We start from the raw sequence: 47,627 nt of genomic DNA on the forward strand, positions 1-47,627 counted from the left end.
CACTTTTGGAAGAAATACCAGGCGATTAGAAATCGCGGCTATAAAAACCAAATCCACCTGAGTAGATTAGATTGAGCCTGCGGAGGCAGGCTTTGTTTGTTTAGCCGAGGCAGTGCGTTGGGCGGGTTTCCCGACTTGAAGCAACTGCCGTCCAGACTTCTAGTCTGAGGGGCTATTTGCCGAAAGTGGATGCACCCTGCTGATGGACTTCTGAGAGCGATCGCTGACAAATTACTCAATTTTTATAGCGAGGCGAAATAACCTCATCAAATTTTCAGTAATTAATTATTTGAAATGTCGAATTCAAGAACAACCTGTTAAAGACTAGTCATATTTTGTATTTCAAATTAGGGCAAATATTTATGAGCTTTGATTACGACCTTTTTATTATTGGTGCAGGTTCAGCAGGCCTTGCTGCTGCTAAAAGAGCTGCTTCCTATGATATCCATGTGGGAGTTGCAGAACAAGCAGACGTGGGTGGCGCTTGTATAAATTACGGTTGTATTCCAGAAAAGTTGATGGCTTATGCTGCTACTTTCCCCAGCCTTTTTTCTAATGCAATATCTTATGGATGGAGTGAATTTAATAGCAGCTTTGACTGGTCAAAATTTATGGCAGCTAAAGACAACAAAGTTGAACAACTCCATCAATTACATATTAAGTATCTTAGAGAATCAGGAGTAGATTTTATTAAGGGTTATGCTAGTTTCCAAGATGCACATACCTTGGATATTGATGGAAAGCACATAACAGCAGACAAAATTTTAATTGCGGTGGGTGCGAAACCTTTTCAGCCAAGTATACCAGGCATAGAATATACTATTACCCAAAAAGAATTATTTCAAATAAAAAAACTACCCAAACAAATTGCTATTATTGGAGGCGATTATACTGCTGTAAAAACTGCTAGTTGTTTGAATGAACTTGGTGTTAAGCCTACTATAATTACTGATTTACCTCAAATCTTGCCTGATTGCGACCAAGATATATCGCTCTACATTACAAATAGCATGAATCAGCAAGGTATTCAAATTTTCACTAACAGTAAAATATCCAAAATTAAAAAAATATCAGACCAAATAGATATATTTTTTTCAGATAATAATATTTTGACTGTTGATCGTGTTTTATGCTTGGTACTTTTTTCACCAAATTTAAATAATTTGAGTTTGGATAAAGCAGGTATTAAGGTGACTCAAAAAGGTGCAATTATGCTCAATGACTATAGCCGCACAACACAAGCTAATATTTTTGCTGTAGGCGATTGTATTGACAGACTACAACTAACACCTGTTGCCATTGCTGAAGCTCGTGCATTTGTTGATGCAGAATTTGGTAACAGTCCTCAACTTTTAAATTATGAATTAGTCCCGATTTGTGTTTCTTTCATACCTGAAGCTGCTACAGTTGGCTTGACAGAAGCTCAAGCCCGGGAAAAATTTGGTGAATCTGTACAGTGTTACTCTGAAAAATTTAAACCACTTTTTTATAGCCTGAATGGGCAAGATGAAAAAACATTTATTAAATTAGTAGTAGAAGAGAACTCAGAACGAATTTTAGGCGCTCATATGGTGGGTGAATCAGCATCAGAAATTATTCAAAGTATTGCTATCGCTATAAAATTAGGCGCTACCAAAAAAGACTTTAATAACAATATTGGTATTCATCCATCAAGTGCTGAAGAGATTTTTTCTTTATAAGTATTAATATTTGCCTATAGTATACCTGCGAATTAAACTTAAATTTTTAAATCATTATATAGTTAAATAGTAATATATTGCTGCTTCTGCTAATATTTCACAACTTAATAATCTGTTATAGATTGGAGAGGTACGCCGCTTTAAAAACTGACCAACAGATAGGATGGTCTTGATGAAGAGCAAAAATCCAGTCGTCTACGCTTTAGTTTTACAAAGCGTTATGATATTTTCGCCCTTGCTGCTGTCTAATGCTAAAGTCAGTGGGCAAACTACACCATCTGTATCTCCAGCCGTGACTGCTACTCCACTCATATCGAATCAGGAACGCGAAGAATTGGTAAGACTGCGAGCAGAAAAGCGGATTCGAGATGCAGCCCAATCTGATTTTGAGCGTAACTTTAGTCGTACAACCATGCTCTTCAATATCTGGTTAGTCTTATTAAGCTTATTTCCAGTTGCAGTAATTGCTTTATTTTGGCTGTTACGACGGGTAGCAATCCGAGAAATTGTTAATAAAGCAATGTCTCAGCTAGAAGGCGTGGAAAATTTACAAACTCAGCTAAGCATTGTTAAGCAAGAAGCTGAAAATGCCATTCAAGAAGTTAAACATATTACTGATACATTAGGCAAAGAAGCTGATAGCCTGCGGCAAAAAATTAACAGCGAGCAAGAAAATTTATCTCTAATTACATCTGATTTTTCAGCAACAAAAGAAAGTATTTTAAATCAATTAGAATCAGAAATTAAAATTGTTCAAAATAAATTAGAAAATTTAGAGACAGTATTTGCCTCTCAACTGTCGCAATTGCAATCAAACGTCCAGAATCAAAGTAATTTAACTCTAGAGCATTTAGGAAAAATAGAATCAGATTTAGTAAAGCAATTATCTGAACTGCTAGTAAGCGCTGAACAACAAAGAGATATAGTTATTGAACATTTAGATCAATCCAAATCTAAGTTTACGGCTCATCTATCAGTATTACAGTCTGACACTCAGAAAGAAAAGGATATAGTTGTTAACGACTTTGCAAATTTAAAAGCAGAAATTGTAACTCAAATTTCAGAATTACAAGTGGATGCTCAACAACGTAAAAATGTAACTCTGTCAAGTATTGAAGAGCTAGAAAATCTCTTTAAATCACAAATTTTAGAATTACAATCTGATACTCAACAGCAAAAAGATAAAATTATTGAAGAGTTAAGAAAATTACAGTCAGAATTTGCAAACCAACTAGCTGATTTACAGGCGGAGGCTGAAAACCAAAAAGCGCTAATTGTGGAGAATTTAGAAAAATCAGGCTTAGAATTTACATCTCAGTTCTCAGAATTACAGTTAAATGCTCAACAACAAAAAATTCTGATTCTAGAAAAACTAGAAAAGTTAGAAACAGAGTTTGTATCCCAACTTTCGGAGCTACAATTAGATGCTCAACAACGCAAGGATCTAATTCTGGAAGAACTGACGGAAATTAAACCGCCATCGATTCCAGAGGAGATAAAACCTGAAGTTGAAGAAAACATTCAGGAACCGCCACAATCAGAAGAAGTAGCGGCTGATGAATACATTGAACAGGGAAATGTACTGTTTAGTGAAAAGCGCTATGCAGATGCGATCGCAGTTTACAACCAAGCAGTCAAAATTCAGCCAGACAATGCCGTTGCTTGGTTTAAACAAGGTTTAACTCTAGCCAGGTTAAAACGCTATTCGGACGCGATCGCTTCCTATGATACAGCTTTAAAAATCAATCCTAATGATCATCAAGCTTGGTGCGATCGCGGTGTTGCTTTTGGTAATTTACGAAAACATCAACAAGCTTTTGTCTCGTTTAATCAAGCCACTAAAGTCAAGCCTGATGATGCCGTTGCTTGGATGAATCGCGGTTTAGCTTTGATAGAGTTGGAAGAATACGAAGAAGCGATTGCCTCTTTTGACAAAGCAATAAAAATTAAACCAGACTCCCCCAAAGTTTGGGATAAACGCGGCTATACTTTGGTGCGACTAGGACGAGATGACGAAGCGATCGCCTCTTTTGATCAAGCATTAGAAATTAAACCAGATTATGCCAGTGCTTATTACAATAAAGCAGCCTGTTATGCATTCCAAAGAAAATTAGGATTAGCCTTGGAAAATCTCCAACGGGCGATTGAATTGAACCCAAAATATCAGGAAGAGGCCGCAACAGACATTGATTTTGATGATATTGCTCAGGAGCAATCTTTTATCGAGTTAATTGGAAAGAAATTCGTTAATGAATAAGCCCATCTCCTAACCTTTGACAACTGTAAAGCGATCGCTGTTCGGATGCTACTTACTTTAGGTGATTTCTGATTAAAAAAATACCTATGTTGACGAGTTTCGACTTCGCTCAACTCTCGACCACTCAGTTGGTTGAGCGAAGTCGAAACCAACGGCTGCGGTAAATTTATAGCTAGAATTCACCTTAGGTTTCTGCCTTCTGGGAGTAATTGTGCCGCAGTAACGTGAATTCCAAACTCTTCTCCTAAATGTGCTCCCAGCGTTCCATGAACGAACAACAAGCCTAAGATTGCAATCCCTGCTAACAAATAACTCCACTGCACCTGTCTAGAGACATTTTTGCGCCAACGATAACGCTGTAAACCCCGCCACACAGTCATACCAACAATAATCGCTAATAAAAACAGACCACCCAAGCCATGTAAAAGCATTGTCCAACCAGCAGTTAATCCCCAATCACTCTTGTGATTAACTGCTGGGTTTGCTAGCAATAGCTCAAAAAATCCAGCAGCAACAGTGAAAAATGTAATCGTAGCTGCTGCTAGTAAGTTATACCAGCCAACATCAAATAAACCAGTGCGCAGAGTCGCCAGACCCAGAAATTTGAATATTTTTCGTTCTAGGGGAAAAAGTGCTCCGGCAATATCAAAAGCGATCGCAATGATGAATAAACCTAAGGTTAGATGTACCAACTGCGGATGTATGGGAATTTCGTAAGGTAATCCGTTACCATTTAGCTTCAATCCCAATTGCTCAAACAGTTGCCCGTTCATGGCGTGACTCCCTGTTTCATCGCTTCCACCACAGGCGCTACATGCAAACCGTATACCCAAAACAGCTTACTTCCCAGATATACCTGCAAGCTAACCAAGCAAATTAAAAACGTGGCTGCGCCCAGATAAGCCGGGGGAAGCTTCAGAGGATTGCGATTGCGAATCACAAATCGCCAAGCTGCGATCGCCACAACAATAGCCGCCAGCGACCAACCCACAACTGTATGAAAATTTAAAGTTGGTTGGACTGCTGCATAAGTATTCGCTAAACCTGCCTCAAACTGACCAAAAATTACCGCTAGAAAAATTGCGATCGCAGCAACAAACATATTCCAGAAACTTACTTCATACAAACGATGGTTGCGGGTGAAATAGCCTACTACATCACAGAAAAAAGAAAAAAACACCATCGCAATTACAAAGTGAACAATGATCGGGTGTAGCGGATCGGGGTAAGGAAGATTTTCACTATTAAGAGGCAGGGCAAGCATGAATTTATCCTGACGCTGATATTAGTATGCTAAATGAGTATCACTCACCCTGGCACTGAAGTCTCTACTGGCTCTTGGTCAAATTGCCGCATCAATTCTATTAAAGCTTCCTGGTCTGGTGCCTGCCCATCCTTGAGTAGTTTGGCTAAACCTTCAAAATACTTTTCACGTTCTCCGGCAGGACAAAACATAATTAATAACTTCGCAGGTTTTGTTGCCCGGTTAGCAAATGTATGGGGTGTACCACGCGGAACCAATACAAATGCTCCTGGTTGACCTTGTACTGTTTGATTCCCGACTTGAATTTCAACTTCTCCCTCTACGACATAGAACAGTTCTTCCATGTGGCGGTGAATATGCAGTATAGGCGCGGTTCCCCCTGGTGGGAGCACATTTTCAAACAATCCCAAGTGACCATGAGTATCAGCACCAACCGCCTTAAATATCACTTCGCTATTACCAATTGTCAGGTGAGTGCCTTCTCCTGGTGCTAATACAATTTCTTGAATGGGTAAACTCATCTGAACTCCTGAACCTCTAATTTAGATACCCAAACCTTTTTGTTAGCAAGCAGCTATAGATTCGCTGGCTTATTTAATCAACACAAGTTTGATTTTTAACATTCTCTGCAAGCTACTGGGAAGCATAACAAACTCCACAATTCTTTGAATCAATCGGTAGGAGGATGGAGCTAAAGCTGTAAATTTTTAACTTTAAGGCAAGAGAACTCTTTAGCAGAGAAAAATGCTGGCTGGACGAAACTTGCTCCAAATCAAGGATTTTTGCAGTATTGCGGGGGTTGAAATCAACTTTGCATTTTTTGCGTCCACCTAGAAGTTATAGAGGCGTTTCTTAAAACACAAATTGTTTATTAGGAGGTAAAAAAATGGCAGCTAGAAACGGGAAGCGCAAAATTCGTTACGCCGTTGTGGGATTAGGTTGGATTGCCCAGGAGACTGTACTGCCTGCTTTTGCCCAAACTGAAAATTCACAACTAGTTGCCTTGTTTTCCGAAGACCAACTCAAGCGAGAGGAACTGGGTAAGCAGTATGGAGTCAAGGCTTACTGTTACGAAGACTATGACGACTGCTTAAAAAGTGGCGAAATTGACGCAGTTTACATAGCGCTGCCCAACCATCTCCACTGCGATTATACTGTGTGGGCGGCAAACGCTAAAGTTCATGTGCTTTGCGAGAAGCCAATGGCTGTGACAGAGCAAGAGTGCGAACAGATGATTCGTGCTGCTAAAGATCACAACGTCAAGCTGATGATTGCTTATCGTCTGCATTTTGATCGAGCGAATATGCAAGCAGTAGAGATTGCTAATTCTGGGAAAATGGGCGACCCCCGTATTTTTAACTCAGTATTTTCGCAGCAGGTTGCGGAAGGCAACGTCCGCCTAGAGCCAATCTCTAATGGTGGTGGTACTGTTTACGACATGGGTGTGTATTGCATCAATGCTGCCCGCTATCTGTTTCGGGATGAACCAAATGAAGTCTTTGCTTTCAGTGTAAGCAAAAGCGACAAACGCTTTGATGAGGCTGACGAAATGACAAGTGCAATTTTGCGTTTTCCCGGACAGAGATTGGCAAACTTTACTTCTAGTTTTGGTGCTGGATCAGCTTCCAGCTTCCAGCTTCTTGGCACAAAAGGTAATTTACAGATGGATTCACCATATAACTATGTGGGAGAACTGAAGCATAAAATCACCATCAACAATGAGACACAAGAACAATCCTATGCTGCTGGCAATCAGTTTGCCGCAGAAATTACCTATTTCTCTGACTGCATACTGAATAATAAAGAACCAGAGCCATCAGGTGAAGAAGGGTTGGCAGATGTTCGGATTATTCGTGCTATTTACCAATCAGCACAAATCGGTCAACCCGTGCAACTAGGTGAGTTTAAACGCCAGCATAGACCATCAGCCAAGCAAATTATTCAGCGTCCTGAGGCTGAATCGCCAGACTTAATTCATGCAGCCGATCCTTCGGGTAAGTCATAGCGAGGAATTGGGGAATAAAGGTTAGGAAAAAATACATTTTCATTTCCTCGTTGTGTATAACTGCCAGTGAGTTTTTAACTGCTAGACATCATGAAATGTAAAATTTTAACCTTTAAAACCAATCTCTAAAATTCGGCAACAAATTCAAATTTAGTAATTTAGATTCTGTCCGATTTTCGTAATTATGAATTACGTATTGGTATGAAACTTGCTGAAGAATATTGTTTTCCTTCTGCCTTCTGCCTGATACTCACCTTGATTTGAAAATATGGAAATCAGAAGCTCAGCTTTTTTTATCGGCAATACTATCCCATTTAAATACACTTGCGATGGAGACGATATTTCTCCGCCAATCTATTGGCAAGACCCTCCACAAGGGACACAGAGTTTTGCCTTGATTTTAGATGACCCAGATGCACCCAAACAAACTTTTACCCATTGGGTTGTCTACAACATACCTGCTGATAACCGCGAACTACCAGAAGGCATTACTCAAGAGCCTAAACTCCCAAATGGTGGTGTACAAGGAAAAAATAGTTTTGGTAAGTTAGGTTTTGGGGGTCCCTGTCCACCTCCCAAACATGGCGCTCATCGTTACTTTTTCAAAATATTTGCTTTAGACCAATCACTTGATTTACCTCCAGGTGCAACTAAAGAAGAGTTATTGCAGGCGATGGAAGGTCATGTGTTAGATAAGGCTGAAGTTATGGGTCGTTATGCTAGGGAGACTGAGTAGCAAATAGAATAAAATTGGGGCATAGGGTATGGGACTCTTTCGATACCCCATGCCCTATGCCCCATGCTAGAGATGAGACGACAACTAGTTGAAGTGCAGTAAAGACAAGAATGAAATTCTAAATAGCTGTATCTTCTCTGCCTATCTGTTGCCGAATGGTATCAATAGCTGCATTAATACCAGCCAGCCTGGACTCTAAATCATCTCGCATCCAAGTTAGGAATTTTAGCTTATTCTCTAAACGAGATTTGCGCGAAATAGTTTCGCCACCATAACAGTAATTGCCCCAAAAAGGAAACATAGTTAGCCTCTCTATTTAGCCAAGTAACAGTGCAGGATTGTGCACCACCACATTACATTCTGGCTAATAAAAATTTAGACGGATGGTGTAACGACCGATCCATTTCTTACGTGTTTGGCGAACTCTAGCCTTTCTATGGATGTAATGACAAAACTAGTAAAAATAGCAATAGTTTCAAAAATTTGTAATTAACTGCCGATAAATGCCGATAAAGTTGATTTATGCAAAAGATCTAGTTAACAAAAATTAAGGTAGTATAGCTGCTCAAACAGTTGAAGTTCGCCACAGTGGAGATAGCAGTTTTTATCTCAGTTTTCCTGAAAACTTAAATGACTCAAATATTTGAAGCTCCAACCCATATAGACCAATATGTTCGTGTTGCTAAACTTGCAGATGTGCAAAAAGCAGGTAGCTTATTGGTTCGTAGCCAAAACCACACCATAGCGCTGTTTTATTCTGATAATCAAGTCTATGCCATTGATAACCGTTGCCCTCACATGGGCTTTCCTCTTCACGGTAGTACTTGCAAAGATGGCATTGTTACCTGTCCTTGGCACTATGCCCGCTTCGACCTTGCTAGCGGCGGAACGTTCGATTCTTGGGCTGATGATGTCCCCGCCTTTCCTGTAGAAATCCGCGGTGAAGAAGTTTGGGTAAATCTTGCCCCTTTAGCTAACCCCTATGCTCACCAACGCCAGCGTCTTCAAGATGGTTTGGAACAGAGTATTTCGTTAGTGATTGCTAAATCAACCGTCGCCTTACTAGACATGGGGACGGATGCTACTGAACCATTCCAGATGGGATTGGAATTTGGCGTTCGTTATAACAAGGCGGGATGGAGTACAGGCTTAACCATCCACACTTGCATGATGAATCTACTGCCTTATCTCGATCAAGAAGACAAACCCCGCGCTCTTTTTCAGGGACTTTCAGCGGTAGCTAATGACAGTGCGGGTGCGCCACCTCAGTTTGTGGTTCACCCACTGCCCAATTCCAATGTTGACTTAAGTATCCTGAAAAGCTGGTTTTGCCAGTTTATTGAAGTGCGGGATAGTGAAGCGGCGCAAAGGTGTTTGGTAACAGCAATACGCATGGAGGCTACTTCCGAGCAAATTGCAGATATGCTGTTCACGGCTGCTACAGACCACCGCTACATCGATATTGGTCATACAATCGACTTTATCAATAAGGCGCTGGAAGCTCTTGATGCTGTTGGCTGGCAAGGAGCAGAGTTAGTTTTAGCCAGTCTAGTTTCTGGTTTAGCAAATGCTTCTCGCATGGAAGAGTCAAATTCTTGGCGCTATCCTATAGATTTAGTAACTATTTTGGCATCTGCTTTTGAGCAGTTACCCACGGCTTTGACAACCGGACAACCGCGACGGGGAACTTGGTCTGGTCAAAATGAATTAGTACCAATTTTATTAGGTGAAGATCCACAAGCGATCGCCAACTCTCTTCTCAATGCCCTGCAATTGGGTTGTACTGAGTTACAATTAGCTAGTGTAGTCACTTATACTGCTGCTCTGCGCGTAGCTCGTTTCCACACGAATAATGACTTTAGCGACTGGAATTCCGCACATCATCCATTCACCTTTGCCAATGCAGTGCATCAAGGATTGCGACGAGTGCCTTCAGTGGAACTGCTGCGAGGTGTGTTTGATGCTGCTATGAGTGTCTATTTAAATCGGTTCTTGAATGTGCCACCAGCAAGACTTCCAGAACCAAAAGACCTCGTACAAAATCCCGAAGAATTGCTCAAGCAACTACCAGATTTATTGGATCGTCAGCAACAAGTAAATGAGACAGGTAAGTTAGTGGCTCGTTATTTGTACAGTGGTGGTGCTGTTGAACGACTGATGGCAATGTTGGGTAAATTGATGCTGCGAGAAAATCGTGATTTTCATGTGATTCAAGAAATAGAAGCAGCTTTTCGGCAATATACCCTGTTGGATCAAACTGCTGGTATTCACGTACTAGTAGCGGCAGCACGGTATTTAGCAGCACACTCACCCACAATGCGATCGCAAGGACAAACCTATCAAATCGCTGATCGATTGCACAAAGGCGATCGGCTATTTGAGGAATCTTAATTTTTCAGTTCCTTCTGTGGTTAATTTATTTCTGGAAAATTCCTAAATTATGAACATCTTCCTGACAAAGAGCGACAATTATCTTGCCTTTATAGATGACTCATGCATAAATAACAATGAAATTCAGCGAAATTGTTAGCCGACTTGGAAACATCGTTACCGACCATAGTCTTACCACCAACCAAAACCATGACCCCGATATTACAGGGTTAGCAGCCATTGATGAAGCTACTAGTGGTACTCTCAGCTATGTAGAAGGGCCAAAATTTTTTTCGTGGGTGGGTAAGACAAATGCTAGTGCATTAATTTTGCCTCAAGACAAAACATTACAGTCACAAGCCCAAGAACGTGGTGTTGTCTGGATAGCCACACCAGAACCGCGATTATTGTTTGCTAAAGCGATCGCACTTTTTTACCAACCATACCGTCCGACTGCTGAAATTCATCCAACTGCTGTAATTGACTCCACCGCAGAAATTGGTAGCGATGTTTATATCGGCCCTCATGTGGTGATTCAGCCACGGGTAAAAATTGGCAATGGTGCAATTATTCATCCGAATGTGGTGATTTATCCAGATGCTAAGATTGGCGATCGCACTACCTTACACGCTAACTGTACCATCCACGAACGTACTCAAATTGGTGCAGATTGTGTAATTCATAGTGGTACTGTCATTGGTGCAGAAGGTTTTGGCTATGTTCCTACCCGTACTGGTTGGGTAAAAATGGAACAATCTGGCTACACCGTCTTAGAAGATCGCGTAGAAGTTGGCTGTAACAGCGCCATTGACCGCCCAGCCGTCGGAGAAACGCGAGTAGGTAGGGATACAGTAATTGACAACTTAGTCCAAATCGGTCATGGTTGCAAAATTGGTGCAGGCTGTGCAATAGCTGGTCAAGCTGGGATGGCTGGAGGCGTACAAGTTGGCAATCGCGTTATTTTGGCCGGACAAACAGGAATTGCCAATCAAGTAAAAATTGGTGACGGTGCGATCGCATCTGCTCAAGCAGGAATTCACAACGATGTTGCACCAGGAGAAATTATCTCTGGTACTCCCGCCATGCCCCACAAAGTATATTTGAAGGTATGTGCTATTTATAGCCGCCTACCAGAAATGTATAAATTGCTGAAACAACTGCAACGTCAAGAACAGAAGTAAGGAGTTCACAGTTCGCAGGTAACTGATAACTTTTTTCTGGGAAGCACTACTACCCTAAGTAGGGTTTCCCCTAATAACTAAATTTTGGTTTTCATCCAATATATAAACAAAGGCGATTTCAAAGCGCCAGCAGCAAAGAAGTAATTCTTGCTTTTCACTGTTGACTTTTCTAAATTACCAATTACCTGAATCCCAAATTTAGTTAATAGTACTGATTCTCTGGAGGTTAATCAACTTATGGTATTAGTTCGTTGGCAACCCTTCTCAGACATGGAAAGTCTTCGGCGTCAAATGGATAGAATGTTTGACGAATTAGGGGGAGTTAACTCTCAAGCTACACAAACTTGGACTCCAGCAATTGAATTGCAAGATACTAACGAAAGCTTGATTTTGCGAGCCGAAATTCCAGGAATTGAAGGTAAAGATTTAGATGTTCATGTAACAAGAGAAGCAGTTTCTATTGCTGGTGAAACTCGGCTACAAAGGAACACAGATGAACGCGGTTATTTCCGTTCTGAATTCCGCTATGGTAAATTCCAAAGGATAATTCCTTTACCTGTTCCCATTCAGAACGATCGAGTACAAGCCGAGTTTAAGAATGGGATATTGACATTAACACTGCCTAAGGTAGAAGAAGTCAAACAAAAAGTAGTCAAAATTAATTTGGCAGAGAACAAAGGAGCGTTCGCAGGCTCAGAATCGAGAGAAACAGTTGATGTCTGGTCTTAACTTGCCAATAGCAAAATTTGCGATCGCCTCTAACCAAACTCATTAATATAAACGCCTAAAAATAGGGTGGCTATTTGCCTACCCTATTTTGCTTATTGACCACACTCAGCACTAGGTACTCAGGACTCTTGATTAAAATCCTAATTTTTCTAACACTGGTTTTGTCGAAACAATGTGACGTTCTAAACCCAATTCTTTGGGGCTAACTCCTAACGCTAAAGCAATTAATTGGGGTAAATGTAACACTGGTAAACCCAGTTTTTTCTCAATTACCTTTTCTACCTCTGGCTGACGGGAATCTAAGTTGAGATGGCACAGAGGACAAGGGGTAACTAGACAATCAGCACCAGCTGCTAAAGCGTCTTGAATATGCATCCCCGCCATCTTAAAAGATTGGGTAGTGGCGTAGCTGGCTAGAGGCCAACCACAACATTGGGTACGACCTCGATAATAAATTGGTTCTGCACCTACTGCCCGAAAGACATTTTCCATCGCTTCCGGTCGGAAAGGGTCGTCATAGGGCATGGATTGTTGAGCGCGGAGGAGGTAGCAACCATAAAACGCCGCGCATTTTAGTCCAGTCAACTTGCGGGTGACACGTTTGGTAATTTCTTCCAAACCGTAATCTGTTACCAAAGCATAGAGAAGATGTTTAACTTCTGTACTACCGCGATATGGTAAACAGCCTTCTTTCGCCAGCAAACCATTAACTTGCTCAATATATTCCGGTTTTTTTGTCTGACATTGTTTCAGGCGTTCATCGACATGACCGATAACACCTTGACAAGTGCTGCAATGGGTAAGTAGGGGTAAATTTAACTCTTCTGCTAAAGCAATATTCCGGGCATTAACAGTATCTTCTAATAGTTGAGAATCTTCTTTAAACGTACCCGAACCGCAGCAAGCAGCTTTTTTCAGTTCAATAAGTTGAATACCTAATGCTTGGGTTAAAGCTTGAGTTGATTGGTAAAGCTCCCGACAAGCACCTTGGGCAACACAACCAGGAAAATAAGCGTATTTCAGTGTTTGAGATAGCATATAAGTATATTTGTTTGAGGGCAACAGCTCTCAACAATCAATTTTTGATCTTCCCTTGCCAGTGTAGCTTGCAAGGCTATGTATCCGGATTTGGACATTGTAAAAAAAATCAGTAAGAATTGCAAAACAGACACATGTTTACAGCGTATGCGATCGCTTTGCGGTTTCTGTTGCCTAACCTTGCTTTCTCTAATGTTGGGCAGCATTAGGAACTATCGCATAGGGCACTCTATGACCCAACCATTCCGCAAAAGAATGGCAAAAGGGTTTGCTGTCAGAAAATTCTTTGGCAGTATACGGGCGATCGCGCTTTCCGATAAGATGTATATGCTCAAAACAATGTCGCCGATAAAGAGCAGATCGTAGCAACTGGTTAAGGACTTTTATCTATGAGCCAAGCGGAAGTTTTTGAAAGAGTTAAGAAAGTCGTCGCCGAACAACTGGGTGTTGAGGCTGATACTATCAGACCACAATCCACGTTTATTGACGATTTAGGAGCTGATTCCTTAGATATTGTGGAACTAGTAATGGCTTTTGAAGAAGAATTTGATGTTGAAATTCCCGATGAAGCCGCCGAAAAGATTTTATCGGTTCAAGAGGCAGTGGATTATATCAACAGCAAAGCTGCTGCATCTGCCTAAAAAGCTATTGGGGTCGAGGCTTGGGAATTGGGGAGCAGGAAAAACTCCATTCCCTGGTTTCTAGTCCCTAATCTCTAGTACTCCCTTTTTGCTGCTTTCTCGCCACCTTTAACTTAGTCATGACAGATTATAAACGTAAACGCGTTGTGGTAACTGGTGTTGGCGCGATTACACCAATTGGCAACACACCAGCTGAGTATTGGCAAGGATTGTTGAGTGGTCGTAATGGCATTGATTACATCACCTCTTTTGATGCATCTCGCCATGATTGCCGCATTGCTGGTGAGGTAAAAAACTTCGATCCACATGATCACTTGGACCGCAAAGAAGCCAAGCGCATGGATCGGTTTTCCCAATTTGGGGTTTCGGCTGCAAAACAAGCTGTATCTGACGCACGTTTAGCAATTGATGAACTGAATGCAGAACAAGTGGGCGTCATTATTGGTTCTGGCATTGGTGGACTGAAGGTTTTAGAAGACCAGCAAACAGTTTACCTCAACCGTGGACCCGATCGCTGTAGTCCGTTCATGATTCCGATGATGATCGCCAATATGGCAGCCGGATTAACAGCTATTCATACCGGAGCTAAAGGTCCCAATTCTTGTTCTGTGACTGCTTGCGCCGCTGGTTCTAATGCCATAGGGGACGCTTTTCGCCAGATTCAATGGGGGTATGCCCAGGCGATGATTTGCGGAGGGTGCGAAGCGGCGATTACACCCTTGGGTGTAGCTGGATTTGCCGCAGCACGGGCACTTTCGACTCGCAATGACCCGGCCAATGCTTGCCGTCCGTTTGACCGCGATCGCGATGGATTTGTCATGGGTGAAGGTGCGGGAATTTTGCTGCTAGAAGAACTAGAACACGCCCTGAATCGAGGCGCTCGCATTTATGCGGAAATGGTCGGTTATGGGATGACCTGTGATGCCTATCATATGACCTCCCCAGTCCCCGGGGGGTTAGGAGCAGCCAGAGCCATAGAATTAGCGCTGAAGGATGGGGGACTAACCCCTGAGATGGTGAACTATATCAATGCTCACGGCACCAGCACCCCAGCTAATGATTCAACCGAAACCTCAGCGATGAAAAAGGCCTTAGGCGACCACGCCTATAAGGTAGCCATCAGCTCTACCAAATCGATGACAGGTCATCTTTTGGGTGGTTCTGGAGGTATTGAAGCCGTAGCAACAGTACTGGCCGTCGCCAACGATCAAGTTCCACCAACAATCAATCTAGAAAATCCCGATCCAGATTGTGATTTAGATTACATTGCTCACTCTAGCCGTGCTCAAAACGTCCAAGTGGCACTATCTAATTCTTTTGGGTTCGGCGGTCACAACGTCACGCTAGCCTTTAAGAAGTACGTCTAAAAATCTCCAATTCATCAGCTGGTCGCTCTGCTGAAAGTTGGTGGCAAAAGTATCATCAATATCATTTCCAACTAAACCAAGGGTTCAAAACGACCCATTTATTAGCTGGATTTATCACCGCAACCTCAAGATATCCCGCTTGTCCATCAACAATCGGGAATGGGATGATGAGGATAGGGGGAATGTTAAAAAAACACGGCAATAAAGGGGGAGTAAAATCCACGCTCCTTTTTGCCTCCCCAGTAAGTGAGAGCTAACAAGAGTGCTAACCCGTCGTTAAAAACAAGAGATTATGGCTGTTGCAACCCAATCCCTCGAAGAACTTTCAATTAACTCGATTCGCTTTTTGGCTGTTGATGCCGTAGAAAAGGCAAAATCGGGACACCCAGGGCTGCCGATGGGCGCTGCTCCAATGGCTTTTGTACTATGGGATCGCTTTATGCGGTTTAACCCCAAAAATCCCAAGTGGTTTAACCGCGATCGCTTTATCCTGTCTGCTGGGCACGGCTCAATGTTGCAGTATGCCCTGCTATACCTTTATGGTTACGACAGCGTCAGCATTGAGGACATCAAGCAATTCCGTCAGTGGGAATCCAAAACCCCCGGACACCCAGAAAACTTCATGACTGCTGGGGTAGAAGTTACTACCGGGCCACTAGGTCAAGGAATTGCCAATGGAGTCGGTGTAGCAATAGCAGAAGCCCACCTGGCAGCTAAGTTCAACAAACCCGATGCCAAAATTGTTGACCATTACACCTATGTAATTTTGGGTGATGGTTGTAACATGGAAGGTATATCTGGTGAAGCGGCTTCGTTCGCAGGGCACTTGGGATTAGGCAAACTCATCGCTCTGTACGACGACAACCACATCTCCATCGACGGTTCCACAGATGTAGCCTTCACCGAAGATGTTTCTAAGCGTTTTGAAGCTTACGGTTGGCACGTTCTTCATGTCAAAGATGGTAACACTGACCTAGAAGCGATCGCCAAAGCCATCGAAGAGGCAAAATCTGTCACTGACAAGCCTTCGATGATTAAAGTAACCACCACCATCGGTTACGGTTCCCCCAACAAAGCAAACACCGCTGGTGTTCACGGTGCGGCTTTGGGTGCAGACGAAATTGCCTTAACTCGCAAACAATTGAACTGGGAATACGAGCCTTTTGATGTTCCCCAAGATGCTCTTAACCACACCCGCAAAGCCGTTGAGCGTGGCGCAGGCTACGAAGCTGATTGGAACAAAACCTTTGCTGACTACAAAGCCAAATATCCTCAAGAAGCGGCTGAATTTGAACGCTACATCAGCAGCAAACTTCCCGATGGTTGGGATCAGGTACTACCTACTTACACCCCCGAAGACAAAGGACTCCCCACCCGCAAGCACTCAGAAACTTGCTTGAATAAACTGGCAGCAGTTTTACCAGAATTGATTGGTGGTTCCGCTGACTTAACACACTCCAACCTGACCGAAATCAAGGGCAAAGGCGACTTCCAAAAAGGAAATTACCAAAATCCCAACATCCACTTTGGTGTGCGGGAACATGGTATGGGCGCAATCTGTAATGGGATCGCGCTGCATACTTCGGGATTAATTCCCTACGGTGCAACCTTCTTAATCTTCACAGATTATATGCGGGCTGCGATCCGCTTATCTGCTTTGTCCCAAGCTGGGGTAATTTGGGTAATGACCCACGACTCCATCGGACAAGGTGAAGATGGGCCAACCCACCAGCCGATTGAAACGCTGGCTTCCTTGCGTGCTATTCCTAACCTGACAGTAATTCGCCCCGCAGACGGAACAGAAACCTCTGGTGCCTATAAAATAGCGATTGAAAGGGCAAAGCAAAACGCTCCTACCCTGTTAGCATTTACCCGTCAAAATGTCCCCAACTTGGCAGCTACATCAATTGAAGGTGTAAGCAAGGGTGGATATATAGTAGTGGATAGTGAAGGTACGCCTGATATCATCCTAATTGGCACTGGTTCAGAATTGAGCCTCGCTGTCACCGCAGCCGAAAAACTCACAGCCGAAGGCAAGAAAGTTCGTGTTGTCTCCCTACCTGCATGGGATTTGTTTGAGGCACAAGATGCAGCTTATAAAGAGTCTGTTCTGCCGAAAGGTGTCACCAAGCGTTTGTCTGTAGAAGCTGCCTCCAGTTTTGGCTGGCACAAGTATGTCGGCACTGAAGGCGATACTGTTAGCATCGATCGCTTTGGTGCTTCGGCTCCAGGTGGTGTTTGTTTAGAGAAGTTTGGCTTTAGTGTTGATAATGTATTAGCTAAAGCTAAGCAATTGTTGGGTTAATTAAGAACAGCATATTCTCTTAATTTTCTTGTGAGGTGGGCATCTTGCCCGCCTTTTTTTGTTTTGAAACGCAGAAGTATGCGGATGGAGAGAAATTATAATTGGAGTAATTAGTGAAAAATGAGAATAAATTATGCAAGAAGTTTCTGATGACAAAGAAGTCCTTTTGGAGCGAATATCAAAAATAGTAGAACATTTGATGCAAAAGGATACTAGCTATAAGTATTTTTTAGAGAAAAATAAAGCTATTCAAATGATATTTAAATACTATTCCGAAAAAGTTTCTATTGAGGAACTAAAGGCTATGTCTGATTTTAAATTAACAGGGTTTGTCGAGGGACATTTGATGACTCTGCTATTGATTGAGGGAGAAGATGATATAGACCTTAAAGCAACGCCATATGGTTAAATATGCTAAATTTCTGAGAAGAAAAATAGTTTATAGTTTACATAGATTAATATACTAATTAGAGCTACAGTAATCGCGTTATAATTTGCGATGCACTATATTTATGTAGTACAATAGTACCAAATTGGTAAAAAATTACTATTTATACTGAGAGGCAGTATGAAAGCAGAGCTTCTCAAAAGATTTTTTAGAGCGATCGCTAGTTCAGATCAAGAAGCGATTGATAAGCTTACATATCTAGTCATTGAAGAAGAACGGAGTAAGGGACACACTCTCTTAGCTGACCAGTTAGAAACTATTACTAAAAAGAGTCAGAAAGATAAGTCTACCAACTCAATCAAACCTCCGTCCTCAGTACCGGAAAACTTACAGGCTTTAACTGAATTACCAACTAGTAAACGATTTAATCTTCCCTTAGTAACTATTATACCGAGGGAGAAATTACGCCATCACATGGTGTTGCCTGAAAATATTGAGAAGCGTTTTCGTCGAATTGAACGCGAATATGCAGCCAGAGATAGGCTGGCTCATCATGGACTACGTTACAGACAAAAAATTCTTCTTTATGGCCCTCCTGGTTGTGGAAAGACACTGGGAGCAGAACGTTTAGCTTGGAATACTGGTCTACCACTTTTAAAAGTGCGGTTTGATGCAATGGTATCGTCTTTTTTAGGCGAAACTGCAACCAATTTGAGACTTGTATTTGAGGATGCTTCAAAAAATCCATGTTTATTGTTTCTTGATGAATGTGACTCGATTGCTAAGTCACGAGAAGACTCTCAAGAAGTTGGAGAAATTAAGCGGGTAGTCAATACATTTTTACAAATTTTAGATGAATATCAACCTTCTTCGGGGCTTTTGGTAGCAGCAACAAATCTGAATAAATCTCTAGATACTGCTCTTTGGAGAAGATTTGATGACTTAATTGCAGTACCCAAACCAGGAGAACAAGAGCTAGAATTTATACTAAAGGAAACACTATCTGCAATTGAAATTGGATCTATCAACTGGTCAAAGATAATTGAGCAGATGAAAGGTTTTTCTGCGGCTCAAGCTGTGAGAGTTGCTCAAGATGCAGCTAAACGAGCAATCCTGGAGCGAGAGGAGCTAGTGATTCAAGAACACTTAGAAGAAGCGATCGCAGAAATCAAGGTTTCCTAATATTAATTCTTGTTTTGGTGTCTGGATAAATAAATGGTTGAAAGTTCTCAGAGTTTTCCGCATATTCGGCTTAGGCTGACAACAGAAGGAAGTGCTGCATCGCCACCGGGAGGAGGAGGAAAAAAGAATCCCATAACACTCGTTAATCTCAGTAATCGTCAGGGACATGGAGGTAAACTTAAACGTTCGGTTGACTCTTTGATATTTGATTGGCAAGAAACGCAAGAAGAAAGAGAACAAGAAGGTAAGCCGCCACTTAAATCTCGACGAATTATCTTACAGATTGACCCTGGTTCTTTTAATCCAGATGGTTTAAAAGCATATGGCATTGAATTGATTGCTGATACAGAAGATGGATATATTATCGGTGCATCAGCAGATTTAGAACTTAGTGAGTTACAAGAAAAGATAAAAAAATTTATTAATGAAAAGCATGGTGGAAATACAGTAGCCCAAATATGGGACATAATAGATGGTCAAAAAAAGCCAGAATTGATTCTTTCTCCAAATTTATATACTGAATTGTATGAGAACTGGATACCTATAAAAGAAGAACAAATATATACTGTTGATGTAGGTGTAGCTTGTGTAGGTACTGAAATAAAACTACCTAATTATCCCAAACGACAACCTAATGATACTAATGATATTTTTACAAAAAAGGTTAATGATTGGATTCAAAAACGTGAGTTAACAGAGGAAGAGTGGGAAGAAATATCTTGGGAAAGGCAAGATGAATTTGAGGAGCTTATTAAATTTTATAAAGGTAGTATTATCAAAGGTTTTCAAGATGAAGGGGGTGAGCTTGGTACAGTTCGTTTACCCGATAGTTTCTCTTGTCGAATTCAAATTACAGGAAAAGGCTTAAAAGATTTAGTTGAAAATTTTCCTTACATTTTTGAAATTAGTGAGCCAGATCAGTTTTTTGAAATGCTCAATCAGGAAAAATTACCTGATTCTAGCACTCCAATTTTTCAACTGGAACCACCAGAGTTTAATGCTCCTAAAGTATGCGTTATAGACAGCGGAATTCAAGAAATGCATTCTTTGCTAAAGGTAGCAATTGATTCACAAAACTCAACTTCTTGGATTCCTGGTGAAACTGGTAGAACTCCTGATTATGTAAAAAATGGTGGACATGGAACGAGAGTAGCTGGCGCATTACTTTATCCGAGTAAAATACCTCGTAGTGGTAAAGAAAAAGCTATTTGCTGGGTACAAAATGCTAGAGTGCTTGATGCTAATTGCTACCTACCTGTTCAAGTATTTCCACCTCAGTTATTGAAAGATATCGTAGAGTTTTATTATGATTTAACATCAACCAGAATTTTTAATCACTCTATAACTGGCCAGACTCCATGTCTTACTAGATATATGAGTGCATGGGCATCAACCATTGATAATTTAACATGGCAAAAAGATATCCTTGTCATTGTATCAGCAGGTAATTTACCTAGAGTGCCATATCCTAAAAAACCTGTTACAAGATTGTCTATCACAGAACATTTTTCAGCAAACAGGCTATACCCGGATTATCTGCTAGAAGATTCATGTAGAATAGCTAACCCTGCACAGAGTTTCCAAGCTTTAACAGTTGGTTCTATTGCTTCAAATTCTTATAATTCACCACCTTATTCTTCGATTGCACAAAAGGATCAACCTTCAGCTTTTTCATGTTCTGGGTTAGGAATTTGGAATACTATTAAGCCAGAAGTAGTTGAGTATGGTGGAGATTTAGTGAAAGATGAAGGTACACCACCAAATATTACTTTCTCTAAAGATGTTTGTCCCGAATTAGTCCGGTCAACTTTGTATGGAGGCCCAGCAGTTGCTGCTGATAATATTGGTACATCATTTGCAGCACCAAAAGTAAGTTATATTGCTGCGCGTCTAGCTGCTGAGTTACCAAGTGAAAGTTGCCTTCTTTACCGTGCATTAATAGTACAATCAGCAAGATGGCCACAATGGGCAATGGCAGATAATGTAAATAAATTGCACGTTCTTCGTCAAATTGGTTACGGGCTTCCCAATGTTGATCGTGCTTTGGGTAATTCTCCCAATCGAATCACTTTGATGACAACAGGAGAACGCCGTATTGTAGCTAAACAAGCTCATGTTTACCAAGTAAAACTTCCAGAACAATTACGTTCTCAAGGGGAATCGCTGGAGATTCTCTTAGAAGTTACTTTGTCATACAAAGCACAACCGCGTCGAACCCGCAGGAATCGCCGAAAATATCTTTCAACTTGGCTGGACTGGGACTGTAGTAAGAAAGGTGAAGATCCAGAGAGGTTTCTAGAAAGAATTTTAAAAGAGTATGATGCTCCAGAAGATGCTGAAAAGGGAGATAAAGGTTTCCAATGGACTCTTGGTAAAAGATCAAAAAACCACGGGAAAATTGAGGGTGTTTCTAGAAGTGCAGGAACCCTTCAGAAGGATTGGACAGTTGTAAATTCATTTGAACTTACAGAAGCATTTTCTATTGCAGTTGTTGGACATGAAGGTTGGAATAACGATCCAGAAGCTAACGTTCCATACTCTCTAGTTGTGAGCTTTGAAGCTATACAAGCTGATATTCCAATTTATACGCCTTTTGTTGAAGCTCAAGTTGAACTAGAAATTCAGCCATTGGTAGAAATTCAATCAACTGTAGGTAGCTGAGGCGATCGCACTCCACACACGAAACTAATACCAATTTGAAAAATGATTCCTACATATGTATGTTGGTTTGAGTAACGAAACCAAGGCCAGCAAAAAGCTAGATTTTGTTGAGTTGAATGCAGTAAAACCCAACCTAAACATCTAAAATCCATACCCTAAATAAAAACCCTTACCTCTATCAAAAAAGATTGAAGGTAAAGGTTTTAAAACAAAAGAAATAGCTCTACACTCTTCCAGGTAAAGATAATCTTTCAGGTTGTCCTAACTTCCGACCTTGAATATTATTAGCATCTTCCGCCGCTAACAAATCCCGAATTAATTTAGCTATCGCTTTTTGCAGCAAGCGGCTAGTAATTTGCTGACCCAAAAGCTGTACTCCTGGATTTATCAATAATTGGGCAAGTTGGGGAGCAAGCTGCACTGGATCAAAGCCACGGGTATCTCGAAGAATATTCAAGATACGTTTGATATGCTCTAAGGTTTGTTGTTGTTCAATTGTCGCGGCGGGAGTTTCGTTAATAGCTGTTATTCCTACCTGTTCGCGCAGTAGGTAGGTGAAGTTATGCAAGACATTTTTACCTAAAGCATTGATTCCATTAATAAATTCATCTACTAACTTGTCGCGAATGAAACTACCGCGTTCGGAAGCGAGAAAGTCTACCCCTTGATTTACTACCAAATTTAAGTCGTAGTCTTCATTACCACGAGCATTTCGTAATAAGTTCTCCAAGCGATTCCACCGGAATTTACCTTCTTTGAAGAGTAAATCTTGCAATGATGCTCTGAGTGCTGGTGCTGGATCTGTTAACAGACGTTTCGCTACGTAAGGATAAGCTTCGCTAAGGACTTTAAAGTTGGGATCTATATAAATAGCAATCCCTTCCAAAGTTACCAGAGAACGAATAATTAAAGCGTAGTAGGGAGGTACGCGGAAAGGATACTCATACATCAAAGCCGATAGTTCATCAGTGATGCTTTTAATATTCAACTCTGCAACGCTAGCACCTTGGGCATCTGCAAAGACTCTGGCAAAAGCAGGAATAATTGGTGTTAAGTCGGTTTCTGGTGATAAGAAATCTAGCTTAACGTAGTCTTTGGCTAACCCTTCAAAGTCACGGTTAACAACGTGGACGATCGCCTCAATTAAACCATAACGCTGAGGCGGCTGAATCTCGCTCATCATCCCAAAGTCGAGATAAGCTAATTTGCCATCCAAGGTGGCTAATAAATTACCTGGATGAGGGTCAGCGTGGAAAAATCCATGTTCTAGTAACTGACGCAGCGAACACTGGACACCTACTTCGATTAAATAACGAGCATCTATGCCTTTGGCGTTAATTTCTGCTGTTTGCGTTAATTTAATGCCGTTAATCCACTCCATCGTCAATACGCGACGATTGGTGTATTCCCAGTAAATTTTCGGTACGTATACATCTTTCATATGACCATATAACTGGAAAAAACGCTCGGCATTTTCTCCTTCGTGTATATAGTCCATCTCTTCAAAAATGCGATCGCCTAATTCATCAAGAATACCAACTAAATCGCTGCGTACCCGTTTAAAGGTTTTCTTTGCCCAACCAGCTAGGCGACGTAAAATATATAAATCAATGGTAATCCCTTCTCTTAAGTCGGGACGCTGAACTTTTACTGCTACTTCCTCACCAGTTTTCAGCTTACCTTTGTAAACTTGCCCCAAAGAAGCAGCTGCAATTGGTTCTGGTGAAAGTTCACTGTAAATTTCCTCTGGCGGCGCGCCTAGTTCTTCTTTAATAAATTGATAAGCAATTTCGTTGGGAAAAGGTGGTAACTGGTCTTGTAACTTGGTAAGTTCTTCCAAAAATGCGGGAGGAACCAAATCAGGTCTTGTAGATAAAGCCTGTCCAATTTTGATGTACGCAGGCCCCAGTCGCGTTAATAATTCTCTAAGTTGAGCAGCTCGGCGGCGATCATTTTTCACCACAATTCCCCGTTTGCTATCCGACCATAACCCCAAAGCAAAGGAGAGAGTTGGCCCCAAAACAGCAAAAATTCGCCCTAAAACCTGTAGAGGTCTTTGTTGATAATGCGCCGAAATCTCTACCGGATCGTAACGCGTCATCTCATATTGAACCTGTGTCGTCAAGGCTCTCTGTTGTTGGGCTGCTATAAGTCTTGGCGATTTAACAACCAAGCCTTGTGTACCATCTTCTGGCACTACTTCAGCAATATGTAGGTCGTCACGGCGGTTGTTGCTACCGCCATTGTCCTCCTCGATCGGTCGGGAAGTTGGGGGAAGTGTTTTCACAATCATGAAGAATGCCACCGGTCGAATTGATTATGTTAAGCATTGTAACAATATGTTTAGCATCAAGCACCCCGATTTAGTTAGAGGAAGTGGTTTTCTGTAAAGGAGATCGGGATTTATCTGTTCCAGTTTCCTCTCATTTCAGAAATTGGATTGTAATAATAGCAAACCACTATATTTGCTTGCATCTCTCATATTGAGAAAAAAATTGTTGTTTAACCTCAAACTAAAAAGGCAATCACAGCAGTTTTCAGTTGAGCGAAACAGCAGAAGTGAAACGCCAAAAGACGTTTATTATCAGTTTGTGTACTATTTTCAATGGTATCTTTATTTCTGCCACGCTAGTACTAGAAGTATGTACGGTAGTTACGACCAAGCCAGCAGCCCTGTCCACATCTATAAGACTTGTTGACTTCCGCGTACTTGTACTGAGTTTGCTAAACTTAAATGGGCTTGCTACTTCTATAATAGTGGCTCATGCTGGTTGCTAAACGCTCATGCCTAGTCCTAAAAGTTGTAACTATTCGGCATCTGCCCTCATGGAGAATTTGGCTTGATGTTGCTTTGCCTGCGAATTGAAAACTTTGCCCTAATTGACCAACTAGAACTGGAATTTGGCGCTGGACTGAATGTATTAACAGGTGAAACCGGCGCGGGAAAATCGATTATTCTAGATGCTATTGATGCTGCCCTCGGAGGTAAGGTATCTAGTCGCGTCATTCGCACTGGAACTAGCCGAGCGATGGTAGAAGCTACTTTTAAATCTAACGCTACTTTAGCGGCTTGGTTGAACGAACAAGAAATTGATTCCATAGATGAAAACTCTGTAATCATCAGTCGAGAAATTGCTGCCACGGCTAGTAATATCCGGAGTAGATCGCGGGTGAATGGCGTGTTGGTGAATCGGCAGATGATGGGGGGATTTCGCGATCGCTTGGTGGAAATTACTGCCCAAGGCCAAACTGTACAAGTGGGACAATCCGCCCAAGTCCGTGATTGGTTGGATTTGCATGGTGGCGATTCCCTAATGCAGCAGCGTCAAGCGATCGCGACTGTATTTGCTGTGTATCAACAAGCACGTCTAGCATTAGAAAAACGCCGGACATCTGAACGGGAACGTTTACAACAACTAGATTTACTTACCTATCAAGTGCAAGAATTAGGCGCGGTAAATCTCAGCGATGCCAATGAATTAGAGCAGCTATTACAAGAACGAGAACGCCTGAATCATGTAGTAGATTTGCAACAGATGAGCTACAAGGTCTATCAGGCTTTGTACCAAAACGATAACGAAACCCCAGCCGCTGCAGATTTATTGGGAGACAGCGAAGCCACATTAAATGACATGGTGGAGTATGATGCCCAACTGCAACCGCTATTAGATTTGGTGCGGGATGCCCAAGCGACATTAATGGAAGTGGGTAGGCAGATTAATGCTTATGGAGAAGATTTAGAAGCCGATCCTCAGCGTTTAGAGGAAGTAGAAGAACGAATTCGGGAATTAAAGCAGATTTGTCGCAAATATGGGCCTACACTCCAAGAAGCGATCGCCTACTATCAAAAAATCCAAGGGGAATTAGCCGAACTCAACGACAGCGAACAATCTATCGAAAGTTTAGAACAGCAAGAACAAGCAAGTTTGGCGAAACTTACCCAAGTTTGTCATAAGTTAACTCAGTTGCGTCGTACAGCTGCTAACGATTTAGAATCGCGATTGATTGCTGAACTCAAACCCCTAGCGATGGAAAAGGTGCAATTTAAAGTAGAGATTGTACCTACTTCTCCAACTGCTACAGGTGCGGACAAAATTACATTTATGTTTAGTCCTAACCCCGGAGAACCACTCCAACCTTTAACAGAAATTGCTTCCGGTGGGGAAATGAGCCGCTTTTTACTAGCCTTGAAAGCTTGTGTTTCCCAAGCCGATGCAGCAGGGACAATGGTATTTGATGAAATTGATGTGGGTGTGTCGGGAAGAGTCGCCCAAGCGATCGCGGAAAAATTACACCAGCTGAGCCAACGGTCACAAGTATTATGTGTTACGCACCAACCTTTAGTAGCTGCTATGGCAGACCGCCATTTCCGGGTGGATAAGCAAATTATCAATCAAAGCAAAGGTAATAAAGCTAACAACGGTAGCAGCGAGCAACGTACCGTAGTGCGTGTTACTGCTTTAGATAATTTAACAACTCGCCGGGATGAACTAGCGCAGTTGGCTGGGGGGAAATCAGCTACAGACGCGATCGCTTTTGCAGAATCTCTGTTATTGCAAGCTGCTAATCATCGACGGGAGAAATCTTAATTGGATGTGTCTTTGGGAATTCTAAAATTGTAGTTATTAGCTGTTTTATGAACCACAGAGACACCAAGACACAAAGAGAACCAATTTCTGAGACAGTTAATCAGGTGGCAAAAGAAATAGTTGATTGTGCATTTGCTGTACATTCTCAACTAGGAGCAGGATTACTTGAGAGAGTGTATGAGGTTTGCCTAATTTATGAATTAAGGAAGCGAGGTTTAAATGTTGTTTCACAGGTGGAGTTACCTGTTGTTTACGATGATATCTGTTTGGATGCTGGTTTTAGGTTAGATTTATTAGTTGAGCAATGTGTAGTTGTGGAACTAAAGGCAGTGGAAGCGCTACATCCAGTTCATAAAGCCCAGCTTTTAACGTATCTTAAGCTATCTGGTTATCGTATAGGCTTACTGCTCAACTTTAATGTTCCTCTCATCAAAGATGGTATTCAACGACTTGTAATTTAAATTATTAATCTCTTTGTGTCTTTGTGCCTTTGTGGTAAATTTTGCTTTTTTTACAAACTACATAGACACAGAGACACAAAAGTGAAAAATTCAATATTTTATTTATAATCGTAACAAAATGATTAAACTCGATCAGTTTTTAAAGTTGGTGGGTATAGCCTCAACTGGAGGACAAGCCAAACTAATGATTCTTGATGGTTATGTCAAAGTCAATGGCATAGTTGAAACCCGACGAGGGAGGAAGTTAGTATCAGGAGATCAAGTAACAATAGAAGAGAAAACTTTTGATGTTGGAGAAATAATAGGATAATAGGCTATTCACTTATACTGGCTCAATAAACGACTTATAATCTTGAATTTTGCTAGCCAACCGCGAAGCTAAAAAATCGCTAGACTCCCTCAAAGCTTCATAAATGTGAATGCCTTCTTCTCTATATTTAGTAATTTTTTCTATACTCCAATAATGTGGTGGTGATTGTAAATTACTAATTCTATCTGCTAATTTAACCATCCATATTTCTTTTGGTTGTTGTTTGATTCTTTGTAAGCTATCTTCCATTTGAAGATGTTTGTCTAAATTTTTATCTTTAGTCAATGCAAGTACACCCTTAGCTACTGCTTCACCAAATTCGGCTTCTATTTGCTCATAAGTTGTATGAGTATCTTCGATAGTGTCATGCAAAAGCGCACATTGGATTGCCAGATTTCCGTCGGTTTCTTTCTCCACATTCAAGGCAGCAAGTACTTCCATACTCACAAAACTTAAGTGCATAATGTAAGGTATTTCTGAACCTGGCATCTTTTGCCCTTGGTGTGCTTGTGCTGCAAATTTATAGGCTTTAATATAACTTTCTTGTGACCAATTTTGTTTCATATACAAGCTCTCTCTAATTTAATCATCTGGAAATTGCCAGGATGAAATGCTTTCTACATTTTCGCTACCGCATTTAATACAAGTAGCATCAAATGTTGAATCCATCCACTCATAACTACAAACACGACAATGACAGAAAATATTATTGCGGTTTGCATCTTTTATCCCTTGATGCCATTGTTGTAGTTGGTTCAAATTTTGAAATGGCAAATTATCAGACATGCTAATTAGCCTTTTTATGAGTTCTTGAAAGACAGAGTTCAAAAAATTTGAGCTTAATTTTATGCCATCCAGAGGTGTCTCATGGAACCATTGACCATGAATTATACTTGAGTTCGCTAAAATCTGCGATCGCAAAAATTTTCATAACGATCAGTACTAATCAATCGCATTCTGCCCAATGGGTTAGTGGTTGTCAATCAAAATATTAAACTTATACCATGTACACACCCTTACTCAACCCATAGTAAGAGTGTAATTTTGCATTCAGAGCCTACGATTAAGTATTAGGAAATCAAATTGTAGTAGATGTGCTTTTCCACTCATGGGCTTGGACGCCAAGCCATATCAAGCAGCAGAGTAATGTTGGGGTATTCCTAAACAACTTGAAACTAAGAGTGCTTCATACTGCCAAAATTGATTTTTTCTGAAGTAACAACACTTAAATTTTTTGTGCCTATCTACGCTCTACACAATAGGAAGTTTGACAAAATGCAGAGTTTTCAACTTTTCCATCAATTTAGCAAGTGGCAATTTTCTAAATTACTTGGCCAGGCAGTAGCTTTAGGGATAGGTGCTAGTATTTTATTCTTTAGTTCTAATGCTAATGCTGCCGAGCAAGTTGTTTTGAAGTATGGTAATTTTCAAGGCCCAATCTCTGTGAAAGAATTGAGTCAGTTTGTAGAAACTGGCAAAACTACCCCCACACTGAGGGCTTATTTGCAGGCGGCTCAACAAAACCCTGCAATAGCTCGTAAGGCACTGACAGCTGGAATAAAAGCCGATCGTACCTTATTAAATAACCTACTTTCTAGCTGGGCAGGGCCTATTTTAGTAAACCAAATTGGCGAGGTAGTTCATCCTCCTGCACAGCAATTAGACGCGCAGGCGTTGCGAAGCGCTTTAAGTACATCTATTAGTCAAAATGGTGAAGTTACGCTCCTTGGAGCCATTCGTAACTATCCCAATGCTGCTGTTGAAATTGAAGGCGATCGCCTGATTCCTGTTTATGAACGGTTAAGTAACATGGCGAAAATCTTTAGCTAAACTTAATTTCATGCCAGCTTGAGATAGCTAGTATTGCTTGAAATAGCACATCCAGAGGTAATGTCAACAAAGTCTGTAGCTACTTCAGCTGCATAATTCGTATCTGCAAAACCTAAATTCTATTGCTAACCTATATAGCAATAGATAACAAGATGAAATTTCTCATCAGGCTTACTGGCTTGGCTTTGATAGTTTTTGGTATCAAGGTTTTGGCAAGTAGTGTAATTTTCTCTGGATACTTTATTCCTAGCTTGCCTGCGATCGTTTTAACAATATCAGGAATATTGATTTTAAAGTACGGGGGACAGAATCGTAAGTATGCTTGGCTATTGATTGCTGGTAGTTTGACTTATGCCATCATGAGTAGCGTAATTTTTATTGCTCCGATCTCACTTGTCTCATTTGCCTTGGCATTGATGGCAGTGAGCATGGGCTACACGATGCTCTCCACTGGTAAAGTTAAATTGCAACTATTACCATAGGTGAAGTTAGCTTGCTACTGGCAATCGAAACCAGACTCTGCGGTGTGAACAATTACTATTTCCTTAAAGATGGGTTGGGTTCATTAATGTATCATTTCTCAGTCCAGCATTGACTTGTGGATACCTCAAACAATAATTTTCCTTAACTGAAGTATGTTGTGAATGCTTGACTGCCTGGATTATTTGCAATTAATCTATGTATTGGTTCAACAGAAAGGAGTGTAAATAAGCATACTTAGATACAGGGAGCAAGCAAGTATAAACTACCAGCAAAGTTAAGGATAAACAATTGAAACAACAGCAAATCATCCTGGGAAGCATCACCGCCACCTTATCTGCACTAGCACTTGGATATTTTGGCGTTCAATACTTTGAGAAAACCACCATGTATACAGTTGCTGGCGCAATGCTGGGACTTGGTGCAACTTCACAAGTTACCCAATTCAAGTCAAAATCTAAATTCCAACCGTCAAAGCAATCACCACCACCCTCTTTTCCTTTAACTCCTGTTATTCCAGACTCTCCACAGCCAATACAACCAAATTCTCAGCCAATTGAACAAAAGATTGAGCATCAGATAACTCCTGTTATTCAGGACTCTCCACAGCCAATACAATTAAATTCTCAATCAATTGAACAAAAGATTGAGCATCATATACATCCTGTTATTCAAGATTCTCCACAGCCAATACAACCTAATTCCCAGCCAATCACACAAAAGATTGAGCATCAGATTGAGATTATTGAATCAGACTCTAGTAAAGTATTAATTGCTGAAATTGATCCAATAATTGAACGCTTTGTCACACTAGGTTTGGATGAATTTTAAATTAATAGAGGGCGGCTTTTATCGCCCTCTACGATAATTCATGACTTAAAAATTTAAATTAATTATGCTAGCAAAGTAATTTAATGTTGCTGGATTAGCAGTAATTAATTCTTGCGTTTTAACTTCTTTTTCAGATAAGCGATCGCCTGAATTTACATTCGTTTCTAAACTATCTTCCCAAGTCAACTCTTTAATTCCCAGTAATTTAGCGAAAGCATTGGTTGTCGCTGGAAAATTTAATAGTAATTCTCTAATTTTTAATTCATTATCGCTAAGTGCTGGTGCAGCCTCAACGCGGTTGACTTGTTCTTTAATCTCCAGTTGCGGCTTTGACCATGCAGGAACCCAGTTATTAAAACCAGCCAATGTATTAGGAAAATTACTAGCGGCTTCTTTGATTAATCCTTGCAGAATTTGGGCATGAGGCCGCAGCTTAAGAATTAGGTTTGGTAACCAAGGTAATAAAATTTTGTCGGGAACTGTTGCGAATAATTTACTCAGAAGTTCTACAACAAATTTACTAATGCGGGGTGCAAATGTTAGAGATAAGATAAATCCGTTTAAGTATTCTGGGAAAGATTTAATTAACATTTCATTGTTAATCACATCATTGAAAAATTCCCGAATGTCTTCTAATTTTCTTAATGTCAACAACCATTCAGTTGTCCACAATAAACCAATTTTGGCGGGGTCGTCTAAACCTTGGCTGGATTGTTTGACACCGATTAATAATTGACTGCGGTTACAACCGAGAGATAATGCCAAACTTTCGAGTGTGAAAATAAAATTCAACATCCCGGCGATTTGTTCGGGAGTTGTTCCTCTATCAGCGAAGGCTTGAGGTAGTAATGTCGCGTAATGACCGTAGCCTGTAGTAACAAAACGCTCTATCCATTCCGGTAAGCCTGTGGGTGTGGTGCGATAATAATGTACTAGTCGGCGGACGCGCTCAAATACTTGCGGTGCATCGCTGACTCCAGTTTCTTGTTTGAGGAGAGAAATCGCGTGTTCTCCGAGTTCTTGCGTTAGTCGGAGGCTACGGGCGTATAAAATGCTATCTTCTGTGGCTTTGAGAACATCGCTGGTTTGTGCTTGGGGAGAGAACGCCAACTGCTTGAGACGCTGTTCTAGAACTTGCTCGATGCTCACACCCTCGTAACCGAGCATAATAATATGGCGTTGGTATTTACCGATGCGAATTTCCCAAGATTCTTGAATTGGTTTTGAACCAAGGCTGCGATCGCCCATAATTGGTTTTACAATCGTATCACCTAATAAATAATGCAATCGCCACAGCACATCGGAACAGGGTAGAAGTTCCGGCTGCTGTTTAAAATCCATTAAGGCGCGTTGGTTGGTTTGTGCAAGTAGGTTGACTCCCAGTGGTTGCAGCCTATCGTAAACATCTTGCGCCAGGGGAGGTAAAGAAGCATAACCAACCGTACCAATGCGATCGCCTCCGAGTAAAATTTGGCAAAGTTGGTAAATATTGCGTTTTTTGGGAGTGCGTTCTTTTTCTAGACAAGTTATGGCTGCATCTTGGAAATCGTAGGGTGTGGGATGCATCCGGTTCCGCATCCCCGCTAGCAGCATTGAGGTTTGGTAGATAGCGATGGAGTCGGCGGTACTAGCTAAATAGGCATTTTTTCGCGCTAATCCTACAATATCAGCACACCATTGTAATAACTGTTCCGTATCTGCGGCGGCTAGTTCTGGGGGACGAGTTAAAAAGGCTGTGAGGGTAGAGTTGGTTGCTACAACTGGACTGGGTTTAGCTTTGGTTGCTTTCTCTTCTTTATTTAGAGAAAATTCCTTCAACCCCGTCACCTTGAGATTCTTTTTCCAATTTGCTTCCGCTAGGGACACTGTACCTGCTGGGTGATGAAATTGGTATTCGATAGCAGCAAAACTGGAAGGAATTAAACCGTATAACCATTTAGTTTGGGTGCGTTCAGGTATTTCCCAAACATTATTATTAGTAACGCTGTATTCTTCTACATCGCTAGCTGAGTGAGCTGCACCACATATATATATAGCTTCCGACGGTGCAATATTATTCGCCGCCATGTGTTTTTTCATGCAAGTCCACATATAGCGTTCGCGCTGGCGGTCGATTTCGATATCTTTGTCGCGGGTTCCTAAACGACGCAGTAAGCTACCGATGAGGAACATCACTTGGCGGTAGGTTTCGTAATCTGCACCTATAATTGCTGTTTCCACATACTCATCCCACCATTCGGAAAAGTGGCGGGTATTGGAGTTTCGCAACAAAAAGGTTAAAAATTGGTCAAAAGTCGGAACTAAACTACCTACTTCCACACCAACCGCCGAACCATGCATTTTTGCTTCATCGCTGGCGGGTTCTTCCGATTCCACAACTTTCGTATCAGGAGGTTCCCATTGGAAGACAAAATCAACAGCCCGGTCTACAAATACTAACTCAGTATCTGGGTTTTGCAGCGCAAATGCGATCGCTTGATATTCTGCCGAAGCTTCGGTGATGGGTGCAACCACACTCAACGGCATGATTTTGGGCGAAAAAGTCTCAGATTCGGCGGCGAAGGCTTGTAAAGCGACGGGTAATTTACAATCACGTAAATTCTCGACAGTATTTTGTAAGTCTTCGCATAATTCTAAATAAATTACCTTCGGCGGCTTCTCTCGCAACCGTCGCACCATCTGCAAAGCGGAAGATGGTGAATGATGACACACCGGAAAAATTTCTAGGGGTTCGCTGCTGGCTTTTTCTACGTCTGTTATCAAAGCCGTTAACATTTCGCTTAAAGGTTGAGCATCCGTAGCAAATTTTTCCGCAGCGTTGAGTAGTTGTTCTTGGAGTGAATTGAATGCAGTTGGGAGGTTAACCATAGTTTAGGAGGTTGGCGTAAATAAAGTTAACTCGTGGGGTTCGTCATTTGTCATTTGTCATTAGACATCGGTTCATTGTTGACTGATTTGTGAGTAGGCGTAGCCCGCACTTCGACAAAGTTCAGTGACCATCGTAGACATCGCCTGTTTATTCTGGATTCCTCATAATATAAATACAGCCCATGTCAGAATCGGAGGCTTTATGTCACTGACACTTGAAGATTTAGAAAAAATTCAGCAACAGTACCCCGACTATCGCATGGAACTAGTTAAGGGTAATATTATTGTCATGAGTCCATCAGGATACGAATCAGATGAAGTTGCTGCTGAGATGGTGTCCCAGTTACGTAACTGGGTTAAACCGCGTAAGCTAGGAAGAATAACAGCTTCTAGCGCTGGTTTTAGATTGCCAAACTCAAATTTGCGCGCACCAGATGCTTCATTTGTTTTAGCTGAACGCTTACGTCGCAGCCCCAAATCTTTTGCTCAATTGGCTCCTGATTTAACTGTTGAGGTCAAGTCTCCCAGCGATAATTTAGAGGATATCAGAGGTAAGATTCAAGAATTTCTGAGTTTGGGAACTAAAGTCGGAATTTTGCTTAATCCTGATGAGCAAATTGTGGAAGTTTACAATTTGGGAAAAGAGGTAATTGTACTTCACAATGGCGATGTATTAACGGTTCCCGAACTGCTTCCAGGTTGGGAAGTACCAGTTTCAGATTTATGGCCTTTAGAGTTTGATTGAGAAGGTATCCGCATCGTTTATTCAAATTTCTCCCTGATTTTCTATGATGATTTGGCTAACTGTTCCCTTACCCATTGCCGCACATGACGAATTAAACTTGTTTCACCCATCGTTAAACTTAACTCCAAAAACTTCATCAACACAGCAGCATTAAACATCGGCAACACTAACGACATTTCACGGGGTTGGTAGTCATTATTAACTAAACTCAAAATTGTCAAAATCTCACGATCAAAACGCCACACTTCCGGCACACCCAACGCCGCATAAATCCCCATCCGATTCATTGAACTGCTGGTACTATCAACCTCAATTGCCAAATCTGGAGGTGGATCAATTGTCAAATCAATTACATCTTTACCGCGCACAGCTAACTCATTTTGAATGTAATAACATTCATCTGGTTCTAAACCCTTGCGTAAATCTTCTCGTGTCCAAGTTGTAGAACCTAAACTGCCAATTTCAATTCCTAACTCTTCTGTAGTAACTTCAACAAAACGACCTAATAATCTTTTATAACGTTCGTGTGGTGGTAGCGGCATCATAATCTCCAAAGTTCCATCATCATAAGTCAGTCGCGTTCCAGGTTGTGACTCCAAATCTCGCACTAAATTCTGATAGGTATCCCAGTGAATGCCTTGAAGTATGGTGATGTTTGTAGGTAATGATTTTGCCAAAGGTGTATCGGAAGCGGCAATAGTCATAGTTTTCTCCTTTAGCTCTAAATCTTCAGTTCTTTGAGATATTTTATCCAACAAAGGCAGAGTTTTAGAGATTTAAAATAGCCCCATTGCTTGTTTGCCACCTTCGAGAAAAGCTTCCCATTCACCTTTGTTTTCCTTACTACGCTTCTCCACAACTGCGTGCCAAAACTGATTCATCACCGAAATATCCTCTGGTTGACGACGCACCAAAGTACCTACCAATGACTTTGCTAATGCACTTGCTTCTAAATTAGTCGCGCCAAAAAAACGACTGTGTAAAATCGCATCTTCTAAAACACCGATTTGTTCAGCAGTAGAAAGCGCCGACTCTAAACGCTGGTCATCGGAACTGGCTGCTGCACTGGTTTCGCGCAAATCTGCAAAAGTTTGCAGTAATACATCCAATAACGTTGGCGGCACATCCACCTCAAAGCCGTGACGGTTCATCAACTCCTTGGTACGGAAGAGAATAATTTCTTTTTCCTGCTTCTTATTCGTTACCACAGGCATATGTACAAAATTAAACCGCCGCTTTAATGCTGAAGAAAGTTCATTTACACCCCTATCACGGCTGTTAGCTGTGGCTATGACATTAAATCCTGGTTGAGCAAAAGCTACGTTATCTGTCTTCAGTTCAGGAATCGAAATATACTTTTCACTCAGTATAGATATCAGTGCATCTTGCACATCGGAAGTACAGCGCGTCAATTCCTCAAACCTGCCCATTGCACCGCTATGCATGGCTGTCATAATTGGTGAGGGAATCAAAGAATCACGGGATTGACCAGCCGCAATTACCATCGCTACGTTCCAAGAATACTTAATTTGGTCTTCTGTAGTTCCCGCTGTTCCTTGAACTACATAAGTTGAATTACCAGAAATCGCCGCCGCTAGTAATTCTGCTAGCCAGCTTTTACCCGTACCAGGGTCACCAATCAACAATAAACCCCGGTCAGAAGCTAAAGTGACAATAGCACGTTCTGCGATCGCGCTATCTCCGTACCATTTTTGCTCAATTTGGCGGTCTAGTTTTTGCGATGGTGTACTTCCCAACACAAAAGTCCGTACCATTTGCGGCGACAGTCGCCAAGAAAACGGCTTTGTACCTTTATCAATCGATGCTAAATATTCCAACTCGTCTGCATATTTCATTTCCGCCGGTTGGCGCAGCATTACAGTATTATCTTTTGTGTCGCTGCTTGCACCATTTGTCGTATTACTTTTAGCCTTTGCCATTTTTATCTCCTAATTATTTTCTGTAATTTTTCTCTGCGTTCTCTGCGCCTCTGCGGTTAGAAAATAATTTTTGAACCACAGAGACGCGGGGACACAGAGGTAAGAAGTTAATTAACAATTACTTTTTTTAATTCCTGAATTAACTTCTTCGGACTACTAGTTAAAATTGGCATACCTAACTCCTTCAACTTGTCGCGGAACCATTGATTAACGCTGAAATATCCCGAACTTGTCACCGCCCCCACCGGAATAAAATGTAATCCTGACTCCTTCAACGATTTAATATAGTCAAATAAAACTTGGTCGCTACCACCTTCGTAAAAGTCAGAAATTAACACCAGCGCCGTATTCTTTGGCTCTAAAATCTTTTGTGCGGCTTCTTGCAATGCTGCGTAAATATGCGTTCCCCCACCTAAGTTAGTTCGCAACAGCACTTCAAAGGGGTCATGTACCCAAGCTGTTAAATCAATTACTTGAGTATCAAACGCTAACAAATGCACTTCCACATTGGGAAGTCCGGCAAAAATAGAAGCCAGGATAGTACACTGTACCATCGCATCAACCATTGAACCCGATTGGTCAACGACTACAATCATGCGAGTTGGTGTTTTTTTCTTGGCTGTATGGTGGTAGTACAGTCTATCGACAAATAATCTTTGTTCTTCTGGGTTCCAGTTGGTGAGATTCTTCCAAATTGTCCGCTTTAAATCTAAGTTGCGAAATATCCGCTTTGGTGGTAATGAATAATCAATTTTACCCGCCACTGCTTGCGCTACTTGTAACCGCAGCACTTGGGCTAGTTCGTCTACATACTCCTGAATCAACCTTTTGGCGTTTTTCAGCGCATTTCCTGACAAGTTCGCTTTTTCGCGTAATAATTGTTCCACCAAAGCCATTGATGGCGTTAGTTGACTGGCTAATCTGTCATCTTTGAGAACTTCGTGCAAAGCCATGCGGTGAATTAATTCACCTTCCAAAGCTTTGAGGATGGCGCGTAGTTGTTCTTCTGTAACGGTAAAACCGCCACCGCTACCAGAACCCGCACCCATACCGCCACCATTGTTACCACTACCTTGATTTTGATTACCTGGATTTTTCCCAATACTTGGCCCGTTTCCACGCAAACTTCCTGGTTGACATCCTAAGGCTTGTTCTAAAAATCCTACATCTTTCAACCACTGGGCGTATTGTTGGGCGGTGACAACTCCTGTTTGGGTGTTGGGGCCGAAAGAATTTAGCAGTAATTTGGAGAAAACTAAGGCGCGGCGGAGGGTGGCGGTTTCTGCTTTGGTTGCTGTGTCGTCTTGAGGAATAATTGGATTCTTAAAATCTGCTTCTAATTCTGGGTAGCGGTGCAGTAAGTTTTCAATACTAATATTAGGGTCGAGGATTAATTGCGGTAAACTCAACTCGCTGACAACTTCAGTCGCCATGTGTTCAAAATTTGCACCCTGTTCGCTGAAGCCAAACATACTGGTTAGCAAGCGCCAGTATACAACTTGACGGCGTTGGGAAATTTGCTCTGTATCCATGATTTTTTCCTCAACCCTTACGCAGTAGTCGGCTAGAACGTTCTTGCAGAATTCCCACGACGCTACCTTTGATTGAATCTTTCTTGGAAATTACTGACGCTGCGGTTTGTCCTGTATATATTGTTTTGTTTTTAACTGTCACCGCTAAAGGTTGAACTGTCCATTTCCCTGCATCAAAGCGCAATAGGCCGAAGATTTGCTGAGATTTGGCGATCGCATCTAAATTGAGTTCTGATAAACTGCTGATACGTTCGGTGGCAATGCTAAGTTCTCCTGCATCACCCCAATTTAAAACTATATCTTCATCATTTTTGATGACTTTATACTTACTGAGAAATATCGGTTCGGCAAGTTGGATGGGATGGCGATCGCTCGCTGCAACTGTAGAATAAACTAGGCTATTCGCTGGGTTCTCAGCGAAAAATTTCTCTGCACGCTGCATCAAATTATAATTTTGACCAAGTTCTGCTTTACCTTGCCACAGTAAATCTCCGGTGGGCAGCAAAGGTACATCTTTGATTTGCAGTATCCGAGTTTGCGCGAAAGCATCAAGCAAAGCAGTTGCATTGGGAAATAATAACCAAATTTGCTCGTTATTGATTGCATCTACTTTGTAAGCTGACTGGGTAACTCGCACCAACTGAGTTTGATTATTTGCATCTAACAACCCGTAAGCTGTAAAGCTAACTAAATTCGCGTGTTGGCGTAAATCTAAACCTAAAATTTCTAAGTTTCCCGATATTGGCTGCGATTTTGGTAAATTAGGCGATCGCAAAGTCCCTACCATCGCCTGCATCCACAAATCAACCCAACGGTATGCAGGAATTGCTTGGCTATCAACAACCGGGACATTACGCATCAATTCATTAAAATATCCCGTCAGTATTGCAGCTTGTCGTATTAATAAAGGTTCCGCTTGAATTTGTTCCAGCGTCCCCGCAAAATGAACCAAGGTTGCTGTATCCAAACGTCCATACCCGACTAAAGCAAGTTCCATTAACCAGTGACGCACACTTGCTAATAGAACATTGACATTATTCGGTGCTTCGCTGGATTCTTCCAACTGCGCTTCAGCTATTTCCCCACGCCCTAACAAACTTCGCACTTGAGATTGTAATGTATCAAATAGCGCTCCTTGAATTGAAGCGCGGGCACTAGCTAAAACGGAAAAATGCTTATCTACAAACTCATTGGAGCTAATTGCCACAACAGCATTAGCCAATGATTGCTGTAGTGGTGTGCCAGTAAATACCCGAACTAAACCCTGCAAAGTCTGGAGATGTTGATCGTCTAGATTGGCAAAGCCAGTAATAAAACACTCATCTAAACCAGCAATCAACTCTAATACTACTTGATTGCTTTCGCCTAATGGATGCAACGCGCCAGGAAAAGCCATGATTATATGAACCAACTCATTTCAGGTAGCGGAGAATTTGACGTTTCCAATTCCAGGTAGCGTAGGTAATTTAAAAAGCGGCTGAAAACTTCACTTGCAGGCTCTTTTTTTACCGTACCGCGACGGTTGATAATGTCAACAAGAGAATTAATCTGGCTAACATCACCCGGAACTTTGAGATAATTGATTACTTGGTCAATACCGTAAGCTGCGATCGCTTCCTTCATCACAGCTTGCAAATGCTTACAGGGATAGCCTCCCAAACCCCCACAAGGACGGTTATTATTTGTACTGCAATAAAAATCTAGCGTCCCCGTTTCAAAAAAAGAAACGTAAACCCTTTCAATATCAGAACCGCTAGAAACAACTCCTTGCAATCGATTATTGAATAGCTCAACAAAGGGAACCTGCTTAATATCCCGCTTTGTCGCAGCATTTTTCTGGCTGGAAGCTAGAAACGATGAATCAGGCATAACGTAATTAATCCCAATTTGGCGAAACTTTGAAATCGTCAAATAATCCGTGAGAACGTTAGCAAAATCTATGATTTAAAATCGAGAATCCAACATGATATTAGCCCACTTACCATGCTCATCTGTAAATTTTACATATAGCCACCATAAAAATACGTAAATTCCTGTCTCTTTGCAAAAGTTATTATTTGGGCGGAATGGCAATAGGCGATGTCTAGCTTACGCACTTGCAAATCTAAAATCTCTAAGGAAAACGCATCTAAAAATCAAGCACTCGCTTTCTAGCTTGTTTTATGCTTACGAGTCCTTGTTAAAAAACTTTGAGAGTAGCCATAATTTTTGATTGGATTTGACCCAACATAAATTGGAATTACCGAGTATCACCTCAGCTTTCCTATTACTCTAAGTAGATAAAAATAGGAAATCAAAAAAAGCAATAACGGTCAACTATCAATACTGACAGCCAATTGCAATCAAAAGTAGTATATGTCATTGCCACCCTAACGCTTTGTAGGGCAACAATCTCATCAATTTTTAGATAATAAAACAGATAGTAACTTAGTAGAGATTTAAGTCAATTTATAAAAGATATTAGGATCTAAATCAGGAGGAAATGCAAAAACTTCTTTACCTGATAAAATTATTGTTTTTTGGTAAAGTGCAACTGCTTTTAACAGATAACAGTGCTTAATTGGCACCCATTGTTCATCATTGTGAAAATAGATGACAACACGTTCTGATGAGTACTTTTCTAGTGGTAAAGAAGTTTTCCAAGGAGAAATCATTTTTTGTTACTAAAGAAAGTTTTAAATAATACATTAATAGTAATTATAAAATGAGTATTTTCTGGATTATAATTAGCAAAACTATCTAAAGTAGCAATTTATATATATCAAAAGACGTAAATTTAAGCTGTTGTTAAATGATATATATTTGGCAACCTAACTAAGTAGCTTGAATTAATATAGCAATCCGATTTGATTACTGAAATTATTTACGTAGGGAGGGAACAGGGAACAGGGAACAGGGAAGAAGGAATAAAAGTGTACTGAGTTTTTTTCAAAAATCAAATATGAGTCCTATATAATAACTACTTATTTAAAGATTGTGTTCCTTACCAATTAATATCTTTTTGCAGTTTGGTATTTGCATCGCTCTGCAATGTTAATGCATCGCCCTGCAATGTTAATGCATCAACCTGCAATGCTAATGCATCGCCCTGCAATGTTAATGCATCGACTTGCAATGTTAATGCATCGACTTGCAATGTTAATGCATCGACTGCAATGCAAATGCATCGACAGACAAATTATATTGCCCGCAAGCTTCTAGCCTGCGGGCGGTTGTTGAGTGTCCGAGAGAACTATATTTTTGCCAGTGTTAACAAGGACATCATGGATGTTATTCTGTTGGCACCCAAGTGGCTTGTTGAACAAGCGATCGCACTGCTTCGACAATGGCATCGGCATCAATGTGGGCGGCATGAAGTAGTTCTTCAGGAGTGCCCGATCCTGGCATATCCTGTACTGCTAGCTTGACAAAGTTTAGTGGCAATTCACCATAGCTGGGAGCAGCACCTACACCTACAAAAGCATCAAGAACAGCAGCACCTAGCCCGCCTTCACTCCAGTGGTCTTCTACTACAACGAGTTTGCCATCGGTGTCACGGGCGGCTTGGTGTAGGGTTACAGCATCAATTGGCTTGAGAGAGTAAGCATCGATGATACGCACTGCAATGTCTTCCTGTTTCAGGCGATCGTAAGCTTTGAGAGCTTCATGTACTGTAATCCCGGCTGCAATCACTGCAACTTGATCGCGATCGGAACTGCGAACGACTTTGCTACCACCAACTGCAAAATCTTCATCAGCCTGATAGAGAACAGGTGTGCTTTCACGGGTTGTCCGCAGATAGACAATGCCATCAAGATCTACCATTTCGGCTACAAGTTTGGCGGTTTGATTAGCATCGCAGGGGTAAAGCACGGTGCTGCTCCAAACTGCGCGCAAACAAGCTAAATCTTCCAATGCCATTTGGGAAGGGCCATCTTGACCAATTGAAACTCCCGCATGGGAACCAACAAGTTTAATATCAGCACGAGAGATCGCAGCCATGCGGATAAAATCGTAAGCTCGACTTAAGAACGCTGCAAAGGTGGAAGCAAAAGGTTTGTATTGGCGCACTTGTAATCCTACTGCTGCGGCTACCATTTGCTGCTCGGCAATGTACATCTCAAAATAGCGATCGGGGTAAGCTTTGGCAAACTCTTCGGCGTAGGTGGAGTTGCTCACTTCTCCATCTAAAGCAACCACATCCGGTCGAGATGCGCCTAAAGCTTTCAAAGCATCCCCGTAAGCTTTACGAGTTGCAACTAAATCACCTTCTTGGTAAACGGGAAGCTGGAGAGCATGAGTTTGAGCAGTTGTAGCTGTTTGAACCTCCGAGTTCGGTTGTTCAACCTGAATAATTATTTGGCGTTCTCCTCCCAATTCAGCGATCGCATTCTTGGCGTCATCGGGTTTTAATGCTTTACCATGCCAACCGCCAATATCTTCTAAATGGGCCACACCCTTACCCTTCTTTGTCCGAGCCACAATAAGTGTGGGAAAATCGAGGTTATCAACTGCTTCTGCGTAGGCTTGGTCAATCTCTTCTAAGTTGTGACCGTCGATTTCAATAGCCTTCCAGCCAAAAGCCCGAGCGCGATCGCAGTAAACTTGAGTGTTGCAACCTAACATTGTTTCGCCGCGCTGCCCCAAGCGGTTGACATCAAGGATGGCGATTAAATTTGCCAGTTTGTAGTGTGTGGCGTGTTCAAAAGCTTCCCAAATTGAACCTTCTGCCATTTCACTATCCCCAAGCAAAACCCAAGTATGATATGGTAGCTTGTCTAAATATTCGCCAGCTAAAGCAACGCCAACGGCGATGGGTAATCCTTGACCAAGTGAACCAGTTGCCACATCTGCCCAAGGTAGTACTGGGGTGGGATGCCCTTCTAAGCGACTGCCATACTTTCGCAGTGACATCAACTCGCGATCGTCAATTACTCCTGCCGCGCGATACATTGCATACAATAGCGGTGCTGCGTGTCCTTTTGAGAAGATGAGGTGGTCGTTGTTGCGATCGCGTGGATTGCTGAAGTCGTAGCGGAGATACTTCGCCAGCAACACTGCCATCAAGTCAGCAGCAGACATAGAAGAAGTGGGATGACCCGATCCGGCAGCCGTGGTAGCACGAATACTATCAACCCGCAATTGTTGTGCTAACTCATGCCATGCTTGCAATTGTTCAACGGTAGCCATGATTAATCTCCTACAAAAATAGGGGCTAGGGGATGAGAAATCTTCACATTCAGAGAAAGAGCTTAGAGCCAGGTTGAATACGCCTCAGAAAGCACGCAATGATTTCAGTACTTGCCTTTTTGAGTCTGTCTTTTAAATTTATGTGTTGCATATTTAGCCTTTAACAACACAATTGCTATCTCAAAACTTTGAATTTCTGACTTATCCTAAATAACGAAAATAATCTTCATTCTCTGAATTTAGCTAATACCAATTCACGAAAATCCTGATCCACATAAATTTTTCGTAGGGGTTTAGCATTGCTAAACCCGGAAGCGCGTATTTGTATCATTATTTAGGTGAAATGGTATAAGAATAAGAATCCTAAATTATTTGTGAAAAACTTAAGCAGTGTATGGTTGACAGCGCCCACCATATTTACTTGTATTTCAAAAATCAATAGGAAGCCCATCGCATACACATCGTAGTTAAGAGGTGCGATTGTTTCCTCTAACAAATGGTAGAGTAATCAGGTATAAATTCTCTAATTAAGCAAATACCCAGCAAATCCAAATCAACTTACAGAAATATCCTCATTGCTTAAGCATTCCTGTCTGTAAACAACTTTAGATGGAGCAAGCCAGATTAATGTTTAATAAATTATGTAATAAAAATTACTATTAAAAACACAAATAGGTTAAAGATTAATAGTAAAAGTAGCAAGCTCATTCTTAACCTCAAAATCTTCAGAATGAATGAGCTATAGAGCAATACAGTTCAGATAAGCCTGTTTTTTCTCCCCTTCCTGTTCCCTGTTCCCTGTTCCCTGTTCCCTCGCCTCCACACAGGAATTTTCTTAACTTAACCGTATAGAGCTAATTACCACAACATCATCGGCAAACCAGCAATTACAGAAGCAATACCTGTCCAAATCGAAAAGCGCCCAATATCTGCTTCATCTAATGCAACGCCCATTTGAGCGATCGCTGCCAATAATGCTGCCAATATAACTATAAACAAGCTGGCATATCCCAAGTTAATCATGATTCATCCTCATCATTTCATGACATTTCTGGCTTTTCAGAGTATTTGCATTTCAAATAATCAATACTCTAACCTCATAAAATAATGGCAATTATTTTCTCTAACTTCTGCTATACGGATGGCAAATTCTCTATTTCTTTCTATTTAAAGAAAGAGATTGATGTTAAGTTAAGTTAGTGGTGATTAGCACAAAAATTCTAGAAACTAGCGTTAAGAAGCAGGCTGTTATTTAGGTATCAAGAATGGCACATAATCATAGTCATAGTCATAATCATCATCATCATGAACATGGCACTAATAACTACAGCCGCGCTTTCATGATTGGTACTATCCTGAATTTGGGATTTGTAATTATTGAAGCAGTTTATGGGTACTTAGCTCACTCTTTAGCGCTGCTTGCTGATGCAGGTCACAATATGAGTGATGTATTAGGATTGCTACTTGCTTGGGGCGCAAGTTTTCTTGGTAGCCGACCCCCAAGCCAACGCTATACCTATGGTCTGCGACGTTCCTCGATTTTAGCGGCTTTAATTAATGCGATCGCGCTTTTGTTAGTCATGGGCGGAATTGCTTGGGAAGCAGTGCAACGCTTTCACAGTCCTGCATCCGTAGGAGGAAGTACAGTCATCGCTGTTGCGATGGTAGGAATTGTCATCAATACAATCACTGCTTTGATGTTTATGTCAGGTCGCAAACATGACTTAAACATTCGCGGCGCATTCTTACACATGGCTGCTGATGCTGGAGTTTCTTTAGGAGTTGTCTTAGCTGGGATCGCCATTGTTTTCACAGGCTGGTTGTGGTTTGACCCAGTTGTGAGCTTGATTATCGTTGCTGTGGTGGTATTTGGAACTTGGCAATTGTTGAAAGATTCGGTGAATTTAGCATTAGATGCCGTCCCAGAGGGAATTGAACCATTAGCAGTTCAAACTTATCTATCAGAACTTCCTGGTGTTACCCAAATTCACGATTTACACATTTGGGCAATGAGTACAACTGAAACAGCCTTAACTGCTCACTTAGTGATGTCCTCTGGTCATCCCGGTGATGATTTTTTAGTCCATACTTGTAAAGAACTGCACGACCATTTCGGCATTGAACATTCTACTTTACAAATAGAAATTGGCGATTCCAATCAAACCTGTGCTTTGGCTTCTCACCATAGAGTCTGAGCTTACGGCTGGGTATTAGTTGGCGATGGCAGTGGTTCAGGTCTTACTGTTAATTGCAAAGTCTGCCCATTACGTTGCACTTCGATAGGCAAGTTGCTACCTATGCCACTGTTTTGAAGTATTTGTTGAATTTCATCAGCGGTGGTAACTGATTGATTGTTTATTCTTTGGATGACATCTCCTGCACGCAATCCGGCTCTATCAGCTGGAGAACGAGGAACAACACGAGCAATTAAAATTCCTTGGTCTGCTTGGATGCGAATATTAGTATTAGGAGAATTATTGAGTCTTTGTTTTATTTCCGGTGTTAAAGCTAGCATTTCAATCCCTAAATACGGATATTCAACTTTGCCCTTACTAATCAATTGCTGACTAATTCTTTGAGCCGTGTCGATAGGTATAGCAAAACCAATACCTTCAGCACCTTGAATAATTGCTGTGTTAATTCCTATTACTTGACCGCGCGCGTTGAGTAGAGGCCCGCCTGAATTGCCAGGATTAATAGCTGCATCAGTTTGAATATAGCTAGCAGGTCTGGTAGAAGAAAGATTTAAAGAACGGTTAATCGCACTAATTACACCGACGGTTACAGTTTGTTGCAAACCCAAGGGATTACCAATTGCGATCGCCCATTGTCCTGGTCGCACTGAGTCAGAATTTGCGATTTCTACTGTTGGAAGATTATTACCAGGAATCTGTACAACGGCAACATCGCTTACAGGATCATTACCCAACACTTTGCCTTGAACAGTACGACCATCAGAAAATGACACCGTTACTGTATCAGCATTGTTGACAACGTGAGCGTTGGTAAGAATTCGCCCATTAGGATCGATAACAAAACCCGAACCAAGACCGCGCACAACTCGCTCTTGAGGCTGTGTTGGTATAGCTTCACCAAAAAACCGCCGCAAGAATGGATCGTTCAACCCACCGGGTAGCTGTGGCGCTTGAGTTGTCACAGTTCGAGAAGTATTAATTTGAACTACTGCTGGTTCTACTTTTTCCACGACTGTAACCACAAAGTTGTTATCTTCGGCAGTTGGGGTAAGAGAGCGATCGCTTTGATTAGCTGTCTGTTGAACTGTGGGTGTTGGGGTAGAACCAACCAAAGGACTAACTTCTCTAGATACATCTGTTGTACAACTACTCAAAAATCCGGCTGTTATTCCTAAGCAAGGTACTAGTAAGTAAGTTATTGGTTGTTGAAAAAAAAGCTTGATGATTGATACTGTTTGCTTAGTTGACAAACTGCTCAAATTTGATGAATTCGACCCCAAATATTTTGCTTGATGGTGCATATTTTTAGTAGATATCAATGATTAATTTTTGTTATAAATACAATGCAAATCTCACTTGTTTAATTTGGTGTTCTCATTGTCCGTCGATTTCAGAATCTACCTTGCCGTTCCCATCATTAGAAGAACGCATTTGAGCAAGCAACCTTAGAGAATCACTGATCCGGCGAGGTTTGGGTAATTCACCTTTTCCTGCTGGCCATCCTTCACGCTGACGGGAACGATTGCCATCTGTCTCTTCGGTTTGGTCATGAAATAAAATCTGTGTTGTGGGAAAAGGTAAGTCTATGCCGTTTTCGACGAGCTTTTTCTTAATTGCAGATAGTACGCGATCGCGTGAAGCTAGATCATCTGCCCTACGTGGTGGTTTAATCCACCAGCGTGCGCGAATATTAACAGAACTTTCAGCTAGTTCCATCACCAATACATCAGGAGCGGGGTCTTGTAATACCTCATCTACGCTATGCATTGCTTCTAAAATTAATTGCTTGGCTCGGTCGATATCGTCGCCATAACCAATACCGACATCGTATTGTAAACGGCGGCTGTCAAAAGCAGTATTTACGGTTATAGAATTGGTGAACAACTCAGAGTTAGGAATCACAATTCGGCGACCATCGTAGGTTTTGATCGTTGTCGCGCGTGTTTCGATATTTTCTACAGTTCCCTCAAAATTTTTAAAGACGATCTGATCATCTATTCGGAACGGTTCAGTTAGCAGAATTAAAATCCCAGCTAAGAAGTTTTGCAAAATATCACGGAAAGCAAAACCAATTGCTACCCCGCTAATTCCCAACAGTTGTACTAAATCACCTGCTCTAAATGTGGGGATAACAATCGATAAAGCCACAAATAGACCTACCAGAATTGTTGTACCCTGTGCTAACCTTCCCAGCACTAATCCTAGATTTCTAGCGTAGCGACGGTTACGAGTTAATCGTTTAACTGATTTCTTAATTGCTCCTGCAATCAAGAAAAATATGAGAAAAACAATTAACGCTAGCACAAGCTTAGGTAACAGTGTAACAAATCCATTGATCATGGATTGAACTTCTTTCCAGGCTAATGATATCTCTGCACTCACGATCGTTACTTACTCATCATTAATTACGAAACTAGCAAATTTTTTTGATTTGGATTTTTATTAACACCAAGTTCAAGCTTTTATCGTTGAATTCTCTACCATTTTTTCTCTTCAGACAATTACAGATGTGTCTCAACCTGTGCAATTACTATCGTTATCTTAATAGTAAGAAGCAAGCGCTAAGGTGATTCTCTAAATTAAAGATTATGGCAAGAAGTGAACAGAGCTAATGACTTGCTAATTCTCAACCGAGTTTACTAAGAACAAAAGCTGCCAGAAACCCAAAGACGACGATTAATCCTGCAAAATCATGGGCTTGTTCAAAGGCTTCTGGAATCATGGTGTCTGTGATCATTGCCAAAATCGCACCTGCGGCCACAGCAGTAGTTGCGGCGATAACTTCTGCTGAGAAGTGATACCAATTTAAATGGTGTTTAGGGCAAATAGGGCATCGAGAATGAAGGAATATCC

Annotated in this window: 41 protein-coding genes and 1 pseudogene; 21 read left to right on the plus strand and 21 right to left on the minus strand. The window is 41.4% G+C overall.

The genetic code is table 11. The features are described 5' to 3' along the window. The first annotated feature begins 362 nt into the window (after window positions 1-362). Window positions 363-1,700: a glutathione-disulfide reductase gene (gene gorA / locus BV372_RS05145; protein WP_086684164.1), complete on the plus strand. Its 1,338-nt coding sequence runs from the start codon at window positions 363-365 to the stop codon at window positions 1,698-1,700. A 172-nt stretch (window positions 1,701-1,872) separates the two neighbouring features. Then, window positions 1,873-3,957, plus strand: a complete 2,085-nt coding sequence (locus tag BV372_RS05150) for a tetratricopeptide repeat protein (RefSeq protein ID WP_086684274.1) — start codon at window positions 1,873-1,875, stop codon at window positions 3,955-3,957. A 179-nt stretch (window positions 3,958-4,136) separates the two neighbouring features. Here BV372_RS05150 and BV372_RS05155 read toward each other — a convergent pair whose 3' ends face one another. The 3 genes from BV372_RS05155 to BV372_RS05165 are packed head-to-tail and all read right to left on the minus strand — an operon-like array spanning window position 4,137 to window position 5,742. Next, window positions 4,137-4,730: a DUF2231 domain-containing protein gene (locus tag BV372_RS05155; RefSeq protein WP_086684167.1), complete on the minus strand. Its 594-nt coding sequence runs from the start codon at window positions 4,728-4,730 to the stop codon at window positions 4,137-4,139. Next, window positions 4,727-5,221 (minus strand): DUF2231 domain-containing protein, encoded by a 495-nt coding sequence (locus BV372_RS05160; protein ID WP_086684170.1) that lies wholly within the window; start codon window positions 5,219-5,221, stop codon window positions 4,727-4,729. The genes BV372_RS05155 and BV372_RS05160 overlap by 4 nt, the downstream gene beginning before the upstream one ends. 44 nt (window positions 5,222-5,265) lie before the next feature. Beyond that, window positions 5,266-5,742 (minus strand): cupin domain-containing protein, encoded by a 477-nt coding sequence (locus tag BV372_RS05165; protein ID WP_086684173.1) that lies wholly within the window; start codon window positions 5,740-5,742, stop codon window positions 5,266-5,268. A 365-nt stretch (window positions 5,743-6,107) separates the two neighbouring features. Between BV372_RS05165 and BV372_RS05170 the strand changes: the two genes are divergently transcribed. Together BV372_RS05170 and BV372_RS05175 are read left to right on the plus strand one after the other, a co-directional pair. Continuing rightward, complete coding sequence (locus BV372_RS05170) at window positions 6,108-7,226, plus strand: Gfo/Idh/MocA family protein (protein WP_086684176.1); 1,119 nt, start codon at window positions 6,108-6,110, stop codon at window positions 7,224-7,226. A gap of 268 nt (window positions 7,227-7,494) precedes the next feature. Beyond that, a complete protein-coding gene (locus tag BV372_RS05175; protein WP_086684179.1) occupies window positions 7,495-7,962 on the plus strand; it encodes a YbhB/YbcL family Raf kinase inhibitor-like protein in 468 nt (155 codons plus the stop codon). 118 nt (window positions 7,963-8,080) lie between these two features. Here the strand turns inward: BV372_RS05175 and BV372_RS05180 are convergent, their stop codons facing one another. Next, on the minus strand, window positions 8,081-8,263 hold the full coding sequence (locus BV372_RS05180) for a hypothetical protein (RefSeq protein ID WP_086684182.1): 183 nt from the start codon (window positions 8,261-8,263) through the stop codon (window positions 8,081-8,083). Between the two features lie 329 nt (window positions 8,264-8,592). Between BV372_RS05180 and BV372_RS05185 the strand changes: the two genes are divergently transcribed. The 3 genes from BV372_RS05185 (at window position 8,593) to BV372_RS05195 (ending at window position 12,242) form a co-directional block, all read left to right on the plus strand. After that, window positions 8,593-10,353 (plus strand): Rieske (2Fe-2S) protein, encoded by a 1,761-nt coding sequence (locus tag BV372_RS05185; RefSeq protein ID WP_086684186.1) that lies wholly within the window; start codon window positions 8,593-8,595, stop codon window positions 10,351-10,353. Window positions 10,354-10,469: 116 nt separating this feature from the next. Next, window positions 10,470-11,513, plus strand: coding sequence for a UDP-3-O-(3-hydroxymyristoyl)glucosamine N-acyltransferase (lpxD, locus tag BV372_RS05190; RefSeq protein ID WP_086684191.1), 1,044 nt, complete (start codon window positions 10,470-10,472; stop codon window positions 11,511-11,513). A gap of 237 nt (window positions 11,514-11,750) precedes the next feature. Further along, window positions 11,751-12,242 (plus strand): Hsp20/alpha crystallin family protein, encoded by a 492-nt coding sequence (locus BV372_RS05195; protein ID WP_086684194.1) that lies wholly within the window; start codon window positions 11,751-11,753, stop codon window positions 12,240-12,242. A gap of 132 nt (window positions 12,243-12,374) precedes the next feature. Here the strand turns inward: BV372_RS05195 and BV372_RS05200 are convergent, their stop codons facing one another. Continuing rightward, complete coding sequence (locus BV372_RS05200) at window positions 12,375-13,280, minus strand: CoB--CoM heterodisulfide reductase iron-sulfur subunit B family protein (RefSeq protein ID WP_086684197.1); 906 nt, start codon at window positions 13,278-13,280, stop codon at window positions 12,375-12,377. 389 nt (window positions 13,281-13,669) lie between these two features. Between BV372_RS05200 and acpP the strand changes: the two genes are divergently transcribed. The 6 genes from acpP to BV372_RS05230 all read left to right on the plus strand — a co-directional run bounded on the left by acpP (window position 13,670) and on the right by BV372_RS05230 (window position 21,824). Beyond that, window positions 13,670-13,921 (plus strand): acyl carrier protein, encoded by a 252-nt coding sequence (gene acpP / locus BV372_RS05205; protein ID WP_086684200.1) that lies wholly within the window; start codon window positions 13,670-13,672, stop codon window positions 13,919-13,921. 119 nt (window positions 13,922-14,040) lie between these two features. After that, window positions 14,041-15,288, plus strand: a complete 1,248-nt coding sequence (gene fabF / locus BV372_RS05210) for a beta-ketoacyl-ACP synthase II (RefSeq protein ID WP_086684203.1) — start codon at window positions 14,041-14,043, stop codon at window positions 15,286-15,288. A 292-nt stretch (window positions 15,289-15,580) separates the two neighbouring features. Continuing rightward, window positions 15,581-17,593: a transketolase gene (gene tkt / locus BV372_RS05215; RefSeq protein WP_086684208.1), complete on the plus strand. Its 2,013-nt coding sequence runs from the start codon at window positions 15,581-15,583 to the stop codon at window positions 17,591-17,593. A gap of 133 nt (window positions 17,594-17,726) precedes the next feature. After that, the gene (locus tag BV372_RS05220) at window positions 17,727-18,002 is read left to right on the plus strand and encodes a hypothetical protein (RefSeq protein WP_086684211.1); all 276 of its coding nucleotides are present in this window, start codon (window positions 17,727-17,729) and stop codon (window positions 18,000-18,002) included. A gap of 159 nt (window positions 18,003-18,161) precedes the next feature. Then, on the plus strand, window positions 18,162-19,163 hold the full coding sequence (locus tag BV372_RS05225) for a 26S protease regulatory subunit (protein ID WP_086684214.1): 1,002 nt from the start codon (window positions 18,162-18,164) through the stop codon (window positions 19,161-19,163). A gap of 33 nt (window positions 19,164-19,196) precedes the next feature. After that, a complete protein-coding gene (locus tag BV372_RS05230) occupies window positions 19,197-21,824 on the plus strand; it encodes a S8 family peptidase (RefSeq protein ID WP_086684217.1) in 2,628 nt (875 codons plus the stop codon). Between the two features lie 223 nt (window positions 21,825-22,047). Here BV372_RS05230 and BV372_RS05235 read toward each other — a convergent pair whose 3' ends face one another. Further along, a complete protein-coding gene (locus tag BV372_RS05235) occupies window positions 22,048-24,117 on the minus strand; it encodes an AarF/ABC1/UbiB kinase family protein (RefSeq protein WP_179197981.1) in 2,070 nt (689 codons plus the stop codon). Window positions 24,118-24,667: 550 nt separating this feature from the next. On the opposite strand from BV372_RS05235, the gene recN reads away from it, so the two are divergent. The 3 genes from recN to BV372_RS05250 all read left to right on the plus strand — a co-directional run bounded on the left by recN (window position 24,668) and on the right by BV372_RS05250 (window position 27,184). Next, window positions 24,668-26,413, plus strand: coding sequence for a DNA repair protein RecN (recN, locus tag BV372_RS05240; protein WP_086684220.1), 1,746 nt, complete (start codon window positions 24,668-24,670; stop codon window positions 26,411-26,413). A 47-nt stretch (window positions 26,414-26,460) separates the two neighbouring features. After that, window positions 26,461-26,874: a GxxExxY protein gene (locus BV372_RS05245; protein WP_086684223.1), complete on the plus strand. Its 414-nt coding sequence runs from the start codon at window positions 26,461-26,463 to the stop codon at window positions 26,872-26,874. A gap of 118 nt (window positions 26,875-26,992) precedes the next feature. Further along, window positions 26,993-27,184, plus strand: coding sequence for an RNA-binding S4 domain-containing protein (locus BV372_RS05250; RefSeq protein WP_086684226.1), 192 nt, complete (start codon window positions 26,993-26,995; stop codon window positions 27,182-27,184). Window positions 27,185-27,196: 12 nt separating this feature from the next. On the opposite strand, the gene BV372_RS05255 is transcribed toward BV372_RS05250, so the two are convergent. Next, window positions 27,197-27,748: an HD domain-containing protein gene (locus BV372_RS05255; RefSeq protein ID WP_086684228.1), complete on the minus strand. Its 552-nt coding sequence runs from the start codon at window positions 27,746-27,748 to the stop codon at window positions 27,197-27,199. An 18-nt stretch (window positions 27,749-27,766) separates the two neighbouring features. Further along, window positions 27,767-27,970, minus strand: coding sequence for a hypothetical protein (locus BV372_RS05260; protein ID WP_086684231.1), 204 nt, complete (start codon window positions 27,968-27,970; stop codon window positions 27,767-27,769). 489 nt (window positions 27,971-28,459) lie between these two features. Here BV372_RS05260 and BV372_RS05265 point away from each other — a divergent pair, with 489 nt between their 5' ends. The 3 genes from BV372_RS05265 to BV372_RS05275 all read left to right on the plus strand — a co-directional run bounded on the left by BV372_RS05265 (window position 28,460) and on the right by BV372_RS05275 (window position 30,325). Beyond that, window positions 28,460-29,014 (plus strand): alpha/beta hydrolase, encoded by a 555-nt coding sequence (locus tag BV372_RS05265; RefSeq protein ID WP_086684234.1) that lies wholly within the window; start codon window positions 28,460-28,462, stop codon window positions 29,012-29,014. Between the two features lie 152 nt (window positions 29,015-29,166). After that, window positions 29,167-29,496 carry a hypothetical protein gene (locus BV372_RS05270; protein WP_086684237.1) on the plus strand — a complete coding sequence of 110 codons (330 nt, stop codon included), beginning with the start codon at window positions 29,167-29,169 and terminating at the stop codon, window positions 29,494-29,496. 289 nt (window positions 29,497-29,785) lie between these two features. Next, complete coding sequence (locus BV372_RS05275) at window positions 29,786-30,325, plus strand: hypothetical protein (RefSeq protein ID WP_086684240.1); 540 nt, start codon at window positions 29,786-29,788, stop codon at window positions 30,323-30,325. A gap of 45 nt (window positions 30,326-30,370) precedes the next feature. On the opposite strand, the gene BV372_RS05280 is transcribed toward BV372_RS05275, so the two are convergent. Then, window positions 30,371-33,193, minus strand: a complete 2,823-nt coding sequence (locus BV372_RS05280; RefSeq protein ID WP_086684243.1) for a DUF5682 family protein — start codon at window positions 33,191-33,193, stop codon at window positions 30,371-30,373. 202 nt (window positions 33,194-33,395) lie between these two features. Between BV372_RS05280 and BV372_RS05285 the strand changes: the two genes are divergently transcribed. After that, the gene (locus BV372_RS05285) at window positions 33,396-33,938 is read left to right on the plus strand and encodes a Uma2 family endonuclease (RefSeq protein ID WP_086684246.1); all 543 of its coding nucleotides are present in this window, start codon (window positions 33,396-33,398) and stop codon (window positions 33,936-33,938) included. A 41-nt stretch (window positions 33,939-33,979) separates the two neighbouring features. Here BV372_RS05285 and BV372_RS05290 read toward each other — a convergent pair whose 3' ends face one another. From BV372_RS05290 to BV372_RS36000, 9 genes are all read right to left on the minus strand, one after another. Beyond that, complete coding sequence (locus BV372_RS05290) at window positions 33,980-34,642, minus strand: Uma2 family endonuclease (protein WP_086684249.1); 663 nt, start codon at window positions 34,640-34,642, stop codon at window positions 33,980-33,982. Window positions 34,643-34,714: 72 nt separating this feature from the next. Continuing rightward, the gene (locus tag BV372_RS05295; RefSeq protein WP_218776682.1) at window positions 34,715-35,878 is read right to left on the minus strand and encodes an AAA family ATPase; all 1,164 of its coding nucleotides are present in this window, start codon (window positions 35,876-35,878) and stop codon (window positions 34,715-34,717) included. A gap of 107 nt (window positions 35,879-35,985) precedes the next feature. Then, the gene (locus tag BV372_RS05300; protein ID WP_086684253.1) at window positions 35,986-37,410 is read right to left on the minus strand and encodes a VWA domain-containing protein; all 1,425 of its coding nucleotides are present in this window, start codon (window positions 37,408-37,410) and stop codon (window positions 35,986-35,988) included. Window positions 37,411-37,420: 10 nt separating this feature from the next. Next, on the minus strand, window positions 37,421-38,806 hold the full coding sequence (locus BV372_RS05305; RefSeq protein WP_086684257.1) for a hypothetical protein: 1,386 nt from the start codon (window positions 38,804-38,806) through the stop codon (window positions 37,421-37,423). Between the two features lie 2 nt (window positions 38,807-38,808). Next, entirely contained in the window at window positions 38,809-39,279 is a 471-nt protein-coding gene (locus BV372_RS05310) for a hypothetical protein (protein ID WP_086684260.1), read from the minus strand. A 569-nt stretch (window positions 39,280-39,848) separates the two neighbouring features. Then, window positions 39,849-40,064: a hypothetical protein gene (locus tag BV372_RS05315; RefSeq protein WP_086684262.1), complete on the minus strand. Its 216-nt coding sequence runs from the start codon at window positions 40,062-40,064 to the stop codon at window positions 39,849-39,851. 329 nt (window positions 40,065-40,393) lie between these two features. Then, a complete protein-coding gene (locus BV372_RS35995; protein ID WP_179197982.1) occupies window positions 40,394-40,546 on the minus strand; it encodes a hypothetical protein in 153 nt (50 codons plus the stop codon). 134 nt (window positions 40,547-40,680) lie between these two features. Next, entirely contained in the window at window positions 40,681-42,579 is a 1,899-nt protein-coding gene (locus BV372_RS05320) for a transketolase (RefSeq protein WP_086684266.1), read from the minus strand. A gap of 858 nt (window positions 42,580-43,437) precedes the next feature. Then, window positions 43,438-43,602, minus strand: coding sequence for a hypothetical protein (locus tag BV372_RS36000; protein ID WP_179197983.1), 165 nt, complete (start codon window positions 43,600-43,602; stop codon window positions 43,438-43,440). Window positions 43,603-43,844: 242 nt separating this feature from the next. Here BV372_RS36000 and BV372_RS05325 point away from each other — a divergent pair, with 242 nt between their 5' ends. After that, on the plus strand, window positions 43,845-44,774 hold the full coding sequence (locus BV372_RS05325) for a cation diffusion facilitator family transporter (protein WP_086684268.1): 930 nt from the start codon (window positions 43,845-43,847) through the stop codon (window positions 44,772-44,774). A gap of 2 nt (window positions 44,775-44,776) precedes the next feature. On the opposite strand, the gene BV372_RS05330 is transcribed toward BV372_RS05325, so the two are convergent. The 3 genes and pseudogenes from BV372_RS05330 to BV372_RS36005 form a co-directional block, all read right to left on the minus strand. Continuing rightward, window positions 44,777-46,090: an HhoA/HhoB/HtrA family serine endopeptidase gene (locus tag BV372_RS05330; RefSeq protein WP_373270744.1), complete on the minus strand. Its 1,314-nt coding sequence runs from the start codon at window positions 46,088-46,090 to the stop codon at window positions 44,777-44,779. A gap of 58 nt (window positions 46,091-46,148) precedes the next feature. Then, on the minus strand, window positions 46,149-47,156 hold the full coding sequence (locus BV372_RS05335; RefSeq protein WP_086684271.1) for a mechanosensitive ion channel family protein: 1,008 nt from the start codon (window positions 47,154-47,156) through the stop codon (window positions 46,149-46,151). Window positions 47,157-47,400: 244 nt separating this feature from the next. After that, a pseudogene (locus tag BV372_RS36005) lies at window positions 47,401-47,627 on the minus strand (hypothetical protein); the annotation flags it as partial.

This window comes from Nostoc sp. T09, assembly GCF_002154695.1.
Classification (GTDB): Bacteria; Cyanobacteriota; Cyanobacteriia; order Cyanobacteriales; family Nostocaceae; genus Aulosira.

What these genes read in the sequence shown, in the direction of transcription:
- gorA (WP_086684164.1), top strand. Translation starts at nt 363, where the DNA reads ATGAGCTTTGATTACGACCTTTTTATTATTGGTGCAGGTTCAGCAGGC.
- BV372_RS05150 (WP_086684274.1), top strand. Translation starts at nt 1,873, where the DNA reads ATGAAGAGCAAAAATCCAGTCGTCTACGCTTTAGTTTTACAAAGCGTT.
- BV372_RS05155 (WP_086684167.1), bottom strand. Translation starts at nt 4,730, where the DNA reads ATGAACGGGCAACTGTTTGAGCAATTGGGATTGAAGCTAAATGGTAAC.
- BV372_RS05160 (WP_086684170.1), bottom strand. Translation starts at nt 5,221, where the DNA reads ATGCTTGCCCTGCCTCTTAATAGTGAAAATCTTCCTTACCCCGATCCG.
- BV372_RS05165 (WP_086684173.1), bottom strand. Translation starts at nt 5,742, where the DNA reads ATGAGTTTACCCATTCAAGAAATTGTATTAGCACCAGGAGAAGGCACT.
- BV372_RS05170 (WP_086684176.1), top strand. Translation starts at nt 6,108, where the DNA reads ATGGCAGCTAGAAACGGGAAGCGCAAAATTCGTTACGCCGTTGTGGGA.
- BV372_RS05175 (WP_086684179.1), top strand. Translation starts at nt 7,495, where the DNA reads ATGGAAATCAGAAGCTCAGCTTTTTTTATCGGCAATACTATCCCATTT.
- BV372_RS05180 (WP_086684182.1), bottom strand. Translation starts at nt 8,263, where the DNA reads ATGTTTCCTTTTTGGGGCAATTACTGTTATGGTGGCGAAACTATTTCG.
- BV372_RS05185 (WP_086684186.1), top strand. Translation starts at nt 8,593, where the DNA reads ATGACTCAAATATTTGAAGCTCCAACCCATATAGACCAATATGTTCGT.
- lpxD (WP_086684191.1), top strand. Translation starts at nt 10,470, where the DNA reads ATGAAATTCAGCGAAATTGTTAGCCGACTTGGAAACATCGTTACCGAC.
- BV372_RS05195 (WP_086684194.1), top strand. Translation starts at nt 11,751, where the DNA reads ATGGTATTAGTTCGTTGGCAACCCTTCTCAGACATGGAAAGTCTTCGG.
- BV372_RS05200 (WP_086684197.1), bottom strand. Translation starts at nt 13,280, where the DNA reads ATGCTATCTCAAACACTGAAATACGCTTATTTTCCTGGTTGTGTTGCC.
- acpP (WP_086684200.1), top strand. Translation starts at nt 13,670, where the DNA reads ATGAGCCAAGCGGAAGTTTTTGAAAGAGTTAAGAAAGTCGTCGCCGAA.
- fabF (WP_086684203.1), top strand. Translation starts at nt 14,041, where the DNA reads ATGACAGATTATAAACGTAAACGCGTTGTGGTAACTGGTGTTGGCGCG.
- tkt (WP_086684208.1), top strand. Translation starts at nt 15,581, where the DNA reads ATGGCTGTTGCAACCCAATCCCTCGAAGAACTTTCAATTAACTCGATT.
- BV372_RS05220 (WP_086684211.1), top strand. Translation starts at nt 17,727, where the DNA reads ATGCAAGAAGTTTCTGATGACAAAGAAGTCCTTTTGGAGCGAATATCA.
- BV372_RS05225 (WP_086684214.1), top strand. Translation starts at nt 18,162, where the DNA reads ATGAAAGCAGAGCTTCTCAAAAGATTTTTTAGAGCGATCGCTAGTTCA.
- BV372_RS05230 (WP_086684217.1), top strand. Translation starts at nt 19,197, where the DNA reads ATGGTTGAAAGTTCTCAGAGTTTTCCGCATATTCGGCTTAGGCTGACA.
- BV372_RS05235 (WP_179197981.1), bottom strand. Translation starts at nt 24,117, where the DNA reads ATGATTGTGAAAACACTTCCCCCAACTTCCCGACCGATCGAGGAGGAC.
- recN (WP_086684220.1), top strand. Translation starts at nt 24,668, where the DNA reads ATGTTGCTTTGCCTGCGAATTGAAAACTTTGCCCTAATTGACCAACTA.
- BV372_RS05245 (WP_086684223.1), top strand. Translation starts at nt 26,461, where the DNA reads ATGAACCACAGAGACACCAAGACACAAAGAGAACCAATTTCTGAGACA.
- BV372_RS05250 (WP_086684226.1), top strand. Translation starts at nt 26,993, where the DNA reads ATGATTAAACTCGATCAGTTTTTAAAGTTGGTGGGTATAGCCTCAACT.
- BV372_RS05255 (WP_086684228.1), bottom strand. Translation starts at nt 27,748, where the DNA reads ATGAAACAAAATTGGTCACAAGAAAGTTATATTAAAGCCTATAAATTT.
- BV372_RS05260 (WP_086684231.1), bottom strand. Translation starts at nt 27,970, where the DNA reads ATGTCTGATAATTTGCCATTTCAAAATTTGAACCAACTACAACAATGG.
- BV372_RS05265 (WP_086684234.1), top strand. Translation starts at nt 28,460, where the DNA reads ATGCAGAGTTTTCAACTTTTCCATCAATTTAGCAAGTGGCAATTTTCT.
- BV372_RS05270 (WP_086684237.1), top strand. Translation starts at nt 29,167, where the DNA reads ATGAAATTTCTCATCAGGCTTACTGGCTTGGCTTTGATAGTTTTTGGT.
- BV372_RS05280 (WP_086684243.1), bottom strand. Translation starts at nt 33,193, where the DNA reads ATGGTTAACCTCCCAACTGCATTCAATTCACTCCAAGAACAACTACTC.
- BV372_RS05285 (WP_086684246.1), top strand. Translation starts at nt 33,396, where the DNA reads ATGTCACTGACACTTGAAGATTTAGAAAAAATTCAGCAACAGTACCCC.
- BV372_RS05290 (WP_086684249.1), bottom strand. Translation starts at nt 34,642, where the DNA reads ATGACTATTGCCGCTTCCGATACACCTTTGGCAAAATCATTACCTACA.
- BV372_RS05295 (WP_218776682.1), bottom strand. Translation starts at nt 35,878, where the DNA reads ATGGCAAAGGCTAAAAGTAATACGACAAATGGTGCAAGCAGCGACACA.
- BV372_RS05300 (WP_086684253.1), bottom strand. Translation starts at nt 37,410, where the DNA reads ATGGATACAGAGCAAATTTCCCAACGCCGTCAAGTTGTATACTGGCGC.
- BV372_RS05305 (WP_086684257.1), bottom strand. Translation starts at nt 38,806, where the DNA reads ATGGCTTTTCCTGGCGCGTTGCATCCATTAGGCGAAAGCAATCAAGTA.
- BV372_RS05310 (WP_086684260.1), bottom strand. Translation starts at nt 39,279, where the DNA reads ATGCCTGATTCATCGTTTCTAGCTTCCAGCCAGAAAAATGCTGCGACA.
- BV372_RS05315 (WP_086684262.1), bottom strand. Translation starts at nt 40,064, where the DNA reads ATGATTTCTCCTTGGAAAACTTCTTTACCACTAGAAAAGTACTCATCA.
- BV372_RS05320 (WP_086684266.1), bottom strand. Translation starts at nt 42,579, where the DNA reads ATGGCTACCGTTGAACAATTGCAAGCATGGCATGAGTTAGCACAACAA.
- BV372_RS36000 (WP_179197983.1), bottom strand. Translation starts at nt 43,602, where the DNA reads ATGATTAACTTGGGATATGCCAGCTTGTTTATAGTTATATTGGCAGCA.
- BV372_RS05325 (WP_086684268.1), top strand. Translation starts at nt 43,845, where the DNA reads ATGGCACATAATCATAGTCATAGTCATAATCATCATCATCATGAACAT.